Raw genomic sequence first — 57,671 nt, 5'->3', positions numbered from 1 at the left:
ATTTTAAAGCATCCCCACGTTCTTCTAATTTAAAGGTTTCATCTACACGACCAATGGTTAATCCTTGAGTATCTGTAGATACGGTTAATCCATGCTTAAAAGCATTATAATCATATACAGATATAAAATCTTTGGCTGCCCATTTGATCCATTTCATTAATATGCCTTTTGCTTCTTCCCTACTAATACCCTGTTGGCTAAAAGTTTCTTCTTGGTAATTACCATAAAACACATATAAAAGGTTTTCCACAACAGTGAACTGCGTATCATCATATTTAAAATTATCTTCAAGTAAATCTGATACTGTTTTTTTGAACTTTCTAAAATCTGTATCCCTTGATATTTCTAACCATGGACATGCAGGGATAGATACATGGGCTAAAAATAATCTTAGAAACGTTTCGAGACAATGGTAATACGTTGTAGCTAGTTCTAGCCGTGCAAACTTCTCAAGCTCATTTTTTGTCAAATCATCTTCATCAAGTTTATAGCTTAAAACACCAACCTTAACATCTTCACCATCATGAAGCACATCTATAAATTTATCAGGGTTGGACAAAATTGAAGATAAAAGAACTAATTTAGTCCCGAAGTAATCTTTTGCATAATCATTATAAAATTCTTTATTTAAATTAAATATCTCCTGCTCAGCTAGCCCTTTATCTGGACCTATTTTAATAGGTGGCTTTTTCCTTTTACCCAATTGCCTTCCTCCTTAGATACTACTATCTACCTTGTTCAGCTCGATTGAGCTTTTTTTAATAATACGATATATTCAGATATCACAATTCATTTAGTAAATTAACTATAGTCATAATTGTTCCATAAGGTGGCTTACTCACTATTGCTTTGATCTAAGAAGCAAGTTCAAAAATGCGCTTTTGTGCTTCAAGATTTCGCTGTAGATTTATAATTGGACTCTCAAATTGCGAAGGTGTTTCTTTCTCTAGAATGGTTAGTTCAATCGCATTATCTACTGCAAGTTTTTTTGTGTACTCATACATTCGATTCAAAAGCACATCCAACTCCTCACTTGAAAGTACAACTTCAAAATTAGGATGCATTTTCAGTTTACCTAAACATTCCATCATATCTGAAATTATCTCCATTGTAAGAGCACCCTTGCGCACAGCGTTTAGGTAAACCTTTAGAGCTTCTCTAAATTTTACGATAACATCAGGCTCTTGTTGTTTCTTTGATTTAATATAACTTTTTAAACCGGCCATACCTAACTTACCCACCATAAAAAGGGGTTTTCTATACTTCCATCCATAGTATAAAGTAGCCTCCAACTTGCTGATAGGTCTAAGAAGTTTTAAAATTTGCCCTTTGTTATTACGAACCTCGCCACCAAATATCTTATAATCTCCCGTAGTAACCTTCTTCATTAATTCATCAGGTATGTAAAAGGATTCTTGAAAAATCGCCATTCGAACAACTCCTTTTATCTATCTCATCGGCTTAACAACCGACTTTTAATCCGCAACTCGAGAGTGGGGGGGAAATATCCAATGACACTAGTTATTAATGACTTTAAACACCCTACTTGCCCCAAACTTAAATATCCTTTTTTCTTGATTCAACATAGAACAATATTGTTCCTTCTTATGGAACTTAACTGCCCGTTATTTTATGTAAAAAACTTAACAATATCAAGTATCTTTATATAAGTAATACCATAAAATAACAAATTAGTTCATGAAAAGAATATAAATACTCGTATCTATTCTCCATTTGTTAATTTATACTAGTTTGAAATTCCTTGCTGCGTAGTATCCGTCTACTGCGTAATGTGTATTATTAGAGCTAATCCACAATATGACTCGATAATCAAACTATCTTTAATACTCTTTTTGATTAACCTACTTCTTGAAATCTACCCATCTTTTGTCCTAGAGCGGTCCAAACAACTCTTCCAACCTTAAAATAACTTGTCCTTTTTCTCACCCCGACCTAACACGTCATCCAACTTACCAACCAATCTTTCTTCTTCTCTACTTCCATTAGTAGCAAATTGGATGATAGGTATTCCGTATTTATGTAAGATGGCATCCTTCATTTCATCTCGCGCAACCTGTTTCGGGTCATTGTGGTATGCATAGCCATCCACTTCTACAACCAGCAATGGCATTTTATCAAGTTTGCTGTATATGACGAATCAGTGTGGGTTAACACATTCATAACCAAACGATTCTCTTCGTCATTTAACTTATGTGGATAACGAATCAGCATCTTCAAAGGTTGATGTAACACGCAGTCTAGATGTTGGTACTCTAGCCTATCCAAAACATTTTCTATTAAACTATTCATCAGATTTTCCGAGTGATACTCAGAAACATTTTTCTCTTTGTTCATGAAATTCACAAGTTCCTCTGAGTAATTGCTGTACAAAAGGTCAAACACAGAGTGAATATTGCTGTTTATAACCTCGAAGTTGTTGTACTCAATATACCTAATCAAGTCGCCAACGTTGGTTTGGTCATATTTATCGCTGTCCGATTGGACAATAATTAACTTATTAACTGCTCGAGAAACAGCAACATTAATTAAATTTGGATTGCCTACAAAATCATTCGATTGATTGACAACGGTGGATGATTGATATGGCTCAATATCATAATATCAAATTTTTAAAAGAGGTTGAAGGTTTATCGGAAAGAAGAATTGCGAAGAAACTCGGTATATCAAGGAATACCGTAAGTAAATATCTTAATCAACCGGATATCCCTACGGCGATGAACAGACAAAAAATTTATGGTTCTAAACAGTATTCAGGTGAAACCAAACGAGTTTTACCGATCATCGATCAATGGCTAGAAGATGATTTGAAGCATTGGGTAAAACAAAAACATACGGCCGCTAGAATTCACAAGAGACTCGTTGAGGAGTATGCTTTTAAAGGTTCGGCATCCAATATTCGAAAAGTGGTTGCCAAGCGTAAAAAGAAACTTCAAAAAGTATTCATTCCTTTGGAATTTTAACTGGGCCAACAATTTCAATTTGATTGGGGCGAAGCTAATATTGTTCTGAAAGGTCGAACCCTACGGGTTTACCTTTTTTGTATTCAATTATCGGCTAGTCTTATGAGATTTGTCAGGGCGTATCTTCACGAAAAGCAAGAAGCTTTTCTCGATGGTTTTGTTCATACCTTTGAGTTCTTTGGAGGGGTGCCAACAGAAGGACTCTATGACAATTTAAAAACGGCAGTGCAAAAAATCTTGAAAGGAAGAAATCGTATAGAACAAGAGACATTTCTCGCTCTTCAAGCCCATTATTTATTTAAATCCGAGTTTTGTAATGTTCGCTCTGGGAACGAAAAAGGACGTGTCGAAGGAACGGTTGGTTATATTCGAAGAAATGCCTTCGTTCCAATTCCAGAAGTTCAATCGATGCAAGAACTAAATGATTTCTTGAAAGCATGGTGTTTAAAAGAATCAGAGAGAACCATGGTTCCAAATTCCAAAGAGACCGTGGCTCAAATGTGGGAAAACGAAAAAGGTTATTTACATAGCCTTCCTGATCAGGTTTTTGAACCGTGTAAGTTGATCTCATGTCAGGTGAATAAAACGTATTTAATTACAATTGAGACCAATCAATACTCTGTTCCATGTAAATTTGTGGGGAAAGATGTTTGGGCAAAAATTTTTGTCGATCAGGTGGTCATAGTGGCTCAAAACCAGCTGATCGCAGAACATTATCGATCTTATGAACGACATCAAATGTTTACGAACCTCAATCAGAGATGCACACGCCTTTTAATATTCTGAAATTTCAGACGTATCCAAACGATATCATCGTAAGATGAGAGAACAAGAAGGAGCGATTGGAGATCAAAAGTTCGTCCGTCTTCTACTCTTACATCGTGAAATTGGCTTGCCCAAGTTAACTGAAGCTTTAATCAAAGCTGAGAAGACTCACGTATTTCGATATGAGGTGGTTCACGATATCATTCAACAACTAACAAATAAGGGAATGACCATTCATAACTTTTCAAGAAAAAAACGCCTACTAGTTTACTAGACTATAAAGTTCAAAAATTGAACGTAGAACAATATGGTTTACTGACAGGAGGTAAGAAATGACGGCGACAACAACGTTACTCCTGGAGCATATGATGAAGCAATTAAGACCAACTACCATCGCTCAAAACTACGAGGCTCTCCCAAGAGAGGCTGAAGAACGGAACCTTAGTTATGAAGAGTACTTGTTAGCTTTATTAGATTTAGAAGTAAAACACGAGAAGAAAATTTAAAACAACGACGACTTAAACAAGCTACTTTTCCCGTGCATAAAACGTTAGATGCTGATGATTTTAGTTTAATGCCTAGCTTAAACCGAAACCGATTTTTAACGTTAGGGCAAGGTGATTTCGTAGAAAAAAAAGAGAATATTATTTTCCTTGGTAACAGTCGGACTGGGAAATCTCATTTAGCAACAGGAATAGGTATTGAAATGATTCAAAATGGATACAAAGTTAAGTTTAAAACGGCATCAGAATTGGTAGAAGAACTATTGATGGCAAAGGAAGAACACAAACTAAATGCTCTAGAAAAAAAGTTGCTCAAATTAGATGTGATTATTATAGATAAACTTGGATTTGTGCCCTTTTCAAAGGTTGGATCAGAGCAATTGTTTCAATTTTTCTCCAGTCGATATGAACGTGCGAGTGTCATCATTACAACCAACTTAGAATTCAGTGAATGGACGAGTTTATTTGGAGACAAGATGACCGCAGCTCTTTTAGATCGACTCTCCCAACTTCCAATCCTGTCCAATAATGGGTGCGCAAAGATGACAAGTGGCTCACTTTTAAAGTGATCGCTGTGGCTCAATATTATATTGACAAAAACAACCCTTATGTGCACAGAAAAAAGGTGCTAAATTAGCACCTTTGACATTCGTTTTAAATTGTATTTTTTTATAAAGTGCTTGCATCTAGTGCTGAGAGTTGTTTAGAAAAAATCCAAGGATAGAAAATATCTTTAATATACTCTGTTTTGTCTTTAGCTGAACTATGACGCAATTTGAAGCCATTTAGTACATTGAACAAATCAGAAGAATCGGATTTATTTAATTTTAATTTCCCTGTTTTCTTTAAATTTTCTAACACAGAACCTATTTCGAGTAGAACTGCCTTCTTGTCGCTGATGTGGTTTTTATTGAAAGAATATTTTTTGCTACTTTAACAATTTCTTCAGAATCTGTATTAGATTGAAAAATCAATAATGGAATCGACTAATCTTTCTAGTCCATTATCGATTAGTTCTCGAATATACACATCTTCTTACAATTAAAATCATTACTATAGTTTTTCAAAATGCTGTTTATTTCATTTCTGTCCTCTTTTTGTCCTATCTCTTTATCGTATTCAAGAATACGGGCTACCTTAAATAGCACGTTGTTTCATTGGGTGAAGCAGTAAAAAATAAGACTTTGCAATACCCATGCCATTATTAAAAGATCCAAACTAAGTATTTGGTTATTAATATACAACAGACTGAATAATGAGAAGAAACAATTTACAAAAACCGATTAGATTTAAAATTGTTTTAACTTTCAATTGTGCAAAAGGTAGCCTTTTTTGGTTGCCTTTTGTTTAGCAATTATCTATAAAGTTCAATCACTTCACCACATTTATCTGGATCAAAGGTAATATCCATACCTTTTCGAGGTACTGCATTTAAATTTCCAACTTTATATTGTTTAACAGGGTCTTGTATAAGGAGTAATTTAATACTACCTTTCGTCACCATTAATCTATATACATAATACCTATCATTGAATGTTGTAGCTGAGCTCCACTCATTCGTAGTAAGGTGAAATCTTCTAAAATCTAAAGGCTTAGAACTTGCAGTGGTTTTAACCTCAATTAAACGTTTTTTCTCATCAAAGTCAACAGAGTTAATATCATATCCTACAGCATAAGCAGCAGGAATTAATTTTACTAAATGTTTAAGGTCAGGTCTACCTTCATTTGATATTCTTAATCTTTCGTGATTAATAATTAAGCTTTCACCAACTGAACCAATTGCACCCGTTGATTCAAATCCCTCTTCTATAATTGAATCAAGGTCGCTAATCGTCTCTTTTAATTCCTCATATTGTTCAGAGGTCTCAGTTAATAATGCTAGAATATCAGTGTCGAAGAAGCTATCATTTCGTTCGGTATTAAAATAATTGACCCATACTTTGTCAAGTTCCTTAACTTCTTTCAATGTAACAGACGATATATCTGGTAATATTTCATAATAATTAAAAATATCTCCAGATTCAGGACTTATAAACCGTTGAAGAGCTAAATCTTCAACATGATTTAAATAGTATTTTCCATCGGGTCTTTTTACTAACAAATTGGCTTGAACTGCATAATCTAAAATATCCCCTGCATAACGAATTATACCGCCGTCCCAATCATATTTTAAACTCCTTTTACGGTTACTAGAAATCAGGCTCCATGTATCTTCAACAGCCCTATTATCTCTTGTAACTCGTAAATCATTAAAAATACAGTGAGTTGCTTCAGCTTTATTAATCCCAATTCTCATTTTTTCAGTTGTTTCGGCAACCTGAAGTAACTGAATAAAATAATGAACTGGTTGGAAATTAACTCCCTGCTTGATAAATTCTAAATTCCTCTGAGGCTTCACAAAACCTCCAGGATATTGAAAGTGGTAACAAAAAAGTTTAAAAAATTTCACTAAATCTTGGTTAGTTGCCAACTCAATAGCACGGTTACTTGGGGAACATTTTTTCTGGTCCTCTATTATGAAGCCAAAGAGTGCATCTATTTCAGTTCTCCAGTTATCAATTGTCTTTTGACTTGCATCAAGATTTCCTGGATATCTTCTAATTGCGTTATTCAACCGAATTTTAAATTCTTTTTTCGGTAATATTCCTATTGTTGTTATCTCTGAAGCAAAATAAATTAGAACTTCTTCCATTTCACGTTTGAACCTTGGTCTAGGATGATGCAACCTTAAGAAGTACTCTTCTGGAACGCTGTAAAATGTTTTAGGAGCAACCTTCCCTGCTAAATAGGGTTTTAAACTTTCTGCAATTATCTTTGCAAATAATGGTGGAACTGCATTTCCTACTTGAGCATATTGTTGTCTCAGGCTTCCAAAGAAAACAAAATCATCAGGAAAAGATTGGATCCTAGCGTTTTCCCTAACTGTTGTTATCCGATTGCATTTATAGTGGATAGGTTGCCTTGTTCCCCCCAGTATCGTACCTGATGGCTTTTTACTGTGATGTCTGGTAAATAGTTTATTTTTACCACCCTCAGGAACTAACGAAAAAATTCTTTCATATTTTTCATTTAGTTGCAGGTTCGAGTGGTTCATTAACTGAGGATTATTTTTTCTACAGTGTTCTTGAAAAGAATTTCTAGGAGGTGTAATGTAATCACCTGATCTATTTGCATTATCTGTTAAAAGAGGTAAATCACTCAAAGCTTCTTCAGTGGTAATCCATTCGACTTCATTTAAATGTGTAGAAACAGGAAACTTATATGAAACCTCTGAATCCAAAAGCCCAATTATAATAATTTTTTTACGTATTTGTGGAACACCGTATTCAGCTGTATTTATTATTTTATAACTTACTTTATAACCCAATTTTGAAAAATCATTGATAATATGGTCCTTTATAGCTCCGTTATTCTGAATAGCTATTGCTCGAACGTTTTCGTAAACAAAAGCTTTTGGGCGAACATCTGAAACCACTCTAATAAATGTTGAATATAAATTATTTCTTGGATCATCTTCTGATGCTTTAAAACCATATTGTGTAATTGATGGGGCAGGTGATCCACCAATAATTACATCTATATCTTCTTCATTAATTTTTTCTAATAATTCTGAACTGGACATTTGCGTAAGGTCACCCTGAATTGCAATTGATTTTTTATGGTTGTGTGCAAAAGTTTTTAATGCCGCATCATCAATGTCTACCCCAGCTATGGTATTATAACCTGCTAGTTCAAAGCCGTAAGAAAGACCACCACACCCTGAGAACAAATCTAAAATATAATACATTTTTAAAAAACCTCACCTTATAGGAATTGTTAAGTTCAGTTTACCAAAAAAATTACCTATGTTTAAGAAATATTTACCATTTTATTAATAATCTTTTGAGAGAAGTAAAAAAAAGGTGAATAGAATTAACTATACACCTTCTTCTTATTACTAGATATAACTGTTTTTAACGAATCTGCTACTTTTTTTGCTAATAGAGTAGGAACACCGTTACCAATTATCTTGAATTGAGTAGTTACAGGTACGGCTAAGTCAGGTTTAGATTTCAAAATTGCTGGTACACTTTTATCGACAAAATAATAAGTATCAGGTACACTTTGAATTCTTAAACATTCTCTTGCCGATAATCTTCTAGGTAAATTATTGTTTACAATTTCTTCCGCCTTTTGGTTCAAATCTATATTACTATTTTCTTGTTTCAATTTATAAAAATTTGAAAGGTACTTATTGGTTAAGCCACAATTAGGATGAACAAAATCTATCCCATCTTTCGCAATATGGGACCGAAGTGTATTACTGGCATTTTCCCATTCTTGTATTCTCATACCATAGGTGCCACCTTTTCCTCCTCTTTTGAGACCTCCAAAAACCGCCTGCTGGCTAAAAAATTTCATTGTATTTTCATGATTTGGTAAACCCTCAATAGCACTTAACGCCATTCTTACATTTACTTTTTCTGTTTTACCTAACTTGTTAAAATCAAACTGTTTATTAAGGTCTTCCCTTATACCAACAATAAAAACTCTTTCTCTGTTCTGGGGAATACCGTACTCTGAAGCAATTAATGTTCTATACGTGACTTTATAGCCCAGTTCTTTTAACATTTCAACGAATTTTATAAGAAATTCTCCATGTTTACTAGTTGTTAGCCCCTTAACATTCTCAGCTACAAACGCTATTGGTTTCTTCGCTTTTATTAAACGGTAAAACTGATATGCAAGTTTTCCATTTTTGTCATTTACACCTTCGTTAGAACCTGAAAAGGAAAAAGGTTGGCATGGAAATCCTCCAATAATTACATCAGAATCAGGAATATCAGAAATTTTTATATTTGAAATGTCTTTTTCAATAATATGATCTCCAATATTTGTTTTATAAGCCCTGACCGCAAATTTATCTACATCGTTAGCCCAAATAATTTTATAACCTACATTTACAAAGCCTAAATCCATGAGTCCCCCACCACTAAATAAAGAAACGACTGTTAATTCTTTAGGCATTAATAGTCACCTTTTTCAAACTTGATAATACAGATTTCCCTACTACTTTTGCTAATAAAGGTGGAACCGCATTCCCAACTTGAGTATACTGACTAGTTTTTGTACCTAAAAAAATAAAATCATCACTGAATGATTGAATTCTGGCACTTTCTCTGACTGTTGGCACCCTATTTTGCCAAGGATGAAAATGGTGTCGATGACCCGTATCAACTGTATGTGAAGGAACTTTACTATCTAGTCTTGTAAATGCCACATTAAATTTCCTAGTTTCTTTAAATTCTTCTGGCAAACTCTTAAAATTTTTCCCTTCTGGAACAAGTGCGATAATCTCTCGTGTTTTTTCATTATGATTAGTAGCTATGTGATTATATATCGCATATGAATTTTCTCTCATAAATGCTTGATATTCATTTTGAGGTAAGGATACATATTCCTGAATTTCATCACCTAGATAATCTGAATCGGGTAGTAAAGGCAAATCAGAAATAGCATTACCAAGAGTAACGTATTTATTCATTCCTTCTGAGAATAACGTTGTCTCAAATGGATCATAATGTGTTGGAGTAGGAAAGTTAATAGGAAACTCATTATTTAAACTGCCAATAAAAAATGCTCTTTGTCTAATTTGTGGCACACCAAAGTCTGCTGCTTTAAGTATTTTGCACTCAACATTATAGCCAATTTCCATAAAGTCACTTTTTATTTTTTCAAAAAAATAACCGTTTGCTCTTTTAACTAGTCCTGGGACATTTTCCATTACAAACATCTTTGGTTTAAAAGAAGCAACCATTCTTACATATTCTTTGTATAATTCATTTCGTTCATCATCAATTTTGCGTAAGCCTGCCAAAGAAAAACCCTGACAAGGAGGACCACCGATAATAACATCTGGGGACCCATTATAAACTTTTGAAATATCTTTTGAACTTAAACTTTTTATATCTTTTAATAAGAATGGTGTATTAGGGTGATTTTTCTTGTAAGTTATACTGGCTTTTTCCCAGATATCATTAGCAAATACAATATCGAATCCTGCCAATTCAAATCCTTTTGAAAACCCTCCACAACCTGAAAAAAAATCAAAAACTTTATATGTCATTTTTTTGCTCACTACCTTTTTCTCATGTTTTAGACAATAAGATAAAAAAATAAAGATATTGCCTAGTAGCATTAGAACCTTAATAATTCCTAGTATAACAAATGAAAGGATATAAGAATATACGTTCTAAAAATATTTCTTTCCATAACCATCTATTAAGAACTTTTAACTTAATATACGATCATACCACGAAATAGCGGAAATATATATTATTTAATTGGACGATTTTCCACCTATTTTCCCAAATGTTGAAAAAACCCAATAAATGGTAACTTTTTTGACCTACCATAGTTTAGGTGTTTTGTTCCTAAAGCTAACGAAGAATTAATAGAAGAGGTGAAAAATTCAGACCATAGGAAGAAGTCTTTTTTAGATCAAAAAAGCAAAGAGCAATCTCTGCTTTCTATCTTTAAGAAACTGGCTTTTCCTATTGTATTCTTCCGTAACATGGATAGTTTTAAGATGGTCTATATCAATCCCTTGCTTAGATAAATGTGCAAGAAAAGCTGATAATTCATTAGGGTAATATTTAATTGTATATGGTCTTAAATTTCGTAAATCACAATCCATTTCAAATAGTTCAACTGCTTCCTTTAATTCAGCTTCTTACGACTTTTGACCTTTTTATTCAGCTTCATTCAATACGTTCATACGTCATTTCATTTCATTTCATTAAATCCCACCTATCATTAAACACGATTAGTTCACACGTTTTGATCATGTTCAGTAAACCTTAATTTTCTATAAATACACAAAAAGCCGTTCCCCACTTCTCTGAAAACGGTTGATATTACGGTATTATTCACGTTTAAATCACAAAATTTATTTAGATGGTACCCGGTGGCCGGGGTCCAGATAGGTCTTAAAGTATCGATGTAATAAGGTTTAAAGTGAGAGGTGTGTAAAATTTGTGCAAAAACGAATTAGGTGTAATTTTAAATAAAATACCTTTAATATAAAGAGATTCTAGTATTTCATACTTTCAGTATCAGCACTTTAAACCAAAACTGTATTACTATCAGCTTTAAGTCCGTATTTCTTACGCTCTATCAGAGGTGGGGTCATTTTACATTTTATGGAAGTTGATGAAGTGCTCCAAATCAATGTTTTTCCCTATTGGAATTATTTGGAAGTTCGCTCGATTTCTCATAAAGGGTATTCAAGGGGTATTCAAAAGGTATTAAAATAGTACGCTGGCAGGCTATATCCAGGAAAGGATATTGATTCTCTGTTGTTCTGATTTCTTCTGTTGCTTAGATATAGTTTCCTTTTCATCTTCGGACTGCTTCTTTAATTAATTTAATCATTTCATTCATTTAAAAACAGCAGGAAGAACTCTCTTCCAAAGTTCATCCTGCAGCCTTATCTCTTCTTATTTTTGATGATGTGTTATTATTTTCGCTAGTTCGGTTACTTCTTCCTCTGTCAGCGTTAAACCCTTCCCCATTTTCTCATGATCTGGTGCCCATTCACGCAGGTCATATTTGGGTGGCCGTTCATTCCAACTGACGAAATTGAGTTCTTTCTTCCATCCTTTTGGCGATTCGGATAATACACCGAGATGTTCAGTAATTTCATATTTAATATCTGCCATTCAAATCTCCCATTCTACATCGAATTTTTAGTTTGCTGAATTCTGGTCTCTTAACCCGTCATAGACCTCATCGATCATATCTTCCATTAGATATTCTTTAAATTCGGCATCTTCAAGGATCTTCATGAAGAATTCCTCGTTATTTTGCATTCTGTTGACGACAAAGTCCATAAACGTACGATTAAAACTAAATTTAAAGTTGTCTTTTGTATTGTTCTGGGCTTTTTGTGCTAACTCTTGATTAGCTTTCATATCTTCCACAATCTGATCTCTTGATAATTTATCCGTCTGTGTAAATTCCGTTCCAAAGCGTTCATTCATCCGCTCAATGATCGAGGATAGACGCTCTTTTTCTTCTTCTCCTCCTCCAGCACTTCCGTGTTGACCTGGTGTGAGATACTCCCCACCCGTTTCATTTAGTGAAATGCTTCCTTCAAACGTTTTCTCGTTACGATAATACTCTAAAGCAACATCATCCGAGAGATACACAGGATCTTCAGCTTTTCTTGGGAGTTTCTTTAATAGAGAACTCAAATATATAAATCGTTTATGAAGATCTACATCAGAAAATGGCCCAATTTGTAAGACAAAAGCATACGTTCTGACAAACTTCATCGCTGATGATTTAAAATATTCTTGTGCTTCTTCATCTAGTTCTCTTGTAAACCTTTGGACCCCAGGATCAATGGCCGCATTGAGTCTCCCTTGATAACGAGCGCTCTTCGTCGGCTGATCACTATATTCAAGGTTGGCAACGGTATCCACTTCAGCTTCCGTATACACTTGCATAGCATCTAGTTTATGTTGCACATCGTAAAGAATGTTTGGATTCGTCGTTTCACTAAGACCTGTAACCTCATAATACGTTTGGAAAGCTGTTTGAATCGTATCGGGCTCGTTTACAAAATCTAAAATAAAGGTGTCATCTTTGCCTTTACACGTTCGATTTAATCGTGAAAGGGTCTGAACAGCCTTAATCCCGTCGAGTGGCTTATCGACGTACATCGTATGCAGCAATGGCTCGTCAAAACCAGTTTGGTACTTCTCTGCAACGATGAGAACTTGGTAGTCATCGGAATGAAACTTCTCTGGTAATTCTTTCTCACTAAATTTATTCATTTCTGCTTCTGTATGGGATAATCCACTATCTTCGACAGTCCCGGAAAAAGCTACAAGCGTTCGTAAATCAGAATATCCCTTTGCTTTTAGGTATTTGTCAAAAGCATGTTTATATCGTACCGCATGAAGACGACTCCCTGTAACGACCATTGCTTTGGCTCTTCCATTGATTTTATGCCGTGTGACGTTTCGGAAGTGCTCCACCATAATCTCCGCTTTCTGTGAAATGTTATGCGGATGAAGAGATACGTAGCGAGCAATCTGTCTGCTAGCTTTACTTTTTACGACTTCTGGGTCGTGATCGATGCTTTTTTCGATATTATAGAACGTTTTATACGTGACATAGTTTTTCAAGACGTCATGAATGAAGCCTTCTTCAATCGCTTGGCGCATGGAATAAAGATGAAACGGTTCATACGAGCCATCTTCTTTCGGTGTGCCAAAGCGTTCCACAGTCTTAGGTTTCGGGGTAGCCGTAAAAGCGAAAAAGGAAATGTTCGATTGATCGCCACTTTTGGCAATCGCTTCGATCATGCGTTCTTCTGCATCCGTGGCTTCCCCTTCCTCGATCATGCTCTGTTCATAGGCCTCTTCTAATGTTTTATCAGAGAGAAGGGCAGTCATGGCTGATGAAGCTTTTCCACCTTGAGAACTGTGGGCTTCATCAATGATAATTCCATACGTTCCACGACTGAATTCACTCACTTTATCAAGGATAAACGGGAATTTTTGTAACGTCGTGATGATGATTTTCGTTTTATTCTGAATCGCTTTCGCTAATTGGTTCGAGTCTTCATCAATTTTCTCCACCATTCCGGCCTTATGCTCCAATTGATAAATCGCATCTTGAAGCTGCTTGTCTAACACACGTCGATCGGTAATAACAATAATGCTATCAAAAACAGGTTGTTCTTCTGCGTCATGAAGTTTCGCCAAACGATGGGACAACCACGAAATGCTGTTCGTTTTGCCACTCCCTGCTGAGTGTTGAATCAAATAATTCTTCCCTGATCGATGCTCCGTCACATCGGCTTCGACTTTTCGTACCGCATCAAGCTGATGATAACGAGGGAAAATGACGATCTCTTTCTCGTCAATAATGTCGCCATTACTGTCACGAATGCTTTCTTTTTGAATATAGACAAAGCGAAAAAGAATGTCGATTAAGCTATCGGGTTGAAGAATTTCTTGCCAAAGGTACGACGTTCGGTAATCGCCTTCAACGATGGGATTGCCTTTTCCCCCTTCATTTCCCCGGTTAAACGGAAGGAAGAACGTCTTTCCCTTGTTTAACTGTGTCGTCATATAAACTTCATCTGTATCAACTCCAAAGAAGACAACCGCACGTTTCTTAAATTGAAAGAGCAACTCATTTGGATCACGATCTTTTTCAAACTGGTTCATTGAATGTTCAACAGTTTGACCTGTCAATTGGTTTTTCAACTCCATGACGACTAATGGTAATCCGTTAATCGAAAGCATCATATCAATTGATTTGTGGCTCCCAGCACTGTAATACACTTGGCGACTGACGGTAAAAATATTCTGCTCGTATTTTTCAACGAGCGTTCGGTTCATGTCTGTCGGAGGCTTGTTATAAGCAAGCTTCAATGTTACACCATAGTCTTTCACACCATGACGCAAGCAATCGATCATTCCACGACGTTTGAGTTCTTTATCAATGCGATCCATCACTTTGAACTGAACCTCATCCTTATACGCCTTTCTTAACCGTTCCATCGACTTTGGTTGGGTTGCTTCTAGAAACGAAAAAAGCGTTTCTTGATCGATGGCCCACTTTTGAAAAGTTGCAAGGTAAGGACCTGTTAGAATCCGCTGTTGAAAGCCTGCTTGCATCAACTGTTGTTCAATGTTCTCTTCAAAGCCTTTTTCCGTCGTGTCGATACTCATGATTGTAACACCTCCTCCTTATCCGTTTCACCCACCATTTCTCGAACGTCAATCTTACCTGTCACCGCTTCGTAGATGAGAGATTGGCGGTATTCTTTGAGTTTTGTAATTGTATTAAGATTATTTTCTATTAATAAATCAATCTCATTACATATTTTATCTAGATAAGCAGCAATATTTTTTTGTTCCTCGATCGGTGGAAGAGTTACTAATATTTTCTTGAAGTCATCTGAATATGTTCTCCATCTCATTAACATTATCCCTCTTCCATATTTGTAACAATCACCTTTAAAATGAAAATTCCTAAAATAATAATGATAATAATTTTTACTTACCAAATTCTTATTTAGCGGTCTATAAACATCATAGTCTGGACTTGTAACACCATCAAATTCAGAGATTCCTATTGATCCCATCCAAGCAAGTAGTTTATTTACTACTATATCTCCTTTTTTAACTATCTTATAATTAATTACAGTTTGTGATTTATTACCTTTTTGCTCCATATCTTTTCTAGGTCTAACCCCAATACTTGTGAATAAAGATAAAAGACTTGCTTCTTCATTAAAGTTTCTATCATTTAATTCAAAGAAAAGGTATTTAATTCTTTTTTCTTCCCAATGCTCAGGAATTTCACCAATCCATTCCACACCAGAGTCTTTCATCATCACATTCGGATCTAGCCCTTTCGTGACCGCTTCCGTAATGACCGCTTGACGCTTTTCTTCAAGTAATTTGATTAGTTTTTCTTTGTCCGCAATCAAGTCATCGATCTCAGTGGTTTTTTGGTCGAGGAACTTAACCATTTTAATCTGAATATCGATATGTGGAAGTATAATAGGGAAATTCGCAAGCATAGGATATCTTAATGAATCCACTGTAGACTTAGCATTCCCTTGCAAAACTTCAAATTTCAAATTAGACATTACGGAATAATAAATATATTTTCCCAAGACCTCTCTCTTAAAATCCTTAAATACATATAGTCTTTGATGAGCAGCAAATTTACCATTGTAGTAATGAAAAACTCTACCAACTCCGACTCCATCACCAGCGGTCATTACCGCTTCACCATCATGAGAGTATTTATCAATTTTTTCTATATTTTGCGACCGAACAAATAGTGGATACCTTCCATTTTCTAGTTTATCTTGAGTATCAAAATTACCTGTTGCAATATGGCAAAGATATTTTAATTTAACTATTTTCCACGATGCAGGTATATCAGTAAGCCAATAATATTGGTCTATATCTTTCTTCACACCATCACCTTCTTCAACTTCTCTAAAATACTTGCTTCGAGTTCTTGAATTTCCGCCTTAATTTCTTCGGACGGTCGGAGTTCTTCGTACTTGTAGAAGTGTCGTGTAAACGGAATCTCGTAACCTATTTTCGTTTTCTCCTTATCTATCCAAGCGTCTGGAACATGTGGAAATACTTCTCGCTCAAAGTAATCATGCATGTTCTCTTTTAGTGGTACGTTTTCCGTATCACGTAAGTCTGGATCAGGTTCAACATCGCCTTTTTTATTCTTCATGCACACATCGGCACTATCGTCTTTTTCAGACAGAGATGAAAGGATCGCTTTGTGTAATGGGGCCTTCACATCGATTCCTGCGTTTTTGAATGTTACTAGCAGTTTCTCTAAGAAAGTTTCGCGATTTTTATACAATGTTCCATCATTCAACCTCTGTAACGTTTCGATGATTGCTTGTTGCTTTTTCCTACCTTCCTCTTCCTCTTTTAGCCCTGTTTCGCCCTTTTTCTTCGACTTCGCAAGGTTTTGGAACGCTTTTTGGTCATGCAATCGTTTGATTCGTTCATCATCAACTTTGAAATTAAGTTTCAAAGGTCGTTCGACGACGATTTTTTGGTAGCCAAAGTCTTCGTTATCAAAGATTTTCACGTTCTCCGCTTCTTTATACTCGCCATAAATGCGAATGATTTCATTGATTTGATCCGGTGCAATCTCATGCCGTTTTTCACCCATGCTCTTACGCATTTTTTTATAGAAGTCCACTGCATTGACAAGCTGAATCTTGCCTTCACGCCATGGAGCTTTATGGTTGGTTAAAATCCAAATATAGGTGGAAATGCCCGTATTATAGAAAAGACTAGTTGGCATGGCGACAATGCCTTCTACAAGATCGTTTTCGATCATATAGCGACGAATCTCACTTTCTCCACCACCAGCATCCCCAGTAAACAAAGGTGAGCCATTCATGATAATCGCCAATCGAGAGCCTTTCGGATTCTCATCACTTACGGGCTTCATTTTGGAAACAAGATGTTGCAAAAACAATAGTTGACCATCACCAATGCGTGGTAAACCCGCACCAAACCGACCGTTCATTCCTAAATCCTCGTGTTCTTGGCGCACCACTTTTTCCGAAGGTTTCCATTCCACGCCATACGGTGGATTGGAAATGAGGTAATCGAATTTTTCAGTAGGGAAGGCATCGCGAGTTAACGTATTTCCAAAGCGAATATTCTGTGCTTCTTCGCCTTTAATAAGCGTATCTGCCTTACACATCGCAAACGATTCTTCGTTAATTTCTTGAGCGAAAAACTCTAACTCAGCTGAATCGTTCATCTCTTTTAAATACTCTTGAGCGATTGATCCCATGCCCCCCGTACCGGCGCAGCCATCATAAAGGGTCTGTGTAATACCTGGTTTCGTTAAGATATCATCAGCATCGTTGAACATCAGTCCAACCATGAGGCGAACCACTTCTCTAGGTGTATAATGATCTCCTGCTTCAGCATGTTCTGAATAACGACGGATCAATTCCTCGAAAATATAACCCATTTGAAGATTCGAAACAGCATCAGGGTGAAGATCTACATCCGCAAAACGTTTCACCGTGAGGTAAAGGAGATCATTACGATCCATCTTTTCAATTTGCTTATCAAAGTCGAAATACTCAATAATGTCTCGTGCCACTTTTGAGAAACCATTTATGTAATCTCGAAGATTTTCAGCAATGTTATCCGAATCATTGAGGAGCTTCTTAAAATCGTAGTTACTAGTATTGTTAAAGCGCTGTTTTGATTTGCGATTCAAGATTTCATCTCTTGCTTCTTCCGGTAAATGCTTATATTGTTCATAGCTTTTTAATACGTCCTCTTTCGTATCCTCTAAAACGTTATCAAAGCGACGTAAAACAGCCATAGGTAAAATAACTTTACCATAGTCCTCAGGCTTATAAGGACCTCGTAAGATTTCTGCAATTGTCCATAAAAAATTTACTTTATCTTGAAAGTTCACCATGTCATTTTCTCCTTCTTCGCACTAATGTATTGTTGTTCTTCTCTTTTCTTTAGTTCACGGTAGAACGAACTTCGACTGACTTTGGTGATTGCACAAATTTCTTTTACGGTCCTATCACCTTTTTCATAAAGCTCAATCGCATGATTCATACCAAGATGCTGCTCCGTATATTTTTTTATACGGCCCTTAAACTTACCTTTAAACTTTGCTTGTTTGATACCTTCTTGCTGTCTCATACGGATCATTTTACGTTCATATTCGGACAATCCTGACATTACTGTTAATAAAAACGCAGAAAATGGATTTTCGTCGGTCATATCAAACCAGGAATCTTTAATAGAACGCAAAGCGACTCCTTTACCTCTTAATCTATCAACAAGTTGCAGTAAATCAATTGTTGACCGACTAATTCGATCCAAACTATGTACAACAACAATATCTCCTTCACTCACTTTATCTAGTAAGTCATGAAGTACTGGGCGATCAGTCGTTGCTCCACTCATTTTTTCTTCGCAAATCAATTCGCAGCCCTCTTCTTTGAGAGAAGAGCGCTGACGATCTAAATTTTGACCCATACTTGATACACGCGCATAGCCATACTTCAAAATACCACCTCAATATAGGATATATTTACTATAATTTTACACTTAGTTTTGGAATAAGTAAATGGGATACTCAAAACCCTTGGAAATCAACAAACGCAAAAGATCCCAATAGAGTGTACTCTATTGGGACTGTGCATCTCTTACTATAAGTCATACCAATTTCTTATGATTTTTCAAATTAAAACGTAAGCGTCACCTTTTAGTCTATAGCACAACTAACATATCGAAATATTTTAGTTACTGAGTATTCAACCCAAAAAGCCTGTCCCTATAACGAGGAACGACTTTTTAGGTTGATCAACAATAGCGCTGATGTTGAATATCATTTTTCTATTGCATAGTATCGTTGTACTGCGCAGTAAAGTGATTAGCTCTTGTTCAACATAAGCCCCGTTTAATATTTTTTTAGAGATTGGCGTTAGAAATAAAAATAGAAAAAATTTTAAATTTAATTCTTTATTTCAAATTCCTCTACCTCTCCACTTTTCCACATAACTCTGACACTTAATGTCAAATAAAAAGTTAGAATTTTTAATGTGAAACCATCTTCACTAAAATCCAACATTTTAGTGGGATTCTTTTCATAAGTCTGCTGTAACATTTTCAGTGTTAGCTCTTCATTTAATTTACTATTAAGATCTTTCAAAGTTATTTTCCTTAAATCGCTTATTTTGTTTAGAGTAATTAGCTCTTGCTTTTGAGTTGCTCTTCTTGCCCACTTTATCTGATCTTCTTCTGGCACAGACCTATCTAAAAAATAAAAGAATTTACATTTTTTTCTTTGTGGATTTGAAATTTTATAATAAGAACAGACATTGTTACGTTTATTATGAAAACAATTCCCACAGTCGGCTTTTACAGGTTTTAACTTATTAATTTTTATAACAAATTCACCTAAACTATTAGTATCTTCATTTTCTAATTTATGTACTTTAGAATGACATGCTCTACAAAGGTGAATAACGTCCTTAAAGGTTTCATTTCCAAGTCGTTCATATGTCATATGATGAAGGTGGATATTTTCTTTTTCATCACACCAGGTACATTGCTTTACATATTTTTTTGCATATTTTTCTTTAAATCTTCTCCAGTGTCGTGTCTTTAAATAATCATCATAGTCATCTACAACTTCACCTGTACTACAGATAATCTCCCTCATCTATTTCTTTCACCTCTATTCGAGTTACATATTATTATATTTTACAATAAATCTTTTTGCACTAACCTGCCTCTTTAGCGGAACAAAAAAAGGAACTATCAACTATCCTTATTTTAAACAACCGCCACCGAAATTATAGAGGGCTACTTTTGGATATTTCTATGTATAAAAAACTTTTGCTTTTTAGTAGAATCATATTTGGAGGTGATTAATTTTGATATTTGAAATTACGGATTATAATAGTACATTAAAATCACTATTAGAGTTTTTAAATTTAAATGAAGAAGATATAGAGAATATTTTAGACTTCATTTATCTTGAAAGTACAGATGTAGAGGATTTTTTAAAATCATTCGAAATCGAAGACGAACATTTGTTAGAAAAGGATATTGAACTTGTAAGTTTGCATAGCACTACCAGTTTAGATAATTGTAAAGCCATTAGAAGGCTAGGAATCATTAATTTACAAGATGCAGTATCACAAGAAACATCATTAAAGGATTATTTAAGTAAAAAAGAACTCCATATTAATATTAAGGATAAGTACATTTTATATAAAGGTAACAAACTTGATATTAGTGAGAAAACTGATGGTTTTTCTTTCAGCGATGCTGAAGAGTATCGTAATCGTATAATACATAAATTTTATGGAGACTTTCAAATCAATGCATTTTTATGCCATCCAAATGTAGTTTCATATGCTGGCTATACTAGAGATAGACCTGAGATACTTTTTGATTTAGCCCGATTCCTAAATGATACTACAATTGAGAGTGATTGGGTTAAAGATAAAAACAAAGAACATTATATTATTAAATTTAAGCAACCCCTGAATTATTATAAATACTGGACATTTGAGGTAGAATATGAGGATAGTTTTTACGGAATTACGAAAGACAATCTGGAATACTTACCCAATGAAGTAATTGAAGTAAAAGTAAAAAGATGGTTGATTCAAAAATCGCTTTATATTTTGAGATATGGAGTTTATGAACTATTTTCTTATGTACATCCAAAAGTGAAAATAGAAACGAAAGACATCATAGAAATTATGTTAGAACAAGACTATCTTGTTAAGTATAAAATCGGAGATGATTATTAATGTAGTCTGCTAAAAAGGAGAACACTTGGGATACTAAGTGTTTTTTGGTTTTGTTTTAATTCCTTTTCCTTTATGCAACAGTAATACATATCGAAGCCGAAGTTCACGGTAATGATATTCTTTCAGTAGTTGTTCTAGCTATGTATTGTCATCAGGAATTAGATGACATCATAGATTAAGAATTGATGAAGCACACAAAATACTGCGAGCTTTCAAATCCGGATCCATACGGTTGGTTCTAAAAAACATAAATTTTCTTGCATACAGATATATACTAACTGTCTTTATTCATTGCATCCATCCAATTTTTTATAAAAGAATATGGTGAATTAGCAGAACCAGAATACGGAAGAAAAGCAAATTTTGGCTTACCTGCCGACAACGTCCCCTACCCCCTTTTTTGGCAGCTCCCTGGTCTGAATCCCGAGGGGCATGTTCGGCTCGTTTGTCTACCCGTCTACCTGTCTAAAGGGTGTTTTCCGCGCCGAATGTTGCCCTGGGACGGCCTACTATGCCGTCATACGCCTTTTCGGTCGATGTCGGGTCGGCATATTCTCGGAATCCCACAACGGCGGGCTCTATGCGGGTCGGAATATGCCGCATATTCGGCGCGGGATTTGCTGATGATCGCCGTACCGCCCGTCGCACCGGTGTTTGTAGGTATGTCTCGGTGTACGGTGTATGATTCGGTATGCGGTAGGGGAAAGAGCATACGTCCCCCTTACTGCGACAGTCGGTCTTTCGTTTCACTTCATCCCTGCATTACGCGACGACAAATCGTTGTCGTCTCTCCATTACGGGTAAAACCAAGTTCAAGATCGTCCGTCTACTACGTCAAAGCATCGCTGCTTTGTCGTATACACACGAAAAGAACTCTGTACGCACACCGGTCTGGAATACTGGACAAAATGCTTGCACATTTTTATCCAGGGAGATCTTTTCGGTGTACACCAAAGCTGAAGTGCCTGGTGATAATGCTCTCGCATTTTCGACCTACAACCCACTATCAAAACCTTTAGGGATTATTTTCCTGTCAGTGCTATAATAAGACTAAATACGGCGAAGGGGGAATTTGAATGAGCAATTACATTCAAGATTTTTGGAATAATACTTTCCCTCATTGTTTTTCTATAAACCAAGACACTATAGATATAGTAAATACAATAAATGAACAAGAAATAGTCCTGCATATCTATACAGAACTTTTTAATTAGACTTTATTTTAATTACCCTATGACGTTACTCTTTTTTATTTCGATCTATCCAGTTGCTAATGTTTTGAGTAAAGACATCGGTTTCTTCTTTTAAGTCCTCAAATATAGTGAGAATTAATCTACCCCAAGTGATTTGTTCTTCATATGGATTGTTGTCATTAATAAACTTCATGATTTTCTTTAATTCCCTCATTCTTCTTGGATCAAGAGTTGTTTGAACGAACGTTCTTAAATATCGGTCAATGAACTTAGAGTTACGAATACTCCAATCCAAAAGTAAAGCCGTGGCTTTGGAAGTCGTGACATTAAGTGCAAAAGATAATTGATTAATCTTTTCATAATTGTACCCTTGAAAACGAATGGAGATCCACCCCGTGGCACATTCTACTTTTTCTTTTTGTAAAGAAGGCTTGTCCAGATTTCCAATATACATCACCTTTCCGCACATATAATCCCTTCGGAAGTGTTTAGATAAATGCTCCATTACTATTTTAGAATCGAGACCGAAATTACATATAGCTTCTGCAACATCCTTCACCGATTTGTTTGTAATGTAAGAAGTGGAATAGATCGTTTCTCGTAACGCATAAGGTATCGTCGGCTTGATTTCTGTTTTCTTATCAGATCGTACCTTTTTTTCCTTCTTTTCTCTTACCTCCCCCATTGCCTTTCATCCTCCTTTTAATCAATTTATTCCAGAGACACTGTCGCTCTGTATAAGACTTAGTTTTATCTAAATGGCGTAGGGGAGAGGACTGTGTATAAAATCTTTAAATCTAGGACACAATGAAAATAAACATTAAACGGAGAGGGTAGGTGACTTGTCATGACGAAAGAAGAAGCTCAAAAGTTCGCAAAAAAAGCCATTGAAGTAGGTAAAAAACACGGATTATCAACAAGTAAAAAAAGCAAAAAATAGTGTATAAATATAATTTTCTTAATGAGTTTCTTAGGTCTATCGTAAGTCTACTTTTCAACTACAATGCTACAACAATACAATCACACAAAAACGCATCCCGTCATTTCTCCTAGAGAAATACAGGATGCGTTTACGTTTTTTCAAAACCTATTTATCCTTTTTTTATTAGAAAATCAAACGTGATCTTATTCGTATCATCTAATTTCAAAGCAACTACAACTACAGACTTGGCAGTAGTAAAACGGAAAATAATAAAAGTAGCAAGAAACCCCTTCTCTATAAAGAAAGACTGGAGGAAATTGTAGTGGACCTGCGAAAACAACTCGATGAGAGGACTTCCAACGGGAGTCCAAAACCGTTCAACCATGACCTCCACCACGATCTTTATGAAGAGTATCATGGCTGTCGCGACTATCTCCTTTACCGGGAAGTGATTGAGTACTACCTTGCCTTTGTGAAAGAATAAGAAATATCAGCTGCTTGGACAGATACGTTCGTCCAAGTGGCTCTTTTTTTTCCGGATGGTGCTCTGGATTTTGTCCTCCCCCCTGCTCTCCTTTTTGTCTTGCGTGGCTCTTAAGGATGGCTGTATTCAAATAATGTGTATATAATATATGCTAACTACTGTTTTTCTTTTGCTTTCCTAAATGATATAAGACTTTTTCATCTCTTTTCTTTTCCGACGTAATTTTGATATCAACAACACTGTAATATCATTTACAACGTTTGTTTCCATGCAATATAAACAGTCTTTTAGTATTTGTTTTCTTTTATAGTGATTTAGTAAAGTTGATACAGGCTGATGAGCTAGAAAGATAATTACTCGACATACATAGCAAAAAATTAGGCTATACTTCTCCTATAAAGTTCAGAGAAGAAGAAATAGCCTAATGCTGGTATGTTATATAGTTATTAGATTTATCTTTCAATCAATCTCGCCCGGTCTTTCTTAACAAAATTATTTATTCTGAAATTCCGTTCACTTGAATCATTTCTCTTTTCAGTGATGGTTGGGCTCGATATTCAGTTTCATACCATATTCATTATGAGGAAAACTAAATTTAGATTTATAATTAATATTCGATTGACCAATTTAATTTATTAAAAGGGGCTTTTAATCCCTAAGTTTGAAAGATGTTCTCCATAATAAACGTGAGAAATGTTTTCAATAAAAATACTTGGATAGAAGTTCTCATATTTATACACATTTAGTCTCCAATGTTTCTCCAAACCATCCGAATCTTTATCTCTATAAATATATTTATTGATATTAGTAGGAATTTTCTTTTTAGATAACTTAGTAAGATTCATCCACCCTTTATTATAATTTAATTTATAGATAACATATCCATCTAAAATTGGGTAACGATATTTTCCTTTTAGATAATAAAATTCATTCTCATTTTTAGAATAGTACTGAAAGGTTATATTGCTAGATTTCCCCCTCTCCAATAAAAACGATTTAAAGCCTACCGTTGGCAACTTGTCTTCAGGACGAAAACTAAACATCAGAGATAGAAATCGATCAAATATTTTAATCTCTTCTAAGTTCGTTATATTATACTGATAATTCACTTTAACGTAATCATCAAGTCTAAACTCATCTTTTTTATACCTCTGAATACTACCTTTTGAAAAGAATATATCACCTAATTTTAAAGTCTTGTCGATTAATTCGTTGTATGTTTTCTTATTTAAGCTTAAATACATGTGTGTATACTTCAAACTATATTGGCGCTTACGATATTTATAAACTTAACTATCTTCAAGAGGTAAATGTTGTAACGTTACATTTCTTAGTAAAATGAATGACTGTGTTATTTTCACAACTGTTCCAATGACCCAAACTCTAGATAACATAGACACATAATCTGGATTAAAAACCGTTTCCATTATCTTATAGTCTTCAAATCTTTCCGAACTTACTTTTCCATCTATAAACTCTTTTACTACGTCTTTTAACTTGTATGGAGTTAGATCAATAGAATGCTCTTTTGTATTTAAATTTTCTAACATCCTTTCAAATATTCCTTTAGAAACGAACAAATCTTTTCTTGGTGCTAAAGTTTCTATATCACTTTTACACATTCCTTTAAGTACTTTTCCATCTACATAGGAAAACTCTTTTCGTTTAAAGCAGTTGTAACAGCATTCTTCATAATAATCTTCTTTAAAAATGAATTCTAAGGCGATTTTTTTACGCCTAAAACAACGACGGGTCTCAGAGCTGCTACTAAAATATGTACGATACATTTTTCTACTCCTAAAAATAAGTGTTCTTTGTAGATTAAATATTCAATTGGAATATCCAGTAATTAACTCTCTATCTTTAATTATACACGACTCCTAATTAACAAAGTTTATATCTTTTATTCTAGACAGAATTTAAATGTTTTGATCAATTATTTTATAGAGCATCTTTTATTTAATTTAAGAAGGTTTCTATTGTAAAATTATTAACCTATTTAAATAACCGTTCACAAAAGTACACTTTCTCGAACGAATAGTTACAATAAAAATTATTTTAGTTTCTAATTCGTAGAAGTATAAAATAACTTTACGAACGTTCTCATTTTTACCAACACTTTCGAACAAATAATGCTTTTATTTAACAATTCAATAAGAATAAGGATAAATCGATAGAAAATTATAGGAAATAAGATTTGGTATATAATAGAATGAGTTACTAAAAAGTTAAAGTTAAATCGACTAGAAGGAGCAAAAGATTATGTTGGAAGATTTTATTTTAATAGAATGGATAGACAGTCTCTCTGTTTTAATTCAAGCAATAACTGCTATTGTAATTGCTATTTTAACTTTTTATATATTTAAAATTGATAACTCTAGAAGAAAAGAAGAAAGTATCAAATATTATCAAGAAAGAGATAAAACAAGATTATTTTATATATTGGAATTTGAAGAGCATCTAAATAAGCTTAAGCAAATTCAAATGCAAATAAAGCACAATTTCTTAAACCAAATACCTTATCCTCATGATTCTTTTAGCATAAATGAATTTTTCAATCTTCTAAAAGAAAGTGAAATTAAAACAAACCATAATAATATTATATTAGAGGAATATAATAAATTTTTCTTTTCTAATAATGAAGACAAAGAAAGTATCTCTAAGTTACACAATGAAGATTTTTTTGAACCCTTTAATGAAATCACACCACTTGGAATAAAAATAAAAAAAGAATGTTTAAGATTAGAAATTGAAACTTTACCTAATGTAGAAATTGATTTGTTATCTCTTCAGTCAATTAAGAAAAAGTTAAATACATTCCCTTTATCTTCTCATGGCTTTGAAATACTTGACCTAACTGAAACTTACTTTGTTTTAGAAGACTTAAAAAATGATCTAGAAAAACTTCATAAAAGTTTACAAACCATAAAAATTGAAAATTCAAAGTCTATTTATCTAAAATAACAGTATATCCATAAAAAAGAAGGAGATTTACATCTTCTTCTTAACCCTACCAAAAACCATCGTTTTGAAATACTATTTATTTAAGGTAGTATCTTCATGAATAAAACTGGAGTTATGAAAGAGGTATTTTTATTGGTATAATAAATGGAGAAGATTCTCAAAAAAATCCAATTTTAAAAGATAGAATGTAATTATAAATGAGATCCAATCCGACATTGTTATACTCTATATGTTGTGAATCAAGAAAAGGAAGCTGCAGAAATTGCGAAGTATGCTGCAAAAGACAGTGATTATCTTCATGATCCTGAAGTGTTTATGGTCTATTATCAATCTCAACAGTTGATTGTATATTCCGGACTATTCAAAGAAATGGCGAAAAAGACGAAGAACTTGATCAATATAAGGAATTAGATGAGAACGAGTATGTGTATAATTGGGGATATGAGCATTATGTAGAAAAAGAGAAGCGATTGTTGACCGAAGATGAATACAAAAAAATTAATGGCTTATTCCGCAACGAAGAGGATATATAGTATTGAAGGACAGGGGCGATTTTATGAAGTTTTGGGCTTTTGCAGTAACCTCTATATTATTCCCCTTATTCTTATGGTTCTTTAATCCAGAGTTGTCTCTTATTTGGATAATTATGAGTTTTGTTCTTGTTATTGCTGGTTTGATAATAGTCTACTTATTTTTAAGGCTTCGTCAATCTCGTAAGGACTTAAAAGACAAAGAAGCTTTGATTCAAATCAAAGAAAAGGCTATTCAAGATAATGAAGAAATTACTAGAGAATATGAAGAATACTTACATGCGAAGTTTCAGTTTACTAATCATGATTTAGAGTTTTTTTTGGAAGAGATGAAGTATTTAAGGGATATTATAAATGCTGATTTAGGAAGAAGTAAAAGGTATTCTATGATCGTAGAGAAAGGAAGAAGTATTCCCTATGATTTCGGAAAGAAGTTAATTGATGAACGAAAAGGGGATGAAGAATATGCGAGACGAATTCAAAGTCATAAAGATTCTCGAACAAGATAGTATTGTAATCAATGGCGGATTGAATAATGGGTTAACATTCGGGCAAGAAGTAGAAATATTTGTTCCTGGAGATGAGATAATCGATATTGATTCGGAAGAAGTGTTAGGAACGCTCGATTTTATTAAAGAAAGATTAGAGCTAACGGAAGTGTACGAGAAATTTTCTGTTTGTGAAAAATATGAGGAAAGAGAAGTTCATATTCCTTCTCCTCTTAGTAGAGTACTTGCGGAAGCTACTCCTCCATTTGCTAAGGGTGGAAGAACAGAGATTGTTAGAGAACGTGTCCCATTAAGAGTTAATGATTCTCAAAAAACATCTAGAGTGAAAGCTAATCGAACTATAGAACTAGGGGATAGAGTGAGATCTGTTATTGTTGAATAAGTGGTGATGAAAAGTATATTTCAATCATAAATATTTGACCGAAGCTAGTGCGAAAGAAATTTAAGGAATTGACATATTGCTACCCATCCGGACCCTCTTGGTAGTGACAGCAAACCCGTTTTGCTTTCTGCCTACCGGCGAGGGGTAGGAGTATTGAACCTGGGTTCAATTCGTTGGAGACGAATAAAAGTTTTGGCTGTGCCTTTTTTCGATCTTTCATGCGAAAGCATGGTTCGGCAGACTCGACAAGCCTCGCAGAGCACACAATTTCTACACGAAGTATACTTTAGTAAATTTATTAGAGTTCGAATTATAATAATCATTTTCTTTGTTACTATAATTGCCTCTCAATACACAGGTAATTGGCGATTATAAACAACAAAATACAAATGATTCACACTAAGCATGAATCACATATTTAAAACCAGCACTTAAAATTTCCAATCGCAATTTTTTATCAAATCACTCTGTAAATACATTTTTACGATTTAGCAGTTTATGGCTTTGGATGTAGTCAAACTCTGCTTTTCTCTTTTGTTTTATATTGTTCAAATATTCTTTTATGAACCAATGTCGAAAACTCTTCAAATTTCTCACTGGTCTCTTTTTTAAAATCCAAAACTTCAAAATTACGAGTTTCATTTGGTTTTTTCCATTCTGCATAAACATCAGTGATATTATCAAGCAGTATCTTTTTAACAAGGTTTTTTAATTTTTTATCGCTTTCAAAAAATATTTCATATTCGCTCCAATAATTTTTAGAATCTAATAAATGTGAGAACATAGTTCTTGTCATATCATCAATCGATATATTTTTTTTATTGAAGGCATAACTCTTAGCAATTACAAGTTTCTTATATAGAGTTGGTAATACTTCCTCTCTTATCTTTCGCTCTAAATGGAGTTGAACATCAAAATTAATCTTTTTCTCTGTTTGTACCAGATCGAATTGAAATTGTTTTTCCTGCATTTCTAATTTTTGTTCATGTGTCATTTTTGCATTTTTCTAATTCAAATAATTAGGAATTATTAATTTTTCAAAAACCATAATACTAGTGATTACAATAAGTAAACCATAAGCTTCAATATCCATTTCTGATAGAGTCTCTAAAGAGTCTCTCCTTTATTTAGGTTTTGTTGTGATCTATACTGATGAAAACTAAGTATAATAATAAGTAACAATTACACTTATTTACATGAGGGAAAAAAATGCTTACAGATCGTCAACGTAAACTAGAGCGCATAGTATTCAATGTTTTTCATATGAAATATCGTCCTGTGACATTGGAAGAATTGAAACTGTTTTCTCAATTAACCGAAACGGAAATTCGTGATTCTTTTCAGCAAAACGAAGGAAACATAGTAGAGATTAAGCGAAATATTTTTCTTTTAAAGGAACACGTAAAAGATTACGAAAACCGGAAAAAATTCGGCTACTTTTAAACCCTTAGAACGTTCCCGACATACGATCACCTGGATTAAAAAAGATAATGTCGTCTGACAGCTCTATTTAAAGGCTTCTCTCCTTTACTTAAATAAACAAACCATTACTTTTAATTTAATCTTAACATTTATTCCCTTTTAATTGGATAAGAAAAGAGCATTCCTTATTAAAGAAATGCTACTCCGTTCGTAAAAGAAGTACCTTTAATCGAAAAACTTTATATTTGTTTTCTCTTGTTTATAGTAATCCAATCTATCTTGTATAAACCCAGCCATTTCCAATATAGTTCTTTAATTTCTTTCTTCAATTACGCTTCAGTTTTAAATATCCTCTGTTTACCTTTCTCAATCTTTCTATACTAATCTCAATATTTATCCTCCTCCTTATTTCTTCTCTTTCTTCTGGAAGCACTTCCTCTAAAGTTTTTGTTCGTATGAATTTAAATAAAAATTCGTTTAAAAATTCTCTATAATAATATGCTCTCAACAGTTTATCCGTCTTGCTAAAATTGTGAACCAATTCTAGATTTGATTTAGGTTCATTTAATCGGTTAACCAGTTCTTTTGAATCGTTAATTCTCTTCATATCCAGTTCATCAAAAATATATTTATTAAGCATTTCTAATCTTGGTTTTAAAGTGAATGTTTCAAATAATAGACTGTTTTTAAATTTTTTCCAATCTGACAAATGAGCAACATAAAAATATAACCTATCTTTCTTTTCCTGTACCCGAAAAGGAATACATGGGTTTTCATTTATTTCATATATACTATTAATTAATAGATGGTGAATATTTGCGCTTTCGTAGTACATCCATTCATAAATTTCCTCTTTATTATCTGTTATGGGTTTTGCAATAATTGCGTTTTGCATTTTGTCCGGTTCATTAGGAAACGCACATCGATAATTATACAAGCTATTCTAGTAGAAAACGGTGCCAGCCCTCGCTAAGCTAAAGCTTTAGCACATTGGTGGCAGGAAAGCATTGCATATCTCACCGGCTCTATTATCGACATTTGCCCTGCATTTTAAAAAAATAATCTACTAAAGTTCATTTAAAATACATTCAATAAGGAAAAACGAACTTCTCTATTCGAAATCCGTTCGTAAATCATTAAGCTATCTCCAACCATGCAATCATTTAACAATAGAATGCGATGATGAATTAGATAATTTGTAATTATCAAGTTTCCCAGAATTTCTGAAATTCCCACACTTTCGTAATTTGCTCTTTTCTCGTCCCAATCCTTGTTATATGATATATCTCTTAGCATTCCAAGATGCTCTAAATAATCAGTTTTTCCTTGGGAGCGTAGAGGGAAATCAAGAATATAGGTTTTACCATCTATATTTATCCGTTCTTCATATCTATACTTAATATTCATATAATCGAGTATAGTTTCCACTCCGTGAGGAACACGATTTTGAGTAGTGCGTTTCCTTACACTCACTAATAGATGTTGAGCTTAGTCTGCTCTTCAGCTGCCATATACATCAATTATTTTCTACTTAGATTATTAAAGCTTAGATATAGTATATAAATAACTAAACTATCTTTACAAAACTCTATGTTACCCATTCTTATTTCAGAAAGTCGTTGGAATTTATCAGCTAGTCTTGGAAAGAACTTAATAGTATTTAATTTAACCTTAATCCTTCCTTTGATCAAAATTTGCCTTGCTTGTTCCGAAGATACACCAATTGTTTGACCTAAAGACTTTAATGATATATCTTCATCTTGCAGATAACTTAAAAATTTCAATTCCTCTAACTGTATGTACCTTGTGTCTAATTTGCTCGGCTCTAAATGCGCTCTGGCAACTATCCAGTTCCTGAAAGCCTCTAGCTCTTTATAATTTGATCCATGATAAGTATATGAATTTCGTATTAAATTTTTATCTAGTATGATTAATCTATCAAATATATATGAGACAACCTTCTCTCCTGCACCATCAATCTTCAGAAGTTTATTCAAGTTTGAGGGTAGATCTTTATATGTAATAACTCCCAAATTAATTAGTTTTTTTAAGACTTTACTTCCTCTTTTGAAATCAGTTGGGTCTATTTTTTGTGAAGCCAGTATCGGAGAAATTTCATATGATTTATCATTTAAAATTATTATCTTATAATTCACTTCTTTCGTCATAGTCCCCCTCCTATAGATAGACGCGTTCTGTATGATGGCATCTCTGTAATAGCTAGTATTTTTAGACTCATCTAAAATTCAAATATAATATTAAGAAAAGTATCTTTTATATCCTATAATTAACTATTATACTGCGAGAAAGCCTATATTTTTTACGAATAATCAAATTAACACAATTTTGTCAATGTTCCTCATGATTTTTAATAGAAGCGTTTTGAATTTATTGACATATATTTTAATAAGCTAACTTCTAACCTATTCAAAAATTGTATCTATACAATTACAGTTTCTTTAATATTTATGTACTCCTCCCCTTTAATCCAATTATTTCCTTTGAAAAATCTTTTAGACATTATAATCACTATTAATATTCACATAATATTCATAATTTTCAATAATTATTTATCATTTTAGTATAGTATTTTCGTATGAAATATTTAATAATAGTTTTATAAAGATGGAATTTAGTAGTAATGATGCAGGAAGAAATGACGACAGAAAGTTTATAATGATCTAAGGATAGATGACAGAATATACCCAGCTTCTTGAGACTATAAAATTTCTAGGGAACGTACGATAACGACGGTGCAATATGCCGATTTACTTTGTACTCAGTAAAATGTCTATCCATGTTTCCCTTTCACTTCTAACTCAAGGTAATACTAGTTACTTGATTCCTTCAAACTATTTTATTGGAGGCTAGTAAAGATGACAGTTACAGAAGCAGTGCAAGATGATTATCGTATTACAAAGGACACGATGGCATTATTACCTTCGTATCAAGACGGATCTCGAACGTTGGTGTATGAGACGACTAAACGCATTTACGTGAATCAAACATCTAAGGAAATCGTTAATAACGGCTGTTTAGAAGGGTTTTCTAGTTATGATGGTCGAAGAATGGCTGCGATCTACCAAACGGGTAAAAATTATAATGTCCCGATTGCCATTAATCCATATAAAAATATCTTTGCCTTTCCTACGAACTCTCCATCAAACTATGATTGCATTTGGCTCTTCTATCACCATATTCAAGACATCTCCTCTGCAAAAAATAACCCTAAGCACAGCATCGTAACCATGTCAGACAACGCACACATCTTAGTCCCTGTTTCCTCTTTTACACTCAAGAAAAAAATGTATCTCACGTCTCACTGTGTTTTATGTTGCCAACAGATTTGGGATAATAATAAAGAAGCAAAGTAAGTGGTTACGGAATTTATTCTTTTTAATCTAGTAAAGTCTACGCTTTTCTAATAATGAAATCCCTCGATGAACATGATCGAGGGATTTCTTTTGTTTGACGAGATGTTTTGTTTACTGAAATTTTTATGAATCATTCGTTAAATCCGTTAGTACATCGCAGGTTGAAAATCGTTCGTTCGGGTGCTTGTAAATAATGTATTGTGGAACCGCAATGTTTTTCATATAAGTAATTATTCCCAAACGATCGAACAGAGCAATAATCTTTACATATAAACAGAAAAATACAGTGATCATGAACAAAATATCGAGAATTGAAAGATTTTTCTGTCGATTTGTTTGTCAGCCAATCTGACGAATTTACTGAAGTATCTTTTTCGCCATGGTTTACTAGACGTAATTCTACAACAGAGAGGTGTTTTCCTATCGAAGCGCAGAAGCAAATAAACAATGTTCCTGTCGAAGCACAGGAGCACATAAAAGATGTTCTTGTACAGCAACAGACAGACACGGAGAAATCATTGACTATGAAAAAACGACTAAGTTCTCTAGGACCAAGTGCGATCGTTGCCGCCTGCATTATTGGTCCAGGTACGGTAACGACCGTTTCAGTAGCCGGCGCCTCCTACGGGTTTCAAGTCATGTGGGTGCTTTTAATTGCCTGTTTCGTCGCTTACTTATTCCAGCGACCGGTCATTAAATTTACCCTGCAGACCCGCATGTCAGCGATGGATGGTATTCGGGTTTATATGGGAAAAAAAATATCCATTCCTATCTACTTTGCCCTTCTTCTCGGCGCGATCGCATTCCAGGCAGGGAATTTTATCGGTGCTGCCCTGGCGCTGAACTTTTTCCTTCCTGCAGTCTCCATCGTTGTCTGGGTGAGCATTCTCGCCATTGCCTCCCTGCTCGTCGCATGGATCGGCGTTTACCGGCTCATTGAAAACATTAACCGGATTATTATTGGAACGATGGTGTTGGCATTCGTATTGACTGTTTTCATCTCCGGTCCAAGCGTCACCGATATCGCAGCGACAGGATTTTCTTTCCAGGTGCCTGAAGCGAACTACTGGCTCATTTTGGCACTTATTGCAACTACGCTGCCTCCGAACACTGCTTTCGGTCTTTCGGCTTTTATTAAACGGAAATATGAAAATAACACAAGCTTATCTACAGCTAAAAAGATGCAGCTGTCATATTTTGATCTGCGTACGAACTTGACCATTGCTGCTGTTATTGCAGTCTCCATTCTGATTTGTGCCGCCAGCACCATCTACGTGACAGGTGGAGAGATCAGCGGAGCTGGAGATATGGCCTATCAGCTGACTCCGTTACTTGGTCAATACGCAGGCGTCCTGTTTGCACTTGGTCTTCTCGCAGCAGGTTTATCTTCCGGACTCTTCAACATCACTGTGCAGCCACATCTGTTCGGTCAAGCGACCGGCACAACAGAAAGCGTGAAGGCAGTTCCCAACCGGCTCATGATCACGATTGCAGCTGTCCTCCCGATCGTTGTCGTCTTCTTCTTTGGAGAAGCACCGGTGGAAATGATTATGACAGCTCAGGCTCTGAACGGACTGCTCCTCCCGATTATTGTCGGAGCGATCTGGTGGCTTTGCACAAGACGAAAGCAGCTTGGAGAAATGGCAAACAGTTTACGGGAAAATATCGCGTACGGTGCAGTTATGCTGCTGGTATGCGCTCTGGCTGTTCGCGTCTATCTGGATATCTTCGGGATTATTTAACACTGGAAATGATGTAAAAATGAACAGTAGAAATAACATCACAAAAAGGAGCTTGCGTAATCAAGCTCCTTTCCCTATGAATTTTCAGCAGCACCTAACAGGAAGAATATCGTTAATATCCTTTTTTATAATCTAATAAATTGATAGGGATCTGTGTATTGCTCACATAGCTTTGAAGGTTAGGAATAAAAATATTTTCTATAAGTCGCTGATTATAGGAGTTTGTAGAACCGGAAGTATGGGGTGTGACGATCACATTCTCCATTTCCCATAAAGAATTATCAGCAGGTAAAGGCTCCACCTCAAATACATCTAATCCAGCCCCCGCAATACGCTTTTCATTTAATGCCTTGATTAATTCTTTTTCAACAATAATATCTCCACGACCTATGTTGATTATAAATGCAGACTTTTTCATCGCAAGGAATTCTTTTTTTCCAATTAATCCTTTTGTTGCATTAGTAAGTGGAAGTGTGACAACAACATAATCACAGCGAGGTAAAACGTCATCGATCTCCTCTAAAGTGAACATTTCATCGACATACTCATGCTCTTTTTGTGAATTTCGAATACCGAGAACATGCATACCAAATGCTTTGGATATTTTGGCCGTTTCTCCCCCAATTGCACCGACACCAAAGATTCCAATCGTTTTACAGTGTAACTCAAGTCCCATATTTTCGTGGTACCATGTTTTTGATTGCTGATTCCTTACATAAGTATGTATTTTCCGAGTAAGGGATAACATGAGTTCAAAGATGGTTTCTGAAATAGGATTAGAATGGACTCCGTTAGCACTTGTAACCAAGACATTATTTCGTTCTAATTTTTCTAATGGTAAGCTATTCACACCAGCACTCCATGTTTGTAACCACTTAAGTCTGGTATTTTCACTTAGTGACCCTTCTATTTCTCGTTTCCAACCCGCAATTATTTCTGCGCTTTTTAAATGCCCTTCCCAATGAGAGGGATCTTTACCAACGATCAACGTCCAATCAGGTACAACCTCTTGCACCTTTTCTATAAGATCTTCACTTAAATTATGAGTAATAATTAATTTTCTCTCTGTCATATAGTTTCCTCCTACTAACTAACCTATTTCTCTTTATTTTAGCAGAACTTTGATAGAAGTGAGGAATAATAATGGCCATTGATTCGTATTTTCGTGAAATACAAAAAGTTTACTATGAATAGTTTTGTTATAAAAATTAAGAGAATGGGTATTACAGTTTCAGACAAAGAGCGTGAACCATGAGAATAGTGATAATATGGATCTTAACAACAATAGCTGTGGGTACTGGTCTATACGTTAACGTATGGAGGTCTAATGAATACTGCCTTGGAGGAAGAACTTTAGCTTTCTTTTAATATATGGTACCAGAAGCCATCACCTGTTTTTCATGTGTAAACTCCTTTTCTAAAAAGCAGGCTTTGAGTGGTTTTTCTCTTAGGGAACGAAGCCAATTTCATACAATATCCAAAAAGAGGATGATGTTGAGTCATCCTCTTCTAAGAAAGAAAGAGATATCAACATGCAGATAGACAAGCAAACAAACTGCGCCCCCTATTTCCATCTCCTAGTATATCTACTTAAAGAATGCTCCCCCTTTACTGGTAAAGAGCAACGACAGAAAACTTCTTGTGCTATCTCTCTACCTTGCGATGACTCAAGTTACATTTTCACTTGAGAAAACCCGTAATCAGTGGCAGCAAGGCTTTTGGGTTAACCATGTGGTCTTCGCCTGATAGTTGTACAAACTTTGCGTTTGGAATGACATTCGATAGTTGACGGCCAACATCATGGATGGATTTGGGGCTTTTTTCTCCCACGATGATTTGCGTTGGTACTGAAATTTGAGTAGCTCGTTCAACAGGGGGCATGTTCTTGGTAAGGGCAATATCATAAGCAAGGGTTGGAGCGAGTGCTTTCATCGTTCTCCATCCAGGAAATAGCGGTAAAAGCAAAACGAATACTTTCGGCATCCCAATACCTTTCAAAAAGGTGGTCATTGCTTTTGCATTTTTCCCGTTATCGAGAAGTTCGTGTATTTTTCGGCTTAATCGTTTATATTCGGACTTTTCTTTTTCATCATGTACATAGGACGGATCATACATCATGACTTTTTTAACTTTGCTGCTAAGTCTTAGGGCAGCCTCAAGTGCTAACACGGCACCCGAAGAGTGGCCATACAAAAAGACATTCCCGCCTGCTACATCAATCATGGCTTTAATATCTTCAATTTCACGTTCCACAGTATAAGGCAGTGTGTTACCACTATCACCGCGTCCGCGGCGGTCGTAATTGTAAACAGTAAACTTCGTGGAAAATATTTTGGCATCATGCTTTACAGGCTTAAATGATCGGTGACAGATCGCTCCGGTTATGTAAATTAGCGGTGGACCACTCCCGTAGACATCGTATGCTAAGATTGTGCCGTCTTTTGACTGTGTTGTCTTCATAGATAGCTCCTTTTTATCTCGAATTACTTCTCTACGACAGCTGCTATTTCTTAATTTATATTCAACACAGGTAGCACCCAAACCTTTCCTTTTATTAAATCGTAACTGCTTATGGATTTTCCTTTTGCAACTATTGCTACTCTTGTTTAAGTGTAGGATTTCACAATCTCAATATATAAGCTAATTAAATTAGTCATTCTACTCAAATCTATTGTTCTGAGTTCGTTTTAAAGTAATTATAAAAATAATGCCAGTAAAAAATGTTATCAATGACACTACGATAGTTGAGGTGCCAAATCCACTATCTAAATTTTCTAGAATCGCATAGATTGAACCACTAACTAACCCAACCATTGCAGCATAAGTTTCTACCGTGTAATTTGTTATTAAGTACCGAATAAGTTTACTGGTCAATAGAACTCCTAACACTATACCTGAACTGATCGCTAAAATGATCGGCAAATCAAAGGACATTAATGATGCGGTCGCTATATCATATATACCTAATATAATCAGTATTAAAGCACCGCTTATGCCAGGGAGAACAAGAGCTGTACTTGCTATAAACCCTGCAACAGCGAAGAATATATAATCGGCAATAGATAAATGATTTACATCCATTTGATTCGTACCACTTAAAAGTTGACCGAATACTACAAGGCTTAAAAACAAGAACATGATGATGTAATGTTTTAATTTTAGTTTGTTTCTAGAATGATTGAGTGTTTCTTGCCATAGGTAAGGTAAGAAGCCTACAATAATACCAATAAAAAACGTAAGCGTCGGTGTACGATAGTTACTTAATAAATAGTCAATAATATAGATAGAAACAACGAATCCAATGACCATACCTGTTCCAAATGTACATAGAAAGGGTAGAGCCTCTTTTCTATGTTTTGTTGTCAAAATACTTAACGAATATATGAGTCGTTTATATATTCCTAATATCATAGCAACTGTACTACCACTAATGCCAGGAACGGTTTCCGTTATTCCAACCGCCATGCCTCGAAATAGAATGCCCAACATTCTTTTCACACCTTAATGTTTTTAATTTATTTAATATACATTTCCTTTGATATATTAATAATAGCGTTCATAACTGCTTAACTTTTCTCCCTTTTCGTGACTACAGTACCTTAGACTTCTTAAAGTATTGCTCCCGTTCTGTGCAAAAAGAGAAACCATTCTTCTTTTTGAACCGTAATTTCATGATGTTAATTCGTTTGTAACTTTCTTAAAGTCATTCCATTTGCCACGACTCCAATCAACCCTGTGATCACAAAAATATATGCAACAAATAAAGACATAGAAGGTAATAATTCAGTAAGTATTTTAAACATTCCAACAGCAAGAATTAGTAAACTACATACAAGTGTAATAATGGTTCGGTTTTTGTTATTCAATTTACAAGCCCCCAAAAAGTAATTAATTTTCCAATTTAATGTTAACACAAAATATTATAAAGTTAACATTATTCTCGATAATTAATCATAAAAAAAAGCTGCATTTGCAACTTTTTCGTCTGCTACTATTGCTTCCGTTTAAATCAAGTAATGCGAAAACGATAGACTACGCATTTCGATTAGCAGACTTAAACATCCAAAATAAAAGTATAATAATGATAACTAATGAAAAGACAATAGCCAAAATACTATCTTCACCAAATATTAAAACTAATACATCGTCAAACGTTGGAACACCTAATGCTGAAAGCAATGGCAATATAATAAGAGTAACTGCTACTCCTGCAAAAAAAATTAACCAGTAGTTTTGTTTACTCATCAAACCCCTCCTCGATTTATATTTTTTTCTTCAACTCTTATCGTTAGTATCAATACGGGACCAACGGCTTTTTCTACTATCACTTCAGTTAGATGAGTATTTCAATCCTATTCTTTATTTTGTTCACGTTCTTGTTTTGCTTGTTTTCTATAATATATACTTAAAATGATTGCAATGAAAAACCCCACAGAGTAAACAATGTCTTTTATAAGACTATCGAAAGAAAACACGATTGATAGGATAGAAAACACAAATAATATTCCAACGAGAATTAAGAATATTGTGGTTCTTTTTCCGCTTGAGTTCAATTTTTTACCTCCATATGCTCGGGAAACTCTTGTTGTATTTACCTTCTCGTTTGTAGAAGAGTGCCAGTGCTTCTCGCTCTATCGAGTTAACAACTATTATCCCAATATCAATTATTTGAAAATCCCATACACGTTTACATTCGCAAATAAATAACAAGATCTATTATTAGTCATCTTTATGTAAGAAAAAGTATAATACATTTCCTATATTTGCCCCTGCAATGATAAATAACATCCCATAATTAACTTCATTTGTGTAAACACTAAAAATAATAAATGCAGTCAACATAAAAATGAAAGTCCAAAGAAACGACTTATTAGCTTTTTTCACTGAAATCACCTTTCCTAGTAGTTGTAATTATCAATTTCAATAGTAAGAATTAAACCCCAATATATGAAGAGCAACCATCTCCTGATATAATCTTAACATTTATTTCCTTTTGATTGGATAAAAAAAGAGCATTTCTGGTTGAAGAAATGCTGTCCTGTTGAAGTGTAATTATTTACAAAGTTGGACTCTATTTATACCACTTAGGTTTTAATCTGTCGAAGTAATCATGATCTTCTAAATACATGTATACTTTATCTAACATCTCATTCATATTGTTAGGAATAGCTTTTAAAGTCCAAACTACAGTTGAGAAGACACACATTGCCAGATAAAGTGAATACAATCTCCAAAAATCTTCATCTGGTTCTTTATTATTAAAATAACCTTTAATTTGTCCTATTGAAAAAGGAATGCTTACTCCTCGGCTAAAGATCCCTATCTTTAGAAATTCATGAATAGGATCTCCCCAATCATACCTGTTAAAATCTATAACTCCAGAAAATTTTTTATTATTCACAATGATGTTTCCAAGATGAAAATCGTCATGTTGAAATAAGTTCGGTCGCTGTTTCATTAGATGGATATTCTCATCAATAAAATTAATTATTTTTTGGTCATTTTTAATCTTTACCCCACATGCTAAATAAGCATTAATATATTTTCTATGCTTTTCAACTTTCCTTGAATACCAAGAAGAGATATGGTCTGGAGCAGATAATTGATGCATTTTTCTTAATTCTTTCCCCGCCTCAATACCAACATTAAATTGTTCTTGGTCGGAGTATTTTAAGATTTCATCCTCAGCATCCTTACCCTCTATATATGATGTGATCATATACCCCCGATTTCCTACTTCACCAATTGAAATTGGTTGTGAACAAGTAACGTGATAATCCTGCATCTTCTCCATAATAGAGTATTCTGTCTTCTTTAATTCCAACTCTTCTAAATTAAACATCCGAAGTAATAGCTTATTGTTATCTTGCATATGTATTAGATATTTTTCATCTGAGGAAAAACCCTTTTTAATTTCAATAACTTCTTTACTATTACTTATTAAAGGAATCTGTTTTATTAATGCATTACTCACACACTCTCACCCCTATATTTATAAGTAATTACATTTCCTTCTTCCACTAAGCTGCTCCGTTACTTCAGCAGGAAAAGGCGATCAAATTTATCGCTCCCGTTAGTACGATAAACATATATATTAAATAATCAAGATAAAGTAATAACAGAATTACGTAATCAATTATATACACTATTGCACAATCCAATCTTAAATTTTATCTATCAAAGTTTTTATTGCATCAATTAAGACTTCTGGTTCATCATTCTGTATATAATGGGTACTATTTTCAGCTATTACGAACTCATTATTTGATGATATTTTAGAAATCTCTTTCTGCATTTCATTCCATAACACTTGTGCTTCCTCTGAATAATGAGCTTTTTTCCCAGCTGACAGAACAATTAATGGTATATCTAATTGTCTTTTTGATTCTTTTACTTGTTTCAAACTTTCCATAAATTCTTCATAATTTCCTTCGTAAACAAATTGTTTATTAAATGCTTGTTGAAATTCTTTCGGCATGGTCGGGAGAAATTTTTCTTTGTAATCTTCAGGCGTAGAATCAACCAAGATAAGTCCACAAACTTCATTAGAATACTCCGTTGCATACAATCGTGTATTAACTCCTCCAAAAGAATGACCTACTAATATGTATGGTGGTTCTATCTTCGCTTCAGTAAGAAGTTTTTTTAACTCCATAATCATCTCACTGCTTGTTCTTGAGTTAGAACTTGACTCACTCTTTCCAAGTCCTGCTCTATCATAAATTAGAACATTAGAGAGCATTGATATTTCTGATATAACTGAATCCCACCCCTTTGAATAATCCCCATATCCAGCTTCCATTACAATAGTTGGTTTTCCATTATTTTCACCAACTAATTTAGCATACAGTTTACAATTGCTTATTTGTATCAACATCTCTTTTGCCATTTTTTCTGTTCCTCTCTTTTCATCAATCACACTGAGGGAATTTAATAAAGCTTTTTAGAATAACTTTCTTCAAGTCTTTCCTGAATAGACTCCACACTTGTATCAGGAAGCTTGGCGTGTTCAAATAATATTTTAGAAGCAGATGGTAATAATGATTCGGCCATCCAAGAGGTAGGTTCCCATAATCCAGAACGTTTAAATGCTTTTGCACAATGAATAAAACACTCCTCCACCTCTACTCCTATACCTAAAAGTGGCTTTTTCCCTTTAAACGCCATCTTATCAAGTAATTCTTCATCGGTTACTAATGTGGCATTCCCGTTCACTCTTAACGTTTCACCCAGTCCAGGTATAAAAAAGAGAAGACCTACTCTTGGGTTCGCTAAAATATTTCGCATGGAATCTATTCTTTTATTTCCAGGTCTTTCGGGTATGACTAATTGCTTTTTACTTATTACTTGAACAAAACCTGTCTTATCACCTCTTGGAGAAACATCACAAAAACCAAATTCATCAGAAGTTGATATGACCAAAAATGGTGATTTAGAAATAAACTCTAGGCAATTGTGATCAAGGTATGAAATGACTTTTTTATTTACTAACTCACTTGGAAAACCAATCATTTGCCTTAATTGTTTTTCCGTTTCAATCGTGTTTTTAAATCGATAGGTTTCTTTCATAATTACACCCCTAAAATTCAATTATTACGTTTTATATAACATTTCTACTTCTAGTAAACTTCCCTTTACTGATATAAGAGCAACGATAGCTACTTTTTCTATCGCTCTCGTTACTTTAATAAGTCCTTTCAAATTTATTTCTAGTCAAAAGCATATCCAATATTGATGCCTGTAACTTTATCATCAAAGTGTACAAAAGATAATTCTAAATTATTTTGATGGTCTACATACCCTATTATATAAATCGTTTGCTCTTTATCTTCATAAGTAAAATAATTCTCACCATAAGCTGTTATAACTTTATCGATAGGAAAGCCTCTTTTTATTTCCATTGCAGTTGAAGATGTATTGTTCTCTTCAAGAACTCCGACTTGTAAAATTTCCTGTGTTTGTCTATCAACACTTACAATATAATCTTTGTTCCAATATTGGTCATAATTTCTTTGTGTAGCATAGTGTTCATTATTAGGATAGGGTTCAAAATATCCATGTTTCGTTATAAAAGATTTATCGTTGATTGACATACCTACTTTGATATCATCAATGCTTTCATTAGATAAATTCGTAGACTCAATTGCCCTCATAGCCTCTTCTCTACTTTCTGAACTACAAGCCGTCATTAACAAGATTATTAAAGTAAAACAAAATAATTTACAAATCCGCTTTAGTAACATTTATCCATACCTCATTCTTAGACTGCCTTATTAAAGTACTAACGCTAAAGCTTGTTAAATAAAAATGGTCTCTCCTTATTAAAGCATCCTTCCCTTTACTGGAAAAGAGTTACGACAACTTCTTGTGCTATCGATACGTTGAATTGTCAGGGAGCTATTTTAGCTGGAAATGTTGTTCGTGGGCAAGCAACGGAAACATCTGATTTAGATATTGTAATTTTTGATGAAAGTTTAAACTCTTCTTATCGTGAATCGCTCATTGAATTTGGATGGAATATTGAACTATTCGCACACAATTTATCGTCGTATCGCTTCTTTTTTGAAAGTGATTGTAAAGAAGCAAGACCTTGTATGCCAAGAATGGTAAGCGAAGGAAAGATTTTAAAAGATAAAGGTATATTGAAAGAAATAAAAAAAGAAGCAAAAGAGTTATTAGAACAAGTACCTGAAAAATGGTCGAAACAGACGATTGATATGAAAAGATATTTTATTACGGATGCGTTAGATGACTTAATAGGTTGTAAGGATAGAGACGAAGGATTTTAAGCATTTCCTGTTTATTTTTTACTGTAAAGTTTGTTGTACCAGAAATGAATGAATAGACTATATAATTATATGATTGCTCAACAAAGAGAAGATTAGGTAACAGGTTTAAGTTCTTGTAGAAATCAAGAAAATACACCTCTGATTTTAAAATCTGTTTTTCATTTAACTTAACGACAAACTTAGTACCATCACAGTTATGAAGAAGGTACAATTCACTTACAGTACCTCCATTTAATTTCTCATATTCTGTGGTTCTCGATTGAATTATATTATTGTGAATCAGTTCTTTAATTATCTCTTTGATGTTCATTTTTATCTCCATTCTAAAATAAGACCTTCTTCAACAATCCTCCCCAATACTTGAAGAACATTCATCTTTTAATTTATCTTAACATTTATTTCCTTTTAATTGGATAAAAAAAGAGCATCCCTTTTTAAAGAAATGCTTCCGTTAGTTGAGTATTTCAATCCTATTCTATATTTTGTTCACGTTCTTGTTTTGCTTGTTTTCTATAATATATTCTTAAAATGATTGCAATGAAAAACCCCACAGAGTAAACGATGTCTTTTATAAGACTATCGAAAGAAAACACGATTGATAGGATAGAAAACACAAATAATATTCCAACGAGAATTAAAAATAATGTGGTACTTTTTTCGCTTGAGTTCAATTTTCCAACTCCATATGCTCGGGGAACTCTTGTTGTATTAATCTCCCCTTTAGCACCACAACAGGAGCAACAGTATATTCCACTATTGCTCTTCGTTTGTTGAAGAAGAAAGTTTATAATCTACCTAGTATATCATCAACAAACTTCTTCTTTTCATCGGTGTAGGTACGTTCATCCTTAGGATATTTTAATGCCAAACTCTTTTTTAATGCTTCATATTCTCTTGCTTTATTGGGATTATCATTTAGATAATCTCTAAAAAAAGTATGCTCTTTCCACCATGTTCCGTTATGTTCAACTATGTGCATGATATGTGTCTTAGTTAGGTTTTCTAAGTTAGAGAATTTAGCAAAAACTACTTTTCCTTCAAGACGCACTTTCGATAAATGGTAATATCCATTTTCTTTTAATCTCTCTTTATCGAATTTCTCAACTTTATCTATAGACTCCACTCCAACGAGTATGTCGATAATAGGTTTAGCGTTAATGCCTTCAATAGCTGTACTTCCAAAATGTTGAATACCTTTTATGTTTTCTCCAATGATGGATTGTAACATTTCTTTCTCTTCGGCAAATAGTTCTTTCCAGTTTGACGAATGAGTTACCAACTTGACTTCTCCTTTATTTACTCCTAACATTCAAGCCCCTTCCCTAATAACATTCTATTCTGAAACAAAAGTGTACTGCTCTGGTTTAGTAATGCTCCCGTTCCTGGAAATGTGAATTTAGTTCAACTCTTTCTGAGGCATGAAATCAGATGGATTTAGTTCTTCTGATTCTACTACTATTGCAGTAAGCCCTGAATTAGTGAAAGTTTCGTGTCCTTCACCTTCCTCCCAATAGACAGCATCACCTGCTTTAACACTTATTTCTGACATATCATCATTCCGTACCCAGCCTTCACCAGTAACAATAATAAGTAATTGAGGAACTACCGTTTTATGAAAGCCAATAACTCCGTCAGGCTCTAAATACATGCAACTAATTTGAGCAGCTGATTCCGTTTTTGTAATTCGAGACATTATAAAATGAGAATTAAAATGAGTGACTTTTTTTCCAATTTCATTATCGAACCTATAAAGTTGCATATTATAATCCTCCTTGCAATAGACTATTGTTTTTACGAACTCTTGTATTACTAAACTCCTTCATATACCAAGTCACTCCCTTATGGTAATATTTAGAATCTTATAATAACAGCCTGAAATTTCATGTAAAATTATGCTATAATATAACTAAGAAAAAAGGCAGAGACAAACAAATTGTTTATCTCTGCCTTTTTTGTATGCATGATTTATTTAAGAATCTACTTCTACAGTTTAAAATCATTCCCCATTTCTTATGTAATTAAAAAAGCAAGCATATGCAGCTTCTAGGATCTTCAACGATTGCTCCCCGTTAGCACAATAAGCGACTATTCTTTTGAACAATCGCACTTTTCGCCACTTTTAGGAAGGACATATGATTGGTCACGAACTACTACTGTTTCGGGTGTAAAGCATATTAAAACATTACTATCATCTAAATCTTTAAAACGTGGGTCCCATTTTTCGATTACAGTTCCCAAATAACGAGAAAGTAACTGATTAGCTATTATCTCGTCAAAAGGCTTAACAGTTGCTGTCCCTCTAAATCCTGCATGTAAAAAAAGACCAGTATGCTGGTTGAAATCTACTATTCCAATAGCGCATTTTGAATTTTTCCTTATTCTATCTGGAAATGTATCTGAAGCTGTACCTATTATCCAAATAATTTTTTCTCGCCAATAAAACCAAACGGGTGAATCTCTTGGCGAATCTTCTGCGACCGTTGATAAATGAGCTACTAATGACATAGAAAGAAAATTTTCTAAATCAAAACTTCTACCTGTATCCCTAATAATTTTCATCATAACCTCCTGAGTAGCTAATTAGCTTTTAATGATATCCTTCATTCTTCAACGATTGCTCCCCGTTACTTTAAGAACAATTATTCACAAATCCTTAAAGTCTATTGTTTTCACCGTTAGAATGTTGTACTCTTTTGCAAAATTATTTAAGTCTGAGAATAGCTCATTGGATTGAAAGCGAGATAATCGGAGACTTAATTTCCCTTTCACTTTTACTTTTGCACCTTTAACCCAACCAAAACATTTAAATTTTATATACTTTATTTCCTTATGACTAACGGTTTGATTATATATAGGAATGGTGAAAAACAATACTTTGAAAAAAAACTTCTCATTTTCAATCCTAAATTCATAATTAAGAAATACGGAAACAGTGATAAATAATAAAAAAGTATACAAAAAATAAAGTAATACATTTGAACTTGTTGTTGATATAAGAAAAATAACAAGTGGTACATGGATTAGAATCAAATATTGCGGCTTAGCTCTATATATCATATTAATAGTCCCTTTAAAGTTAGTGGGTTTCGTTTGATGGATACCACTTTAATTCCTCCCCGTAATTTAGTTTTAAAATTCAGTGATTATCTTACAGTAATTCAATTTTAGCTATTCAAGTATACTACCCTTCACTGGAACAAGAGCAGAGGCAGCTTTTTGTGCTATCGCACTCCGTTTGTCCTTAATCGAAAAACTCCATATGTGTTTTCTCTTGTTTATAGTAATCCAATCTATCTTGTAATGTACCTGAATGAAATTCAAATTTATGACCGTCTGGGTCCGTAAAATAAATTGATTTTTTATCTCTTTCATCTCTTGAACGACCCGATAAGATGTTTACATTCAAACTTTTTAGTTTATCGTATATTTTATCAAAATCTTCTTCTTCGATTGAAAAAGCAATATGCGTGTATGATTGGGTTATTTCATTACGAGGTATATCTTTCTCTACATTGAGAGCAAGCCACATTCCATCTATATCAAAGTAGGCAGTGCTTCTACCTTTAACTAACAATTTAGCATCAAATACATTTTTATAAAACTGGATAGAATTTTCTAAATCAGAAACTGAAAATAAAAAATGATTAAGTCCTTTTATCGACACTGTGTATCACCCCAATAAAATAGTACCCTTTAATCCGACCCTGACAGAAACCCTTCTTCAAGTAAACTCCCCAATACTTAAATAAGCTGTATTGGTTTAAGCTTAACATTATTTCCCTTTTAATTGGACGAAAAAATAGCGTCTCTTATTAAAGAAACGCTCCCGTTAGTTTAGGAAGTTATTTGCCTTTGGGTCCATATCAATCCCAATAAATAGCCAACCGTACAAGACACATATAGGATAAGTGCACTTATAATACCTAAACTCAGAGAAGGTGAGGTGTCAAAATAGTACCTAATAGCACCATAAATCGATATTGTGAAAATAAAACTAGCAGAATAGAATAACGGTGCTATAAATGTAAAGTACCCAAACAACAATATAGAAGCACTGGTTATCCAATATATTGTTATGAATGAGATGAAATTTTGAGTCTTTTTCTTCCCCATAGAAACCCCATATAGAACCCATAAAATGACGAAGGTTATAGATGAAGTAGCATGAAATAACGTTGGTTCAGTCTTCATAACATAGGTATCATAGCTTATTATTCCAAAAATACAACTAACAAATAAGATTGCTAATACATGTTTAAACATTCAAAACCTCCAATTCTCTGTTGCAGTAATCTCCCCAATACCGCCATAACAGACGGTACGGTACTTAAACTAACGCTTCTGGTTGAATTACTTTCTTAATTTTTTCATCAAACAAATAAGCTGGCTTGGTTCCAATTACTTTTATAATTCCATCATCTATAAATAATGCTGTTTCTTCTGGCAATGAGATAACTGGATTTTTATATTGAAGAACATAATTACTAATTAATTCATCGTTATCGACTTTGTAGTGACACCATATGGCATAATTCTCTACAAGACCTAAACCATTAAATTCTTTTAAGGCAACATTGTTAGAATCCATATGAGAACAAGTCATTATATCTTCTCCAAAGATAATCGCCCCTGCACTTCCGCCGTATATAATTCCATCTTTTAATAGATAGTCATTTAATATATTAGTGAAAAGTGTTTTATTGAAATCATTTAAAAGGCTGAATGTATTGCCACCACCTATATATACAGCTGAAAATGTCTTTAAATCTTCAACCCTCTTATTATTCAGCTCGCTTTCGGTCCACATCGTAATATTTTCAATTCCAAGTGGATTAAAAACACTGTTTATCCAATTGAAGCATGAATCATATGGAATAGTATTCGTATCCATTGCAATGGGGATGTATAACAAAGGTTTTTCCTTGTTGATTAGATTTGCAAACTCTTTATCAATTAATAAGGTTTGTTTCTCATCCCCACCTCCAGCAAGAATTAATTTACCCATAAAAACTCCTCCTATATGAACTCACCTTATTCAACTCTTCCCCCCTTTAGCTTAACATCATTTTCCATTTTATAGGTACAAAAAAAGAGCTGCGATACTGCAACTCGTAATTTTACTAACGCTCCCCGTTACTTTAAGTACACCATTTCACAATTTCAAAAAAACATCATATCGCTACCTGTTTATATCATTCTTAATTTCTTCAACTATTTTTTCAAAATATTTCTAAATTACTTCTTATTCTATTTTTCAGATGTTTCCCTGTTCTCCTTCGCCCGCAGCATTGAGATAATTTCTTTATTCTGCCTTATCTGCTCATCTGAATTCTGCTTTATATTGAACAGCCATTTAATGAGCAGGATTGCAATAATTAACGGTATAAGGAAAATAATACCCCCTACTAAACTATACATCTCCATCATTATGTTCCTCCTATTTAAAAATTTTCACGTTGCAATTGGAACTGTCATAATACTAAAAATACTCACTTTTATTATTTCTTCGCTTCCTCAATTATTGCTGCCCGTTACTTTAAGTACAATCATTCACATACTATATTTATTTTTACATAAAATCACAATTAAATATTTAGTATATAAAAATAAACATAGCAAATCACAGAGCCATTGACATAGTAATTAGCAAGTTTCTCTTCTACCAAACGAAACTACTTAAACCTCACAGCCCCTTCTTCTATTTTTAATCACACTTATTCCAACAGTTTTTTTAGAATAGAGTGGTACGAATCTCGGAATTGTTGATGATCGACTTTTTCAATCTTTTTTCCATGGTAGCGTGATTTTTCATAAATACTTAAAAATAACGTTAACTCGTCATGGATCTTAGGCATTGATTTCGCCCATTCTCTTATTGGGATATGGTCAGGGCGTTCATATCCTTTTCGTGCCAGCTTTCTCTCAAGGCGTCGATAGGTTCTTCGATAGGCATTTGAAGAAAATGATCGCACTATTTTTTCAGGAGTATAGTCTGTTAACTTCTCAGATTTATAAGGTTGATTAGTGATAGTGGACTCATCTTTCCCTATTTCTTTTCGATTTGTTCTAACGATGATATAAACAAATATAGCAATGCCTATTAGTAACATCACTCCGTAAAAAACAAGGATATTCGTTTCGGCTCGAGTGCCAAGTAGATTAAATGAGTTGGGATCGCCGTTTATAACAACGTTCCTTGGCAACGCTTCAGAATCAGCTGCGACCATGTTCATTATCCAATAAATCAGTTGAAAAATCGGATAGCTTACGAGCGATAACAATGATTCAATCGTTCCAGATATTCCTCTTCCTGTGATAATCATGGATTGGACTAGACTATAAATGAATAAAACACCGAAAAAACTCGCTGTAACTAAACTACTTATTGAAAGGAAAAGTGAGTTTCTTAATGGTTCTGTTTGATATCTTCGGCTGAGTAGAAAGAACCCTAGACCATACATAAGGAATCCGAGGATGGGCCAATGGGAGGGAACAAATATCATGAGGATAAATGTTGATCCTAAAAGAAAAATCCAGTTTACCAAGTCGTTTGTTAAGCCCTCCATCACTCGCCTTTTATAAGACCAAACGATCATACCTGTAATGATTAAACTAGAGGCAAGAAAAGCCGGTAAGGTTTTCCATGTCATATAAATCAACATGAACCAAAATAATACAAGACATAAATCAAGGATAAATAATCGTTTAAGTCTCAAGCTTTCCCCTCCTTTTAGCCAACAATATCCCTATTTCCCAAGCGAGAAAGTAATTGGGTCCCTGAGCCTGACCGATCGCCAACATAGATTACGTACGACATTGGATCTCTTTTTTGAGAGAGCCCATGAAGGATATACGAAACTGGATACAAGGGAGATCCTATTTTCAAATAGGCTAACACATGAAGGACCCGTTGCAATTGAGCTCTCCCCTGTCCTGGTGGTAGATAGATTCCTGTCGAATTTCTACCGGACCTGTCATTGATATAAACCTCAAAGGACTGATGAGAAGTACTCAGTGCATAGCAAACATTCGCAGCTTTTCTGATCACTTCCTCAGGTTTCTCACTCCACCGATTTTCATCCTCCCCTTCGTGTAAAGATAAAATGACAGTAGCCTTAAAATACAAAGGATCGGCATATTCTCTTGTCATAAGTTGCTGATGTTTAGCTAAACTTTTCCAATCGATATTACGAAGTCGGTCGCCCCACTGATAAGGGCGAACTCCCATTATATCTTCTGTGTTCTCTCCCTTTTTCTTACTCTCCCCTTCAATGGTTCGTAAAGATTTATTTAGATTATAACCGTTAGTAAAAGTAGGATAGATGATCACCGTGATAGGTAGTTCAGGTTTCATCTCCACTCGAAAGGCAAATAGTCCTAACCAATCTGAAACCTTTAGATGAACTTGATGCAGTTGCACTACCCCACGCTTTTTCGCTCTGAGTTTTTCTTTATGTACGATTTTCTCTCTTTGGCGTACCGAATACCCTTGCTGGAAAAGATGAGGAAGTGTCTGTTCAATATTGCCTTCCTTTACGACACCTAGCGCTTCTTTTTCATAGGGCCAGTCTAGTTGAACAGTCGCAGAAAATAACGGAAAGAGACTTCGATTTATCAGTGAGAGCTCTAAATCTGTTTCCTCACCTGGATATAACCTAGATTGCCTTAAATGAAGGCTAGCCTCAATTTTTGATGCAGTATATGTAAGAATCCAATAAGACGTCATGATTGTGACGATCAAAGTAAGAGTGACAATCGTTAAAATGAGTTCATCCATAAGAATAAACATTGTAAGAAGCAAAACACAAAGAACAATCACGAATGTAACGAATGGTTTGGTTTCTTTTTCCTCGAATTGCTTATATAATTTAACCATGGTTTTCCACTGGCACCTTTACCCTAGAAAGAACATCATTCATGACCTCTTCTGGCGATTGACGCATGTGCACGTCTATCTTCAAGATGAGTCGATGAGTATAAACAAGGGGCGCCATTTGATAAATATCATCTGGTGTCACAAACAATCTTTCATGGACAAGTGCACGAGCTTGGGCTATCTTCATTAAATTAAGTGTTGCTCTTGGACTAACTCCTACTTCTATACTTTCATGTTTCCTTGTTTCTTGACTGATCTCAAGCAAGTATTTTTCAACATCTTCACTTAGCGTGACGGTAGAAACGTTAGTTTGCAACTGTCTGATTCGTTCGAGGTCAATTACTGCGTTAATTTCTTTATAGTCTTCCCCTTGAAATCTTCTAATTAACTGAAGTTCTTCTTCATATGACAAACGTTCCATTGGCATTTTTATTGAAAACCGATCTAGTTGAGCATGGGGCAATATATAGGTCCCCTGTTGCAAATCAGTAGGATTTTGAGTAGCCATGACCATAAAGGGAGTAGGAAGAGCAAATCGCTCCCCGTCGACGGTTACTTGTCTTTCTTGCATGGCTTCAAACAAGCTCGCCTGTGTTTTTGGTGTGGCACGATTTATCTCATCCATTAATACAAGTGAATGAAAAACAGGGCCTTCTCGAAAAATAAACGTTTGTTTCGTTTGATCAAAATAGTGAAACCCTGTCACGTCGCTAGGCATCACATCTGGTGTTCCTTGTATTCTTCCTAATGAACCACTGATTGTTTTTGCAAAGGATTTGGCCAATTCAGATTTCCCTGTGCCAGGAATATCATCAATTAAAACGTGCCCCTTTGCTAGAAGCGCGATGCACATCCACTCAATCGCAGTATCTTTCCCAATAAGGTTTTTACTGATTTCTCCTTTACATGCATCCATAAATTCTTTCGCAGTCATAACTTCTCCTTTCTGAAAAAGAGGAAATAGTTTTAAAGTACTATTTCCTCTTCCCTTCGCTATTTTACTAGGTTAAATGATTAATACATAATCTGACAAAATTGAGGGGCCATACCACACTGTGGATATACCTCCTCTCCAGAAGCTCCTATTGAAGCTGGTGAAACTAGCATTCCTACTAATAATAAAGAGAAAAATACTTTTTTCATCAATAACACCTCCCATCTTAACCAATTATAGTAAATTTATGTAATTTATTCAATTAATTTGATATATTTATATAAATAGAGACTAACCTCATTATAATTGAAGATAAAAACAACTATCCTCTAGTTTAATCTTAACATATATTTCCTTTTATTTGATAAGAAAAAAGCACTCCATATTAAAGAAATGCCACCCGTTACTTTAAAAAGCCTTAACTAATAATTGAATTGTAATTGCTAATGTACCCCATTCCTTTTCTTTCTCTGGAGTATATATTCTATAAGTTCGTTCTACCATTTCTTCAATTGAACCACCAACAGCATCAAAATCACTTGCAGGAATGCTTTCATACATTTCTTAGAATGTTGGAAACTCCCTTAATTCAATAACCTCAACTGTTAATGTTTCATCGCTACTTGGAATTTTAGTGAAATTTATAGTATCTCCTACACTTATTTTTCTCCTCTTCTCATCATTCAATCTTACTTCCACTTTCTTTTTTCCTGACTTAATTGAATTAAAAGGTGTTTCATAAAGTCCCATACTGTGTTCCATTTTCTCAACTCCTAATTGTCTATTTTTTCTTAAACAATTCTCCCCAATCCTTTAAGTATACTTCTTCACAAACTCATTACTTTCCTCAAGCTAATTTTAACATATAATGACAAAAACCTTTTTTTCATTATTCTACAAGTAAATTCACATTATGATTAGCAACCATGTAGAAGCCGACTAAAACCATAGCGATTTAGTCGGCGAATGAGATTGCTATTTTCAATTTTCTCTCCGAAAACCGAACCCGTTATGATAAGGTAACCTTTTTTGAATTGGTGGAGCCGAAACAGTTAATAATAAGATCTATCAAAATCCTTATAGCATTAAAAGATTCACCTTCAGCCCAAAGACTTTCGCTATCCTCGTTCCCTGTTGTTCCCTTCCCCCTCGATTTTCCCAAGAGTCTCTGGAACGACCTGCCCTTCTACTTTGGCTTTATAAGCTCCGATATATGGATTTAACCTAGGTCCGTATTTATTTAAAAGATAATCAATGTTTCTATGGTCGTGTTCCATTGTCGCGGCTTTTTGTTCGTATACGAGCCATTCAATGAAATAGATCAGACTTTTAAAATCTTCGATGATGGCTTCTTGATAGACGTCTTTAATGGTTCTGAAGCTCATTTTGGCTCCCTCCTTCCATCGTTAGTTCCCGTTTGCCATTTGTTCCGTAGTTCCGTTTGATTCTTCTCGGTTCACGAACAAGTTATATTCTTTTTCATAGCCAAGTTCGACGGTGCCGACAGGGCCTTCGCGCTGCTTGGCGATGATGATTTCAATGGTGTTGTCTGATACCTCGTTTCGGTTATAATAGTCGTCGCGGTAAAGAAAAGCGACGACATCGGCGTCTTGTTCAAGGCTTCCCGATTCTCTTAAGTCTGATAGATTGGGACGTTTATCTGAGCGTGATTCGACGCCTCGTGATAACTGGGACAAGGCGATGACAGGGACCCTTAGTTCACGGGCCAATGATTTCAATGACCTTGAGATTTCGCTTACTTCTTCTTGACGATTCTGCTTGTTTGCAGCTGACTTTAGGAGCTGCAAATAGTCGATGATGATGAAGTGCGGCATGTCTGGGTGCTTGCGGATCAATTTTCTTGTATTCGCATAAATGTCGGCGATTTTCACTGATGAACGGTCACAAATGTACAAGTTTTCCTTGTTTAGTTCATGGATCGCTTCCGAGTACGAGTTCCAATCATTGACATCGAACCGTGTTTGGGGATCCCGTAATTTCTGAGAATTGATTCTACTCTTGGCCGAGATCATCCGATTGAGAAACTGCTCTTTACTCATTTCAAGGGAATACAAGTGTCCGAAGGCTTTCCCTTTCATGTGACCCATGGCTACATTCAGGGCAAAGGCGGTTTTTCCTACAGAGGGTCTTGCGGCAACGATGATAAACTGCCCTTCACTGTGACCGTTCGTTAGTCGGTCGTATTGACTGAAAGTAGTCGGAAGCCCTCTTTTGACCGTGCCGTCCAAAGCTTGTTGATACATCTCTGTGAGGATGTCTTTGATTTTGAACTCGTCATCACGGCCTCCACTGGCTTCAATGTTCCTCACACTACTGAGAAATCGGTTCACCGTTTGCTCATCGGTCACGTTGGAATGAAGAAAGGTAGTAGCTGCTTGGCGGAGTTCTCTTTTCCTCCCTGTGCGGAGAATAATTTGCTCATAGTTTTTGTAAGCGTGCACGGAGGGGACCGCTCCCATCATCTCGCCAATGTTCAGTTGATTCATGAACGACGAACCGAGCTGTTCTAATAGTGTCGCTCGATTGATGTCTTCCTCACTATTGGTAAGAGTGATCATGGCTTCTAGTAACCGATCGTGGCCGCCAGAGAGTTGCTTCGGCTCAACGATGACCTCTCGAACAAGGGATGGATCAAGTAACAGACAGCCGAGGAGCATTTTTTCTGCTTCAAGATTGTATTGGTCCGCCACTGGCGTTCGCCTCCCACTCGTCAATTTGTCCAAGCACCTGTTTATTTCTCTCCGGTCTCGGCTGTTCATATAAATCGATGACGAGAGGCGGAAACTTACTGCAAGCGACGTGACGATCAAGACGCTCGATCACCTCTCTATACGACTGCGTTTTCATGAGGCGATGCCATGCCTCGACTGTCTCAGGTTGCAACGTGATTTTTCCCGGAAAAAAGCGGTTGATTTCCTGCAATAACTGGGCTGTCTCTTTCAATGTCATGGGTCATTCCAACCCCTTTACATATAGATCAAACGCCGATTCTTTCGAGGTGTCCCCTTCATTTAAATACGCTTCAAACTTCGTCCCAAACAGCGTTTCCGGTCGCAGAAATTTGTTCATGCTCGGATCGTTTATCCACTGGGCGGTCTTCGTATCGATGACTTTTTGAAAGTCTTGGAGACGGTGCTTCTCTTGCCATCTTGCTCGAATCTTTTCTTGTGTTTTTCTAACTGAGGGTTTGAAATTCTTATCTGTCTGTTCATTCAAATAAGTGATGATCTCGGCATATGGGATGGATGATGGCTCCTTAGGGCTGTCTTCTGTCGATTCTTCTGTTGGTTCATCTTCATAAGTCCTTTCTTCGTCTGAAAAAGGCAGTTCCTCGTTGGACACTTCATTTGCTTCATGTTGGATGAGATCCTGATCGTCTTCTGCTGGATCTACTTCTAAGGGAATCTCCACTTTATATCCTTCTAAATACAAGCCGATTTGGTTGAGGTCTTTCTGAATCTGAATAAGATTGACTCTGTATTGCTTTGTCCGATCCCACTTTATTTTTGGATTGGACCGTTGATCTATCCATCCCGCATTGATCAGTTTCGCTAAGTAGCGACGAATGGACGATGGAGCCATGTTCGTCATCGTGTCTCCTGCCAATTCACTGGCTGTTTTGTAGAACCAGCCATGGGTGAGTTCCAACTGTGATTCTTCGTTTCGCTTTTTCTCTTCCGAAATAAAGACATCGAAATCTTTAACACATTGGGACCAGTAAATCATTTGGTTAAGTATAATAGCCAATTTATAATCTCCTGTTAACATCAATAACTCTTCTTTAATGACTGATCGTTTAAATCCTCTCATGGGAATCCCTCCACCTTTTATCATCGCTGTTCATCAAATAAGTACATACAAAAAGGAAAAAAGGGGGAGCTATTTTGAAAAGATTTTAGAAATTATTTTCAGAGACGCAAGGGTTTGTGCGAATTTCGATGAGCATGCCTAAGACCTTTGTATGTATTCTCTGAAGTAATCTCTGTAGTAATCTCTGGTATTGCTTTTTCATCGTGAACAGTTGGAATGAAGCGTGGTGAGTGTTTGAAAGGATTGGGTTGGTTCATAGAAAGGCATGGTGGAAGGATTCGAATTTCTAATTTAGTTCAGGAAGTGTTGTTTTTAAAAAAAGCAGAGGAATCTTGATGAGCGATTCGGTCCAATCATGGTGATTTCCTCTAATTTCATGATCTCCAGGAGCTATTTTTCAATCATTTTTTTAAAATCATAGCAACCTGTTCATTTGACCGATGAAATGAGACATTTCCCATTAATCGATTCTGTCGCTTCGCTAGATGAAAAGAGCCGTTTCGTCATTCGTAGCTTTCTCATGCGCGCTCTAAACTGAGGGTACCGCGGAATAAGCGGAAGCGCGCTTCCAAGCAGGAGAAGTCCCTTGGAACAACTTGAAATCAATCAAGAAGAGGAATTTGAGCAAATCTGTGAACAGTTCATGCCCATGATTTATGGCCTTATTCGAAAATGGAAGTTGGCTGGTGATAAGGATGAGTTTATTCAAACAGGACGCATTGCGTTGTATGACGCTTGGACAAACTATGACGGTGATCGAGGCGCTTTTGCGGCTTATGCAAAGAGTTATATTTATGGTCGTTTCCAATTGACTTTGGAACGAAAGAATCGCTGGCAAACGAGGCATGTGTCTACGGAACCAATCATTTTAAGTGAAACGAACCCGGCTGTCGTTCTAAACGAGGAAGACCTCTTTATTCTACGCGATTTGATTGCTCGCTCAAGGTTAACCCCAAGAGAACAGGATTGGATAAACGGCGCCCTCATAGATGGACTAAAACTTGGAGAAATTGCCGACAGACACGGCGTTGCTATATCTACCGTGAGATCGTGGCGAAAAGAGGCTTTGAAAAAATTAAGGGAAAGAATGGTGGAGTTTGTGTAGTGACCGGGGGGACGGTTCTTGTGGTCAGGTGGTCTCCTGAACCGCGAGAACCGTCCCTACGGTTGCACTGTGGTTGTAAAAAATAGAAAGGAAGCAACTGTATTAACAGTCGCTCCCTTTCATTTTTTGGTTATGGGTGGGGGTATTCTTCATTTACCGTTATGGAGACTTGATGAATAAATTAAGCAGTTTTGCTCTTCTGTTCTTCTTGTTCGATACTAAGAGATTGTCTATACTCTTCTGCCGCTAGTGTAGTAGTAAATTCTACCGTTGAGTCGATATCCTGAACAATAGCCTGCAAATTATTAATGTCAGATGAAAAGAATTCTTTTCTCAAATTTATTTTATTTATTCGATTAGGTGTAAGGCGCTCATGAATTTTTTGCTCAAGGTCGACAGCGTTATCACTGAAGACCATTGCATGAATGTCGAATTTAAATGGAACAGAGGCATTTCCTAATTCATCGATTCTATCTAACGGGTTTAGTCGTCTTGTCA

62 protein-coding genes and 2 pseudogenes (2 of these 64 running past the window's edge) are annotated in these 57,671 nt (G+C 34.9%); 17 read left to right on the top strand and 47 right to left on the bottom strand.

The genetic code is table 11. From position 1 onward, the window contains the following. From CR194_RS05310 to CR194_RS20390, 3 genes are all read right to left on the bottom strand, one after another. Nucleotides 1-703: the 5' portion of a hypothetical protein gene (locus CR194_RS05310; RefSeq protein WP_110608569.1), read on the bottom strand. It extends 293 nt beyond the left edge of the window; the window shows 703 of its 996 coding nt (coding positions 1-703); its start codon is at nt 701-703; its stop codon lies beyond the left edge, outside the window. 151 nt (nt 704-854) lie between these two features. Further along, nucleotides 855-1,430, bottom strand: a complete 576-nt coding sequence (locus tag CR194_RS05305) for a hypothetical protein (protein ID WP_110608568.1) — start codon at nt 1,428-1,430, stop codon at nt 855-857. Between the two features lie 491 nt (nt 1,431-1,921). After that, nucleotides 1,922-2,131 (bottom strand): DUF2726 domain-containing protein, encoded by a 210-nt coding sequence (locus CR194_RS20390; protein WP_199228122.1) that lies wholly within the window; start codon nt 2,129-2,131, stop codon nt 1,922-1,924. Nucleotides 2,132-2,603: 472 nt separating this feature from the next. On the opposite strand from CR194_RS20390, the gene CR194_RS20485 reads away from it, so the two are divergent. From CR194_RS20485 to CR194_RS05290, 5 genes are read left to right on the top strand one after another with little or no spacing between them, the layout of a single operon-like run. Then, complete coding sequence (locus tag CR194_RS20485) at nt 2,604-2,981, top strand: helix-turn-helix domain-containing protein (protein WP_233254235.1); 378 nt, start codon at nt 2,604-2,606, stop codon at nt 2,979-2,981. Next, the gene (istA, locus tag CR194_RS20480; RefSeq protein ID WP_269845703.1) at nt 2,982-3,767 is read left to right on the top strand and encodes an IS21 family transposase; all 786 of its coding nucleotides are present in this window, start codon (nt 2,982-2,984) and stop codon (nt 3,765-3,767) included. Between the two features lie 34 nt (nt 3,768-3,801). Then, nucleotides 3,802-4,020 (top strand): hypothetical protein, encoded by a 219-nt coding sequence (locus CR194_RS20475; RefSeq protein WP_233254234.1) that lies wholly within the window; start codon nt 3,802-3,804, stop codon nt 4,018-4,020. Nucleotides 4,021-4,078: 58 nt separating this feature from the next. After that, the gene (locus CR194_RS20470; RefSeq protein WP_233254233.1) at nt 4,079-4,252 is read left to right on the top strand and encodes an ATP-binding protein; all 174 of its coding nucleotides are present in this window, start codon (nt 4,079-4,081) and stop codon (nt 4,250-4,252) included. A 32-nt stretch (nt 4,253-4,284) separates the two neighbouring features. After that, the gene (locus tag CR194_RS05290) at nt 4,285-4,818 is read left to right on the top strand and encodes an ATP-binding protein (protein ID WP_233254232.1); all 534 of its coding nucleotides are present in this window, start codon (nt 4,285-4,287) and stop codon (nt 4,816-4,818) included. Between the two features lie 100 nt (nt 4,819-4,918). Here CR194_RS05290 and CR194_RS05285 read toward each other — a convergent pair whose 3' ends face one another. The 11 genes from CR194_RS05285 to CR194_RS05235 form a co-directional block, all read right to left on the bottom strand. After that, nucleotides 4,919-5,110, bottom strand: coding sequence for a hypothetical protein (locus CR194_RS05285; RefSeq protein WP_110608567.1), 192 nt, complete (start codon nt 5,108-5,110; stop codon nt 4,919-4,921). A 493-nt stretch (nt 5,111-5,603) separates the two neighbouring features. Then, nucleotides 5,604-8,036 (bottom strand): DNA (cytosine-5-)-methyltransferase, encoded by a 2,433-nt coding sequence (dcm, locus tag CR194_RS05280; protein ID WP_110608566.1) that lies wholly within the window; start codon nt 8,034-8,036, stop codon nt 5,604-5,606. 125 nt (nt 8,037-8,161) lie between these two features. Further along, on the bottom strand, nt 8,162-9,256 hold the full coding sequence (locus CR194_RS05275; RefSeq protein WP_110608565.1) for a DNA cytosine methyltransferase: 1,095 nt from the start codon (nt 9,254-9,256) through the stop codon (nt 8,162-8,164). Then, entirely contained in the window at nt 9,249-10,367 is a 1,119-nt protein-coding gene (locus CR194_RS05270) for a DNA cytosine methyltransferase (protein ID WP_233254231.1), read from the bottom strand. Before CR194_RS05270 ends, CR194_RS05275 begins: the two co-directional genes overlap by 8 nt. A gap of 357 nt (nt 10,368-10,724) precedes the next feature. Continuing rightward, complete coding sequence (locus CR194_RS05265) at nt 10,725-10,925, bottom strand: site-specific integrase (protein ID WP_110608563.1); 201 nt, start codon at nt 10,923-10,925, stop codon at nt 10,725-10,727. Between the two features lie 802 nt (nt 10,926-11,727). After that, the gene (locus CR194_RS05260) at nt 11,728-11,949 is read right to left on the bottom strand and encodes a YdbC family protein (protein WP_110608562.1); all 222 of its coding nucleotides are present in this window, start codon (nt 11,947-11,949) and stop codon (nt 11,728-11,730) included. 27 nt (nt 11,950-11,976) lie between these two features. Next, a complete protein-coding gene (locus CR194_RS05255; RefSeq protein ID WP_110608561.1) occupies nt 11,977-14,979 on the bottom strand; it encodes a type I restriction endonuclease subunit R in 3,003 nt (1,000 codons plus the stop codon). Further along, nucleotides 14,976-16,241, bottom strand: a complete 1,266-nt coding sequence (locus tag CR194_RS05250) for a restriction endonuclease subunit S (protein WP_110608560.1) — start codon at nt 16,239-16,241, stop codon at nt 14,976-14,978. Before CR194_RS05250 ends, CR194_RS05255 begins: the two co-directional genes overlap by 4 nt. Then, nucleotides 16,238-18,250 carry a type I restriction-modification system subunit M gene (locus tag CR194_RS05245; RefSeq protein WP_110608559.1) on the bottom strand — a complete coding sequence of 671 codons (2,013 nt, stop codon included), beginning with the start codon at nt 18,248-18,250 and terminating at the stop codon, nt 16,238-16,240. The genes CR194_RS05250 and CR194_RS05245 overlap by 4 nt, the downstream gene beginning before the upstream one ends. After that, nucleotides 18,244-18,855, bottom strand: coding sequence for a recombinase family protein (locus tag CR194_RS05240; RefSeq protein WP_408640728.1), 612 nt, complete (start codon nt 18,853-18,855; stop codon nt 18,244-18,246). Before CR194_RS05240 ends, CR194_RS05245 begins: the two co-directional genes overlap by 7 nt. Nucleotides 18,856-19,303: 448 nt before the next feature. Beyond that, nucleotides 19,304-20,014, bottom strand: a complete 711-nt coding sequence (locus CR194_RS05235; RefSeq protein WP_110608557.1) for a hypothetical protein — start codon at nt 20,012-20,014, stop codon at nt 19,304-19,306. A gap of 214 nt (nt 20,015-20,228) precedes the next feature. Between CR194_RS05235 and CR194_RS05230 the strand changes: the two genes are divergently transcribed. Beyond that, nucleotides 20,229-21,116, top strand: a complete 888-nt coding sequence (locus CR194_RS05230; protein ID WP_110608556.1) for a hypothetical protein — start codon at nt 20,229-20,231, stop codon at nt 21,114-21,116. Between the two features lie 1,082 nt (nt 21,117-22,198). Next, nucleotides 22,199-22,282 (top strand): annotated as a pseudogene (locus CR194_RS05225) (HAD family hydrolase); the annotation flags it as partial. Between the two features lie 73 nt (nt 22,283-22,355). Here the strand turns inward: CR194_RS05225 and CR194_RS05220 are convergent. After that, nucleotides 22,356-22,994, bottom strand: coding sequence for a hypothetical protein (locus tag CR194_RS05220; protein WP_110608555.1), 639 nt, complete (start codon nt 22,992-22,994; stop codon nt 22,356-22,358). A 559-nt stretch (nt 22,995-23,553) separates the two neighbouring features. Between CR194_RS05220 and CR194_RS20190 the strand changes: the two genes are divergently transcribed. Beyond that, complete coding sequence (locus tag CR194_RS20190; RefSeq protein WP_158282174.1) at nt 23,554-23,715, top strand: hypothetical protein; 162 nt, start codon at nt 23,554-23,556, stop codon at nt 23,713-23,715. A 635-nt stretch (nt 23,716-24,350) separates the two neighbouring features. On the opposite strand, the gene CR194_RS05210 is transcribed toward CR194_RS20190, so the two are convergent. Together CR194_RS05210 and CR194_RS05205 are read right to left on the bottom strand one after the other, a co-directional pair. After that, the gene (locus CR194_RS05210; protein WP_110608553.1) at nt 24,351-24,959 is read right to left on the bottom strand and encodes a hypothetical protein; all 609 of its coding nucleotides are present in this window, start codon (nt 24,957-24,959) and stop codon (nt 24,351-24,353) included. Between the two features lie 45 nt (nt 24,960-25,004). Further along, a complete protein-coding gene (locus CR194_RS05205; protein WP_110608552.1) occupies nt 25,005-25,502 on the bottom strand; it encodes a hypothetical protein in 498 nt (165 codons plus the stop codon). A gap of 475 nt (nt 25,503-25,977) precedes the next feature. Between CR194_RS05205 and CR194_RS05200 the strand changes: the two genes are divergently transcribed. The 4 genes from CR194_RS05200 (at nt 25,978) to CR194_RS05190 (ending at nt 28,100) form a co-directional block, all read left to right on the top strand. After that, nucleotides 25,978-26,679 carry a hypothetical protein gene (locus CR194_RS05200; RefSeq protein WP_110608551.1) on the top strand — a complete coding sequence of 234 codons (702 nt, stop codon included), beginning with the start codon at nt 25,978-25,980 and terminating at the stop codon, nt 26,677-26,679. A 234-nt stretch (nt 26,680-26,913) separates the two neighbouring features. After that, a complete protein-coding gene (locus tag CR194_RS20185) occupies nt 26,914-27,090 on the top strand; it encodes a hypothetical protein (protein ID WP_158282173.1) in 177 nt (58 codons plus the stop codon). Nucleotides 27,091-27,325: 235 nt separating this feature from the next. Next, complete coding sequence (locus tag CR194_RS05195; protein WP_233254230.1) at nt 27,326-27,718, top strand: hypothetical protein; 393 nt, start codon at nt 27,326-27,328, stop codon at nt 27,716-27,718. Continuing rightward, the gene (locus tag CR194_RS05190) at nt 27,675-28,100 is read left to right on the top strand and encodes a hypothetical protein (protein WP_110608549.1); all 426 of its coding nucleotides are present in this window, start codon (nt 27,675-27,677) and stop codon (nt 28,098-28,100) included. Before CR194_RS05195 ends, CR194_RS05190 begins: the two co-directional genes overlap by 44 nt. Before the next feature lie 514 nt (nt 28,101-28,614). Here CR194_RS05190 and CR194_RS05185 read toward each other — a convergent pair. Then, nucleotides 28,615-29,094, bottom strand: a complete 480-nt coding sequence (locus CR194_RS05185; RefSeq protein WP_110608548.1) for a hypothetical protein — start codon at nt 29,092-29,094, stop codon at nt 28,615-28,617. 215 nt (nt 29,095-29,309) lie between these two features. Between CR194_RS05185 and CR194_RS05180 the strand changes: the two genes are divergently transcribed. Next, nucleotides 29,310-29,543: a hypothetical protein gene (locus CR194_RS05180; protein WP_110608547.1), complete on the top strand. Its 234-nt coding sequence runs from the start codon at nt 29,310-29,312 to the stop codon at nt 29,541-29,543. Between the two features lie 304 nt (nt 29,544-29,847). Here CR194_RS05180 and CR194_RS05175 read toward each other — a convergent pair whose 3' ends face one another. The 3 genes from CR194_RS05175 to CR194_RS05165 all read right to left on the bottom strand — a co-directional run bounded on the left by CR194_RS05175 (nt 29,848) and on the right by CR194_RS05165 (nt 31,690). After that, on the bottom strand, nt 29,848-30,459 hold the full coding sequence (locus CR194_RS05175; RefSeq protein WP_158282172.1) for a hypothetical protein: 612 nt from the start codon (nt 30,457-30,459) through the stop codon (nt 29,848-29,850). 140 nt (nt 30,460-30,599) lie between these two features. Beyond that, nucleotides 30,600-30,950 (bottom strand): hypothetical protein, encoded by a 351-nt coding sequence (locus CR194_RS05170; RefSeq protein WP_158282171.1) that lies wholly within the window; start codon nt 30,948-30,950, stop codon nt 30,600-30,602. 92 nt (nt 30,951-31,042) lie between these two features. After that, on the bottom strand, nt 31,043-31,690 hold the full coding sequence (locus tag CR194_RS05165; protein WP_110608544.1) for a hypothetical protein: 648 nt from the start codon (nt 31,688-31,690) through the stop codon (nt 31,043-31,045). Between the two features lie 708 nt (nt 31,691-32,398). Here CR194_RS05165 and CR194_RS05160 point away from each other — a divergent pair. Next, entirely contained in the window at nt 32,399-32,896 is a 498-nt protein-coding gene (locus CR194_RS05160; protein ID WP_110608543.1) for a competence protein ComK, read from the top strand. A 311-nt stretch (nt 32,897-33,207) separates the two neighbouring features. After that, a complete protein-coding gene (locus tag CR194_RS05155; RefSeq protein WP_146035911.1) occupies nt 33,208-34,638 on the top strand; it encodes an Nramp family divalent metal transporter in 1,431 nt (476 codons plus the stop codon). 112 nt (nt 34,639-34,750) lie between these two features. Here CR194_RS05155 and CR194_RS05150 read toward each other — a convergent pair whose 3' ends face one another. The 9 genes from CR194_RS05150 to CR194_RS05105 all read right to left on the bottom strand — a co-directional run bounded on the left by CR194_RS05150 (nt 34,751) and on the right by CR194_RS05105 (nt 42,881). Continuing rightward, the gene (locus tag CR194_RS05150; protein WP_110608541.1) at nt 34,751-35,710 is read right to left on the bottom strand and encodes a D-2-hydroxyacid dehydrogenase; all 960 of its coding nucleotides are present in this window, start codon (nt 35,708-35,710) and stop codon (nt 34,751-34,753) included. Nucleotides 35,711-36,318: 608 nt separating this feature from the next. Next, on the bottom strand, nt 36,319-37,098 hold the full coding sequence (locus tag CR194_RS05145) for an alpha/beta fold hydrolase (protein WP_110608540.1): 780 nt from the start codon (nt 37,096-37,098) through the stop codon (nt 36,319-36,321). Nucleotides 37,099-37,296: 198 nt separating this feature from the next. After that, entirely contained in the window at nt 37,297-38,127 is an 831-nt protein-coding gene (locus CR194_RS05140) for a DUF368 domain-containing protein (protein WP_110608539.1), read from the bottom strand. Nucleotides 38,128-38,315: 188 nt separating this feature from the next. Then, nucleotides 38,316-38,504, bottom strand: a complete 189-nt coding sequence (locus CR194_RS05135; protein WP_110608538.1) for a hypothetical protein — start codon at nt 38,502-38,504, stop codon at nt 38,316-38,318. A 166-nt stretch (nt 38,505-38,670) separates the two neighbouring features. Next, the gene (locus CR194_RS05130) at nt 38,671-38,883 is read right to left on the bottom strand and encodes a hypothetical protein (protein ID WP_110608537.1); all 213 of its coding nucleotides are present in this window, start codon (nt 38,881-38,883) and stop codon (nt 38,671-38,673) included. An 826-nt stretch (nt 38,884-39,709) separates the two neighbouring features. After that, on the bottom strand, nt 39,710-40,612 hold the full coding sequence (locus CR194_RS05120; RefSeq protein ID WP_110608535.1) for an aminoglycoside phosphotransferase family protein: 903 nt from the start codon (nt 40,610-40,612) through the stop codon (nt 39,710-39,712). A 189-nt stretch (nt 40,613-40,801) separates the two neighbouring features. Then, nucleotides 40,802-41,527: an alpha/beta fold hydrolase gene (locus CR194_RS05115; protein WP_110608534.1), complete on the bottom strand. Its 726-nt coding sequence runs from the start codon at nt 41,525-41,527 to the stop codon at nt 40,802-40,804. Between the two features lie 41 nt (nt 41,528-41,568). Continuing rightward, complete coding sequence (locus CR194_RS05110) at nt 41,569-42,207, bottom strand: pyridoxamine 5'-phosphate oxidase family protein (RefSeq protein ID WP_110608533.1); 639 nt, start codon at nt 42,205-42,207, stop codon at nt 41,569-41,571. A 140-nt stretch (nt 42,208-42,347) separates the two neighbouring features. After that, a complete protein-coding gene (locus tag CR194_RS05105) occupies nt 42,348-42,881 on the bottom strand; it encodes a hypothetical protein (RefSeq protein WP_110608532.1) in 534 nt (177 codons plus the stop codon). Between the two features lie 129 nt (nt 42,882-43,010). Between CR194_RS05105 and CR194_RS05100 the strand changes: the two are divergent. Further along, nucleotides 43,011-43,418, top strand: a pseudogene (locus CR194_RS05100) (nucleotidyltransferase domain-containing protein); the annotation flags it as partial. Nucleotides 43,419-44,211: 793 nt separating this feature from the next. Here CR194_RS05100 and CR194_RS05085 read toward each other — a convergent pair. The 16 genes from CR194_RS05085 to CR194_RS05010 form a co-directional block, all read right to left on the bottom strand. Next, nucleotides 44,212-44,736 carry a GrpB family protein gene (locus CR194_RS05085; protein ID WP_110608529.1) on the bottom strand — a complete coding sequence of 175 codons (525 nt, stop codon included), beginning with the start codon at nt 44,734-44,736 and terminating at the stop codon, nt 44,212-44,214. Nucleotides 44,737-44,823: 87 nt separating this feature from the next. Then, a complete protein-coding gene (locus tag CR194_RS05080; protein WP_110608528.1) occupies nt 44,824-45,186 on the bottom strand; it encodes a cupin domain-containing protein in 363 nt (120 codons plus the stop codon). A gap of 326 nt (nt 45,187-45,512) precedes the next feature. Beyond that, nucleotides 45,513-45,986, bottom strand: a complete 474-nt coding sequence (locus CR194_RS05075) for a pyridoxamine 5'-phosphate oxidase family protein (protein ID WP_199228138.1) — start codon at nt 45,984-45,986, stop codon at nt 45,513-45,515. A gap of 682 nt (nt 45,987-46,668) precedes the next feature. Then, a complete protein-coding gene (gene fosM, locus CR194_RS05065) occupies nt 46,669-47,091 on the bottom strand; it encodes a FosM family fosfomycin resistance protein (protein ID WP_110608526.1) in 423 nt (140 codons plus the stop codon). A gap of 663 nt (nt 47,092-47,754) precedes the next feature. Then, entirely contained in the window at nt 47,755-48,432 is a 678-nt protein-coding gene (locus CR194_RS05055) for a Type 1 glutamine amidotransferase-like domain-containing protein (protein ID WP_110608524.1), read from the bottom strand. 242 nt (nt 48,433-48,674) lie between these two features. Beyond that, nucleotides 48,675-48,854: a hypothetical protein gene (locus CR194_RS05050; RefSeq protein ID WP_110608523.1), complete on the bottom strand. Its 180-nt coding sequence runs from the start codon at nt 48,852-48,854 to the stop codon at nt 48,675-48,677. A gap of 287 nt (nt 48,855-49,141) precedes the next feature. Further along, nucleotides 49,142-50,143, bottom strand: a complete 1,002-nt coding sequence (locus CR194_RS05045; RefSeq protein WP_110608522.1) for a DUF4129 domain-containing protein — start codon at nt 50,141-50,143, stop codon at nt 49,142-49,144. A gap of 14 nt (nt 50,144-50,157) precedes the next feature. Beyond that, a complete protein-coding gene (locus tag CR194_RS05040; protein ID WP_110608521.1) occupies nt 50,158-51,303 on the bottom strand; it encodes a DUF58 domain-containing protein in 1,146 nt (381 codons plus the stop codon). Continuing rightward, the gene (locus CR194_RS05035) at nt 51,296-52,237 is read right to left on the bottom strand and encodes an AAA family ATPase (RefSeq protein ID WP_110608520.1); all 942 of its coding nucleotides are present in this window, start codon (nt 52,235-52,237) and stop codon (nt 51,296-51,298) included. Before CR194_RS05035 ends, CR194_RS05040 begins: the two co-directional genes overlap by 8 nt. Nucleotides 52,238-52,317: 80 nt before the next feature. Continuing rightward, the gene (locus CR194_RS20660; RefSeq protein ID WP_269845694.1) at nt 52,318-52,446 is read right to left on the bottom strand and encodes a hypothetical protein; all 129 of its coding nucleotides are present in this window, start codon (nt 52,444-52,446) and stop codon (nt 52,318-52,320) included. A gap of 199 nt (nt 52,447-52,645) precedes the next feature. Continuing rightward, nucleotides 52,646-52,798 (bottom strand): hypothetical protein, encoded by a 153-nt coding sequence (locus CR194_RS20830; RefSeq protein WP_408640727.1) that lies wholly within the window; start codon nt 52,796-52,798, stop codon nt 52,646-52,648. Nucleotides 52,799-52,801: 3 nt separating this feature from the next. Further along, entirely contained in the window at nt 52,802-52,999 is a 198-nt protein-coding gene (locus CR194_RS20825; protein WP_408640726.1) for an ASCH domain-containing protein, read from the bottom strand. Between the two features lie 356 nt (nt 53,000-53,355). Next, entirely contained in the window at nt 53,356-53,622 is a 267-nt protein-coding gene (locus CR194_RS05025) for a hypothetical protein (RefSeq protein ID WP_110608519.1), read from the bottom strand. 21 nt (nt 53,623-53,643) lie between these two features. Then, nucleotides 53,644-54,948: a replicative DNA helicase gene (gene dnaB, locus CR194_RS05020; protein WP_158282170.1), complete on the bottom strand. Its 1,305-nt coding sequence runs from the start codon at nt 54,946-54,948 to the stop codon at nt 53,644-53,646. After that, nucleotides 54,926-55,207, bottom strand: a complete 282-nt coding sequence (locus CR194_RS05015) for a hypothetical protein (RefSeq protein WP_110608517.1) — start codon at nt 55,205-55,207, stop codon at nt 54,926-54,928. Before CR194_RS05015 ends, dnaB begins: the two co-directional genes overlap by 23 nt. Nucleotides 55,208-55,210: 3 nt before the next feature. Further along, on the bottom strand, nt 55,211-56,068 hold the full coding sequence (locus tag CR194_RS05010; RefSeq protein ID WP_233254229.1) for a conserved phage C-terminal domain-containing protein: 858 nt from the start codon (nt 56,066-56,068) through the stop codon (nt 55,211-55,213). Between the two features lie 586 nt (nt 56,069-56,654). Between CR194_RS05010 and CR194_RS05005 the strand changes: the two genes are divergently transcribed. Then, complete coding sequence (locus CR194_RS05005; RefSeq protein ID WP_110608516.1) at nt 56,655-57,173, top strand: sigma-70 family RNA polymerase sigma factor; 519 nt, start codon at nt 56,655-56,657, stop codon at nt 57,171-57,173. A 181-nt stretch (nt 57,174-57,354) separates the two neighbouring features. Here CR194_RS05005 and CR194_RS05000 read toward each other — a convergent pair whose 3' ends face one another. Further along, nucleotides 57,355-57,671 carry the 3' end of a GIY-YIG nuclease family protein gene (locus CR194_RS05000; protein ID WP_110608515.1) on the bottom strand. Its footprint extends 1,087 nt past the window's final position, so 317 of the gene's 1,404 nt are visible here — the last part of the coding sequence; its start codon lies beyond the right edge, outside the window — the gene reads right to left on this strand; the stop codon is at nt 57,355-57,357.

The organism is Salipaludibacillus keqinensis (genome assembly GCF_003226325.1).
GTDB classification, from domain to species: Bacteria; Bacillota; Bacilli; order Bacillales; family Salisediminibacteriaceae; genus Salipaludibacillus; species Salipaludibacillus keqinensis.
Note: the sequence above shows the minus strand (reverse complement) of the source record. Positions and strands in the feature narration are given on the sequence as shown.

What these genes read in the sequence shown, in the direction of transcription:
- CR194_RS05305 (WP_110608568.1), bottom strand. Translation starts at nt 1,430, where the DNA reads ATGGCGATTTTTCAAGAATCCTTTTACATACCTGATGAATTAATGAAG.
- CR194_RS20390 (WP_199228122.1), bottom strand. Translation starts at nt 2,131, where the DNA reads ATGCCATTGCTGGTTGTAGAAGTGGATGGCTATGCATACCACAATGAC.
- CR194_RS20485 (WP_233254235.1), top strand. Translation starts at nt 2,604, where the DNA reads ATGGCTCAATATCATAATATCAAATTTTTAAAAGAGGTTGAAGGTTTA.
- CR194_RS20475 (WP_233254234.1), top strand. Translation starts at nt 3,802, where the DNA reads ATGAGAGAACAAGAAGGAGCGATTGGAGATCAAAAGTTCGTCCGTCTT.
- CR194_RS20470 (WP_233254233.1), top strand. Translation starts at nt 4,079, where the DNA reads ATGACGGCGACAACAACGTTACTCCTGGAGCATATGATGAAGCAATTA.
- dcm (WP_110608566.1), bottom strand. Translation starts at nt 8,036, where the DNA reads ATGTATTATATTTTAGATTTGTTCTCAGGGTGTGGTGGTCTTTCTTAC.
- CR194_RS05275 (WP_110608565.1), bottom strand. Translation starts at nt 9,256, where the DNA reads ATGCCTAAAGAATTAACAGTCGTTTCTTTATTTAGTGGTGGGGGACTC.
- CR194_RS05265 (WP_110608563.1), bottom strand. Translation starts at nt 10,925, where the DNA reads ATGGATTGTGATTTACGAAATTTAAGACCATATACAATTAAATATTAC.
- CR194_RS05260 (WP_110608562.1), bottom strand. Translation starts at nt 11,949, where the DNA reads ATGGCAGATATTAAATATGAAATTACTGAACATCTCGGTGTATTATCC.
- CR194_RS05255 (WP_110608561.1), bottom strand. Translation starts at nt 14,979, where the DNA reads ATGAGTATCGACACGACGGAAAAAGGCTTTGAAGAGAACATTGAACAA.
- CR194_RS05245 (WP_110608559.1), bottom strand. Translation starts at nt 18,250, where the DNA reads ATGGTGAACTTTCAAGATAAAGTAAATTTTTTATGGACAATTGCAGAA.
- CR194_RS05235 (WP_110608557.1), bottom strand. Translation starts at nt 20,014, where the DNA reads ATGAGGGAGATTATCTGTAGTACAGGTGAAGTTGTAGATGACTATGAT.
- CR194_RS05220 (WP_110608555.1), bottom strand. Translation starts at nt 22,994, where the DNA reads ATGGGGGAGGTAAGAGAAAAGAAGGAAAAAAAGGTACGATCTGATAAG.
- CR194_RS05210 (WP_110608553.1), bottom strand. Translation starts at nt 24,959, where the DNA reads ATGTATTTAAGCTTAAATAAGAAAACATACAACGAATTAATCGACAAG.
- CR194_RS05205 (WP_110608552.1), bottom strand. Translation starts at nt 25,502, where the DNA reads ATGTATCGTACATATTTTAGTAGCAGCTCTGAGACCCGTCGTTGTTTT.
- CR194_RS05200 (WP_110608551.1), top strand. Translation starts at nt 25,978, where the DNA reads ATGTTGGAAGATTTTATTTTAATAGAATGGATAGACAGTCTCTCTGTT.
- CR194_RS05195 (WP_233254230.1), top strand. Translation starts at nt 27,326, where the DNA reads ATGAGTTTTGTTCTTGTTATTGCTGGTTTGATAATAGTCTACTTATTT.
- CR194_RS05190 (WP_110608549.1), top strand. Translation starts at nt 27,675, where the DNA reads ATGCGAGACGAATTCAAAGTCATAAAGATTCTCGAACAAGATAGTATT.
- CR194_RS05185 (WP_110608548.1), bottom strand. Translation starts at nt 29,094, where the DNA reads ATGACACATGAACAAAAATTAGAAATGCAGGAAAAACAATTTCAATTC.
- CR194_RS05180 (WP_110608547.1), top strand. Translation starts at nt 29,310, where the DNA reads ATGCTTACAGATCGTCAACGTAAACTAGAGCGCATAGTATTCAATGTT.
- CR194_RS05165 (WP_110608544.1), bottom strand. Translation starts at nt 31,690, where the DNA reads ATGACGAAAGAAGTGAATTATAAGATAATAATTTTAAATGATAAATCA.
- CR194_RS05160 (WP_110608543.1), top strand. Translation starts at nt 32,399, where the DNA reads ATGACAGTTACAGAAGCAGTGCAAGATGATTATCGTATTACAAAGGAC.
- CR194_RS05150 (WP_110608541.1), bottom strand. Translation starts at nt 35,710, where the DNA reads ATGACAGAGAGAAAATTAATTATTACTCATAATTTAAGTGAAGATCTT.
- CR194_RS05145 (WP_110608540.1), bottom strand. Translation starts at nt 37,098, where the DNA reads ATGAAGACAACACAGTCAAAAGACGGCACAATCTTAGCATACGATGTC.
- CR194_RS05140 (WP_110608539.1), bottom strand. Translation starts at nt 38,127, where the DNA reads ATGTTGGGCATTCTATTTCGAGGCATGGCGGTTGGAATAACGGAAACC.
- CR194_RS05130 (WP_110608537.1), bottom strand. Translation starts at nt 38,883, where the DNA reads ATGAGTAAACAAAACTACTGGTTAATTTTTTTTGCAGGAGTAGCAGTT.
- CR194_RS05115 (WP_110608534.1), bottom strand. Translation starts at nt 41,527, where the DNA reads ATGGCAAAAGAGATGTTGATACAAATAAGCAATTGTAAACTGTATGCT.
- CR194_RS05110 (WP_110608533.1), bottom strand. Translation starts at nt 42,207, where the DNA reads ATGAAAGAAACCTATCGATTTAAAAACACGATTGAAACGGAAAAACAA.
- CR194_RS05105 (WP_110608532.1), bottom strand. Translation starts at nt 42,881, where the DNA reads ATGTTACTAAAGCGGATTTGTAAATTATTTTGTTTTACTTTAATAATC.
- CR194_RS05085 (WP_110608529.1), bottom strand. Translation starts at nt 44,736, where the DNA reads ATGTTAGGAGTAAATAAAGGAGAAGTCAAGTTGGTAACTCATTCGTCA.
- CR194_RS05080 (WP_110608528.1), bottom strand. Translation starts at nt 45,186, where the DNA reads ATGCAACTTTATAGGTTCGATAATGAAATTGGAAAAAAAGTCACTCAT.
- CR194_RS05075 (WP_199228138.1), bottom strand. Translation starts at nt 45,986, where the DNA reads ATGAAAATTATTAGGGATACAGGTAGAAGTTTTGATTTAGAAAATTTT.
- CR194_RS05055 (WP_110608524.1), bottom strand. Translation starts at nt 48,432, where the DNA reads ATGGGTAAATTAATTCTTGCTGGAGGTGGGGATGAGAAACAAACCTTA.
- CR194_RS05050 (WP_110608523.1), bottom strand. Translation starts at nt 48,854, where the DNA reads ATGATGGAGATGTATAGTTTAGTAGGGGGTATTATTTTCCTTATACCG.
- CR194_RS05040 (WP_110608521.1), bottom strand. Translation starts at nt 51,303, where the DNA reads ATGGTTAAATTATATAAGCAATTCGAGGAAAAAGAAACCAAACCATTC.
- CR194_RS05035 (WP_110608520.1), bottom strand. Translation starts at nt 52,237, where the DNA reads ATGACTGCGAAAGAATTTATGGATGCATGTAAAGGAGAAATCAGTAAA.
- CR194_RS20660 (WP_269845694.1), bottom strand. Translation starts at nt 52,446, where the DNA reads ATGAAAAAAGTATTTTTCTCTTTATTATTAGTAGGAATGCTAGTTTCA.
- CR194_RS20830 (WP_408640727.1), bottom strand. Translation starts at nt 52,798, where the DNA reads ATGTATGAAAGCATTCCTGCAAGTGATTTTGATGCTGTTGGTGGTTCA.
- CR194_RS20825 (WP_408640726.1), bottom strand. Translation starts at nt 52,999, where the DNA reads ATGGAACACAGTATGGGACTTTATGAAACACCTTTTAATTCAATTAAG.
- CR194_RS05025 (WP_110608519.1), bottom strand. Translation starts at nt 53,622, where the DNA reads ATGAGCTTCAGAACCATTAAAGACGTCTATCAAGAAGCCATCATCGAA.
- CR194_RS05015 (WP_110608517.1), bottom strand. Translation starts at nt 55,207, where the DNA reads ATGACATTGAAAGAGACAGCCCAGTTATTGCAGGAAATCAACCGCTTT.
- CR194_RS05010 (WP_233254229.1), bottom strand. Translation starts at nt 56,068, where the DNA reads ATGAGAGGATTTAAACGATCAGTCATTAAAGAAGAGTTATTGATGTTA.